The sequence below is a fragment of the Pseudomonas sp. NPDC086112 genome, assembly GCF_044746425.1.
Lineage (GTDB): Bacteria > Pseudomonadota > Gammaproteobacteria > Pseudomonadales > Pseudomonadaceae > Aquipseudomonas.
Genome location: NZ_JBIVCD010000038.1, coordinates 1 through 57,671 on the forward strand (window position 1 = coordinate 1; position 57,671 = coordinate 57,671).

The following is a 57,671-nucleotide window of genomic DNA, read 5'->3' on the forward strand; positions in this document are numbered from 1 at the left end:
AGCGGTTATTTTCAGAAGTTTTCAAAGTTTCGCTTGGGAATCTTCAACAACTTCAACCACTTGCGCTTCCGATCTCTCGTTAGCGGGAGGCGAATAGTACAGTATTTAATTTCGTGGTCAACCACCTGCTGCGATTATTTTTTCCCTTAGCAAAGCCCTTCAAGGCGAGCACTGATTTCTGCTTCTATTAAGCGACACCCCAGTGATGGACAAGGCTCAATCCTCACCCCTGGCTGCGTTATCATCGCCCGCCTCTCTGCACCAAGAGTCTTGAACCCGGATGTCCGTATCTTTGCCATTGCCTGCCGATCACTCCCCATTGCCACCGGTCCTCGTCGGTCCGCTATTACGGCGCCTGGAACCCACGCGACTGGTACTGTGGTTGGTGGGGTCGCGGGCGCTGTCGCTGACGCTGCGCCTGCAAGGGGTCGACATCCGTCTCGATGCAGGGCAATGCACGATCATCCCGGTCGGTACTCATGCCTTTATTCATTTGATAGATGTGCCACTGGATGCCGCCCTGCCCTGCGATACGTTGATCGAGTACGATCTGCTGATCACCGACGCGGATGGCACTCAGTCGGGCATTCTCGAATGGGCGCCTCATCTACTATATGGCGAGGCGCAATGTCCGAATTTCGTGTTGCGCTCGCGGATCGATCAATTACTCCATGGCTCCTGCCGCAAACCTCACTACCCTGCTGCCGATGGTTTGCTGTGCGTCGATCGATTGCTGGAGTCTGAGCCGGAGGCTTGCAAGCGCCCCGCGCTATTAATGATGAGCGGCGATCAGGTGTATGCGGATGATGTCGCGGGGCCGATGTTGCGGGCAATTCATGCCTTGATCGAGCGTCTGGGGCTGTTCGGCGAACACCTCGACGGTGCAGTGGTCAGCGACAGCGCCAAACTCTACGAGCACCCGGCCAGTTACTACCATCGTGCGGATTTGTTACCGGCGCTTGAGAGCAACGAAACCCTGCGCGAACGATTTTTCGGTGGAGCGCGTAAGCCGATCTTTACCAGTAGCAGCGCCGACAACCATTTGGTGACCTTCGCCGAGGTCATGGCCATGTACCTATTAGTATGGTCGCCCACGTCCTGGACACTGATCGCGCCGCAACCACCGGCACTGACGCCCGAACGACGCAAGCGCTATACCCTGGAGCAGACGCGCATCGATGCGTTCAAGATGGGGCTGGGTGGTGTTGGGCGAGCGATGGCGCACCTGCCGTGCCTGATGATTTTCGACGACCACGACATTACCGATGACTGGAATCTTTCCGCGCAATGGGAGGAAACGGCCTACGGCCATCCGTTCTCCAAGCGCATCATCGGCAACGCGCTGCTCGCTTACATGCTGTGCCAAGGCTGGGGCAACAACCCGGGAGCGTTTGGCGGCATGCTGGAAAAAACCCGCCTATTGAGTGCCTCGGGGCAAGATCCTTACCTGGACAGCGATGTCCAGGATAGCTTGATCGACGAGCTGCTGAGCTTTCAGAAGTGGCATTACGTGCTGCCCACTCGCCCTGCGGTGGTGGTGCTCGACACTCGCACTCGGCGCTGGCGCAGCGAAATGACGCTCAAGCAACCGTCCGGTCTGCTGGATTGGGAAGCGCTCAGCGAGCTGCAGCAGGAATTGCTCGATCATCCCTCGGCGATCATCGTTTCGCCGGCACCGATTTTCGGCGTCAAGTTGATCGAAACCGTGCAACGGGTGTTTAGTTGGTGCGGCTATCCGTTGCTGGTAGACGCCGAAAACTGGATGGCCCATCGCGGCGCCGCCCAGGTAATCCTGAACATTTTCCGACACTCCCGCACTCCCGGTAACTACGTGGTGCTGTCCGGTGATGTGCATTATTCCTTCGTCTACGAAGTATTGATCCGACACCGCAAGGCTGGCCCACGAATCTGGCAGATCACCAGCAGCGGTATCAAAAACGAGTTTCCGCCTGCGCTGCTCGAATGGTTCGACCGCCTCAACCGCTGGCTCTACTCTCCCCGTTCGCCGCTGAACTGGCTGACCAAGCGTCGGCGGATGCGCATTGTTCCGCATGTTCCAGAGCATGCCGAGGCGGGCGAGCGGTTATGGAATTCGGCGGGGATCGGCCAGGTGTTCTTTAATGAAAAAGGCCAGCCGCAGGATATTTATCAGCACAACGCGGATGGTTCGCCGAAGACGCGGATGGTGGCGCCTGAAATTTCCGAAGCGGTTGAATGACTTTGGCCGAGTTGCCATGAGCAATTATTACCTGCACACCATGAACCTCACCCGAACCCTAATCATCGGCAACTCCGGCTCGGGCAAGAGTTGGCTGGCCAAACGACTGGCAGAGCACTTGCAAGTACCCTGGATCGATCTCGACCTGATCCACTGGATATCCGATGAACACAGCATCGCTCGTCCCCGCGCCGAAGCATTGGGAATGGCGCGGGTGGCAGCGAATGAAGAGCGGTGGGTTATCGAGGGTGTGTATGGATGGATGGTCAGTGAACTGGTGGAACTGGCGACGACGTTGATCTGGCTGTGCCTGGAGGACGAAGACTGCGTCAGTCATATTCGCCAGCGTGAAGCAGAGCGCGATGATAGTGACGAGTTGCTGATAGCGTTACAGGACTGGGCGGGTAGCTACCGTATGCGCGGCGATTCCAGTGGATTTGCCGCGCATCAGCGCTTGTTCGCAGGGTTTAGCGGTTCGAAACTTCAACTGATGAATCGGAATGAAGTCACGACTTTCGTCAGTACGATGCAACAAATCGACTAATCGTTCCCGATTCCACTCACGCGAACACCGTTCCTACAGGGGAATGCATACATTCAATAGAAGTCAGGCTGCGCTCACCGCCCGACCAACGCCTCTGACAATCATCTCCACTTCCCGCTCATCAATCGTCAGCGGTGGCAGCAGGCGAATGGTCTTGCCCCGTGTCACGTTGATCAACAAGCCATGATCGCGGGCTGCAATCAGGGTCAGGTCACGAATCGGTTGTTTGAGTTCAATGCCGATCATCAAACCCTGGCCGCGAATCGCCAGAACGTTGGGATCATCGGCCAATTCGATGCGCAATCTGGCGAGCAAGCGTTCACCCTGCAGTTTGGCGTTTTCCAGCAGCCCTTGCTCCTCAATGATCTCCAGCACGGTGCACCCCACTCGACACGCCAATGGATTGCCGCCGAATGTGCTGCCGTGGCTGCCGGGGGTGAACAGGTCGGCGGCTTTGCCCCGGGCCAGGCAGGCCCCGATAGGAATGCCGTTACCAAGGCCTTTGGCCAGCGTCATGACGTCCGGGACAATCCCCTCGTGCTGGAACGCAAACCACTGGCCGGTGCGGCCGATGCCGGTCTGGATTTCGTCGAGCATCAGTAGCCAGGCGCGCCGGTTGCACAGTTCGCGTACCGCTTTCAGATAACCGGGCGGTGCCACTTGCACACCGCTTTCGCCCTGAACCGGCTCCATCAGAATCGCCACGATGCGTGGACCGTGGGCTTGTTGGACCGCCTCCAACGCAGCGAGGTCGCCGAATGGCACTTTAATGAAGTCCCCCGGCAATTGGTTAAACCCCAAGCGAACCGCCGGGCCGTCACTGGCGGACAGGGTGCCAAGAGTACGGCCGTGAAAGGCGTTTTCCATGACCACCACCAGCGGCTGCTCGATGCGTTTGTGCCAGCCGTAAAGCCGCGCGAGTTTCAGCGCGGTTTCGTTGGCTTCGGCGCCAGAGTTGTTGAAGAACGCCCGATCCATGCCGGAAAGCCGAACCAGTTTCTGCGCCAGCCGCTGTTGCCAGTCGATGCTGTACAGGTTGGAGGTGTGCAACAACAGCCCGGCCTGTTCGCTGATGGCTGCCACGATTCGCGGATGGGAATGGCCGACGTTGGTCACCGCCACACCCGCCACCGCGTCCAGATATTCGCGACCGGCCTGATCCCACAAGCGTGTGCCCAGGCCTTTGCTGAAACTCAGGGCCAAGGGTTGATAAGTGCTCATCAGGCAGGCGGCGGTCATGACATCAAACTCCATTAATAGTCGGTGTTTTTGCAGTATGGTTAGCCACCTGAGCTGGATAAACACTGCAACACTTCAATCATTTTAAAGCTGGGATTGATAATGGATTTGTTCCAGGCAATGACCGTTTACGTAAGAGTGGTGGAAGCCGGCAGCATGACCGCCGCCGCTTTGCAGTGCGAAATGTCCACGACCATGGTCGGCAATCATCTTCGGGCCCTGGAGCAACGTTTGGGTGTGCGCCTGCTTAACCGTACGACACGACGCCAGCGGCTGACGGAATTCGGCACGGCGTACTATCAACGTTGTCTTGAGGTATTGGGGCTGGTGGCCGATTCCGAACGCCTGGCCGAACAGACACTCGACGAGCCGAGCGGCACCCTGCGCATCACCGCACCGCTGACCTTCGGCACCGAACGGCTGGCGCCGGCCCTGAGCGAATTCACCTTGCGCTGTCCGCAGGTCAAACTCGACGTCGTGTTGACCAACCAGCGCCTGGATCTGCTCGACAACGGTTTCGATGTGGCGATTCGCTTGGGCACTACCGAGATGTCCAACATGATCGCCCGCCCGCTCATCGACTACACGATGACCCTGTGCGCATCGAAGGACTATCTGGCGCGCCGGGGCACTCCTGAAAAACCCACCGACCTGCAACACCATGACTGCCTGGCCTTCGCCTACCCGGCCGGAGACGACTGGCACTCGGTAGCCAAACAATGGCGCCTGAGGGGACCCGAAGGCGAAGTCATGGTGGAGGTCAGCGGGCCGATGCTGATCAACAGTTCGGCGGGGCTGCATCAAGCGGCGCGCACCGGGATGGGCATCGTGATGGTGCCCGATGCCTTGGTGGAGCAGGACCTTCAGGACGGAAAACTGGTGGCCTTGATGCAGGACTACCAACTGCCCAGCCGTCCGATGAACCTGGTGTACGCCCAAGACCGCTACCGCTTGCCGAAATTGCGCAGCTTCGTCGACTTTGCGCTGCAGAGGTGGGGCAAGCAGTAGGGGGCGCTCTCAATTAGTTTCCCCGCCGCGCTGGGGAAACTAATTGAGAACGCCCTCTAGCAGGGGCAATACCCCATGAACTAATCTCCTCGACTGGCGAGTCACGTTGATATCAGTTCGGCAGGGAGACCGATGATGGGTGAGGCATCGAATATCGAGCCGTTGAAGTTCAATCTGTCAGATTTTAACGAAGACATGCTGCACACCATTCTGGAACTGGTCAGCGATGGCATCTGGGACTGGAACGCCAACACCGGGTTCGTCTACCGCAACCCCGGGTGGTACGAGATGCTCGGCTATCCGCCTCATTCCCTGGATAACAACGTGCTGACCTGGGAAAACGTGATCCACCCCGACGATTACTCGCGGGTCATGGCGCTGTTTGATGACTACCTGAATCAGCGCGCACCCGGCTATCAAGCCGAGTATCGCTGCCGCATGCGCGATGGCACTTACATCTGGATCGAAGATCGCGGCTATGTGCTGGCACGTAATGCCGACGGCTCGGTGGCACGAATGGTCGGCGCGCACCGCAGTATCGAAGACAAGAAACGCCTGTTCGAAGAAATGGAACGGCGCAATCAATCCCTCGAAGCCATCATCGAAGAACGCACTCGCGAGTTGTCTCGGGTCAATGAGCAGTTGCAAATCCAACTCGAAGAAAACCGCAAACTGGCGGAAACCGATGTACTGACCTCCATCGCCAATCGCTATCGCCTGGAAAAAGCCCTGCCCCTGGAATGCGATCGCGCCCAACGCTTCCGCCAGCCGCTGTCACTGATCGCCATGGACATCGATGACTTCAAAAACATCAACGATCACTACGGCCACGCGTTGGGTGATGCGGCTTTAGTGCAGGTGATCGAGAGCGTGAAGCACTGCGTGCGCGAAGGCGATCTGTTGGCGCGCTGGGGCGGCGACGAGTTCATCATGATCCTGCCCAACACCTCGTTGGCCGACGCCAGGGCACTCGCTGAAAAAATCCGTCACAGCCTGTCGAGCTTGCTGCCGGTCGGGGACTATCAAGTCACCATGAGTTTTGGCGTGGTGCAACGCTTTGAAGAAGAGCAACAGACAGGGTTGCTGGCCAGGGCCGATCAGGCGCTGTATCGGTCGAAGATTGCGGGCAAGAATGTGATTTCGGGGTGAGCTTGCCTACATGCCTGCCTTCACCAACACCGGCTTCTCCTGATACCGATCCGGATACAACTTCTTCAACTGCGCCACTTTCGGCAGGTCATTGATCACGATGTAGGGGTACGTCGGATGTTCGGTCAGGAAGTCCTGATGTTCTTCCTCGGCCGGGTAGAAGCCGTTGTAGGTTTCCAGTTTGGTGACGATGGGTTTGTTGAACGAATGGGCAGCGTCTAGCTGGGCGATGTAAGCCTGGGCGACGCGTTGCTGTTCGGTGCTTTTCGGGAATAGCGCCGACCGATACTGAGTGCCGCGGTCCGGCCCCTGGCGGTTGAGTTCGGTGGGGTTATGGGCCACCGAGAAATAGATCTGCAACAGGTTGCCATAACTGACTTGAGCCGGATCGTAGGTGACTTCGACGGCCTCCGCATGACCGGTATCGCCATTGCTGACCCGCTCGTATTGAGCGGTGTCGGCTGTACCACCCGCGTAACCGGAGACAGCGTTCTTCACCCCTTTGACGTGTTGAAATACCCCTTGGACGCCCCAGAAGCAACCGCCGGCAAAAATTGCCGTTTCACTGCGGGCTTCAGTGTTCTCGTCGAGGGTTGGTGGCGCAATGATGACCGCCTCTTCGACGCCTGCGAAAGAAAACGCGGCGCACTGACCGATAACACTGGCCGCGGCCAATCCCAGCAGGGTGCGACGCCAGTTAAATAAGGTTCTCATGGCTTGTCTCCTGAATGAATGGGGTTATCGACCAAACGGCTATCAACCAAACGTAAATGCATACGCCGACACACCCGGATCGAGAAACTCAATGCTGAATGTCCGGTCCTTTACACCTGCGGTCTGGCGTACCAATTGATACAACCGCTGCTCGGTAACGCTGCCGCTGCCATCCGGCGCCACGTCAACACCGTGGGCACTACCTGGGGGCTTGCCGTCAATCAACACGTTGAAACGCACCGGTTTGCCGTCAGCGCCGGGGCCCAATACCAGATGCAGATCGCGAGCGTGGAAGCGGTAGACGATTCGACTGGCCGGTGCGTTCGAAACGGCCCGCTCCGGACCGACCGTCCATTGGCCCTCCAGGCTCCAGTGATTGAGGGCCAGTCGGGACGGCGGGCTATAGGCCGTCATCTTGTCTGGCGCCAGATCGGTTTGAGCAACGAAATGCTCCGCCCGTCGGTAGCCGATATAGGTTTCCGGCGATTGCACTTCACTCATGTCCGGGGCGAGCTGGACGCCCTCGGCACGAGCATTGATCAGCCCGTCTGCGACCTTCTCGGCGCCCGCCTCACGCAGCAGTTGTTGAATCACTCGCTCCGATTCGGCGTATTTGCCCTCGCCAAAGTGGTGGTAACGAATGCGCCCCTGAGCATCGGCAAAATAGTGGGCCGGCCAGTATTGGTTGTTGAAAGCACGCCAGACCTTGTAGTCGTTATCGATTGCCACCGGATAAGTGACACCCAGGTCTTTCATGGCTTTGGTGACGTTGCCTAAATCACGTTCGAAGGCAAACTCGGGCGTATGGACGCCGATCACCACCAAGCCCTGATCACGATACTTCGCGGCCCAGGCCCTCACATACGGCAGGGTGCGCAGGCAGTTGATGCAGGAGTAAGTCCAGAAATCCACCAGCACGACCTTGCCCTTCAAGGCCTGGGCGGTGAGTGGGGGTGAATTGAGCCATTGCACAGCGCCGTCCAGCGATGGAAGGTTGCCTTCAATCGGCAGTTCGCCCGGTATCTTGGCGGTCATTTTCATGCTGCCGGCAGGTTGATCGCCGCCCCGTGGAATCTGCGACATCATCGCCCCACTGCCGGTCGGCAACTGACCGGCCAGCCGATTTACCAGCGCCTGCTCGATATCGCCGGTGGAGGCTGTCGAGACCCGCGCCAGAATCCCGGTATCCAGCCCCAAGGCGATCGCCACTACACCCGCCAGCATCGCGCCTCCCAAGCCTCGACGCAGCCACTCGCCTGCGCCTATCGAGCGCTTCATCGCGGCGAAGACTTTACCGCCCAGCAGCAGTGCCGCGGCGAGAGAGGTGGCGGCGCCGGCCGCGTAAGCCAGTAGCAACAAGGTGGTGGCGATGTTTGCCCCTTGCAGCGCCGCGCCAGTCAGCAGCAGGCCCAGAATCGGCCCGGCGCAGGGCGCCCAGAGCAGGCCCGTGGCGACACCGATCAGCAACGAAGCGCCGGGGCGCGGCCGGGTATCGAGAGCCGCGGCTTCCGACAGCCGACCACCGGCCGCCACCAATGGACGCGTCAGGCGCTCGGCCAACCGAGGCAGCAACAGCGTCAGCCCGAACAGTGCAACGAACAGCAACGCGAGCCAGCGACCGTACTGATTGACTTGCACCACCCAACCGCCGCCCACCGCCGCCAATGAGGCGACGAGCGCGAAGGTCAGCGCCATCCCCGCCAGCAGCGGCAAGCCACTCTTGATAAACGGCTGCCCGGTGCGAGCGAAGACAAAGGGCAATACCGGCAGAATGCACGGGCTGACGATCGTCAGCACACCACCGAGATAAGCGAGGACCAGAAGCCACATAACGTCGACCTGCATGAAGTGAGTGAAAGGAAGTGCCCATGGATTACGCCTGCGGTTTGAAAGTCAGCGCCAGACCGTTCATGCAGTAACGCAGACCGGTGGGCTTTGGCCCGTCCTCGAAGACATGGCCCAAGTGACCGCCGCAACGACGGCAATGAACCTCTTCGCGCAGCACGCCGAAGGAGCGGTCCTGACGGGTGGCCACCGCGTTGTCCAGTGGCGCCCAGAAGCTCGGCCATCCAGTGCGGCTGTCGAACTTGGTGTCGGAAGAAAACAACGGCAGATCACAACCGGCGCAGGCAAAGACGCCCTTGCGGTGCTCGTTGTTCAGTGCGCTGCTGTAGGCCCGCTCGGTGCCCTCTTCGCGTAGGATCTCGTACTGCTCGGCGCTAAGCAGCGTGCGCCACTCGCTATCGCTGTGAGTCACCTCGAAAACCTCCTTCGCGTGGGCCTCATCGAACAGCACGACGCTTGCGGAAAATTTTGGCAATACACCAACCACCAGGGCCGCAGCCCCCAGCCCGCCGCTCGCTACAAGAAACTGTCGCCGTGAAAACATGGCCTTCTCCAAAATTCCAGGTGCCTTGCATGGAACACAGCCTAGGCTTGAGTTGATCGCCAAATCCTCACGAGGAGTTAAACAATTCGTGATAACTCAGCCTCAGGAAAAGCCGCACAATGTTGTTCATTGCGTCACGAGGGATTGAGCTCCATGGAACCGACCAAACGCGTCCTGGTGGTCGAGGACGACCTGCCTATCGCCGACCTTATCTGCCTGCATCTGCGCGATGAGCAGTTCGAGGTGGTGCACTGCGCCGATGGCGATGAGGGCATGCGACTGCTGCAGCAAGGAAGCTGGGACGCACTGATTCTCGACCTGATGCTGCCCGGCGTCGACGGCCTGGAAATCTGCCGCCGCGCCCGGGCCATGGCCCGCTACACACCGATCATCATCACCAGTGCGCGCTCCAGCGAAGTCCATCGGATTCTGGGGCTGGAACTCGGTGCCGACGACTACCTGGCCAAACCCTTTTCCATGCTCGAGCTGGTGGCACGGGTCAAGGCATTGCTGCGACGGGTCGACGCCATGGCCCGCAACCTGAAAATGGACGCTGGCAGCCTGATCAGCGATGGCCTGTCCATCGACCCGATCACACGTGAAGTCTCCCTCGATGGCCGTCGTCTTGACCTCACGCCGCGGGAGTTCGACTTGCTGTACTTCTTCGTCCGCCAGCCCGGCAAGGTCTTCTCGCGCATGGACCTGCTCAACGCGGTGTGGGGCTACAGCCACGAAGGCTACGAGCACACGGTCAACACCCACATCAACCGCCTGCGGGCCAAGATCGAGGCCGACCCAGCGCAACCGGCGCGCATCCTCACCGTGTGGGGTCGCGGTTACAAATTCGCGACGAGCGCAGATCAGCCATGAAATTGACCCTGACCCAACGCCTGTCCCTGGTGTTCGCCGTGCTGTTGCTGGTGTGCTGCGGCACCTCGGCATGGATGCAGGTGCGCTCCAACCAGATGCATGAACTGGAAGTGGTGCAGGGGTTGTCGCGGGATCTGGCGCAACACATCGCCCACGACACCGTGCTGATGGACCGCAATGGCCCGATGCCCAATGCCGTGCGCGAACTGTTCAGCCAGCTGATGCTGGTCAACCCCAGTGTCGAGGTCTATCTGCTCGACACCGGGGGTCGAATTGTCGGCAGCGCCGCGCCCGAGGGCCGAATACGCCGAGAGCAAGTCGACCTGGCGCCAATCCAGCGTTTGCTCAAAGGCGAGGCCCTGCCGATTCTCGGCGACGATCCGCGCAGCATTGATGGCAGCAAGGTTTTCAGTGCTGCGCCGTTGCGGGTCAATGGTCAGCCGGCCGGTTATCTCTATGTGGTGTTGCTCAGTGAAGAGCACGATCGCTTCGCCGAACGCGGCGCAACCAGCGCAGCGCTCAATACAGCGTTGTTGTCCATTGGGCTGGTGGCGTTGCTATGCCTGATTGCCGGCCTCACCGCATTTGGCCTGATCACCCGGCCATTGCGCCGCCTGACCGAAAAAGTCAGTCAGTTCGACATCAACGGCGTGCCGTCCGCCTCGCCCGAACCAGAGCCTGAACCGGTAGAAAAAGCCGCCAGCCACGATGAAATTGCCATCCTCGACGCAGCCTTCCGGCAGATGCAAGCGCGCCTCGGCGAACAATGGCGCTCGCTGACCCGTCAGGATCAGGAACGTCGCGAACTGGTGGCAAACATCTCCCACGACCTGCGCACACCGCTGGCCTCGCTGCACGGTTACCTGGAGACCCTGTCGCTCAAGGACGCCACATTGTCCCCCGCCGACCGCCGCCGTTATCTGGGGATCGCCCTGGATCAGAGCCGCAAGGTCGGCGGCCTGGCGCAATCGCTGCTGGAACTGGTGCGCCTGGAACACGGTTTCGTGCAACCGGTGCTGGAGCGCTTCTCCCTGACCGATCTGGTGCAGGACATCTTTCAGAAATTCGAACTCAGCGCCGAAGCGCGCCAGATCGAACTCAAGGCCACCTTCGCCCCCAACGTCTCGGCGGCCTGCGCAGATCTTGGGTTGATCGAGCGGGTACTGACCAACCTGTTCGACAATGCGCTGCGCCATACGCCCCAAGGTGGAGAAATCGAACTCAGCCTGCGCCCTCAAGGGTCTTTCATCGAAGTCACCGTCAGCGATACCGGCCCGGGAATCGCTCCAGAACTGCGCGAAGGTCTGTTCCTGCGCCCGTTCAACATTGGCGGCGCACGGCGCGATGGCGGATTGGGGCTGCGGATCGTGCATCGGATCCTGCAATTGCACGGTCGAGAGATCCATCTGATAGATATTCCCGGACGCGGCGCGACCTTTCGCTTCTCGTTACCGGTGGATGAGCAGACCGCTGAGCACCGGGCCGTTCGGTCGACGAATCCGAACGCAATGAGGAAATAGTCGACAGCTTTGGCCACAGCAACGGCTATTATCCCGGTCCTCATTTTTCGGCAAGGAACGCTGCGCAATGCTCATCACCCTGCAAAACATCCCGCTGTGGGTTTACGTGATTTTTTTGGTGTTGTGTTACTTCGGGGTCAAAGCGCTATATCCGACCCATGAAAGCAAAGCCGCATTACTTGTCACTCCGCCGGCCTTGCTGGCATGGTCCCTGTTTTCATTGAACCTCACGCTGAACCCTCAGCTCTCGGTGGGTTGCTGGTTGGTCACGTTTCTGCTGGGCAGCCTCGCGGCGCTGGTGTTTTTTTCACGCAAGGGCGTGGAGCTGGATGATCCGGAAACCGGGTTGATCGTGCCTGGCAGTTGGAAGACGCTGGTGCTCTACCAGCTGTTTTTTGCCGTAAACTTTTACTTCGGTTATCAGGACGACGTGCATCCAGAACAGGCCGCTACGCTTGAGGTGTTGCTGTTCAAGGCTTCAGCGTCGGGGTTTGTCTATGGATTGATCTGCGGACGGTCGCTGAAACTTTATCGGCTGTTGCTGGAGCTTCAGGCGCAACGCTCCAAAATGGCTGCCAGTTAAAAATCCCTCGCCAAAAATGCTGACCAGCCGCCTGTTCATCCGTGACAACGCAGCCTCGGTCCAATAGATTAGGCGGCCTGAAAAGGCTTCGTGCTTTCTCGCCTCAATCCAAGTTAAAAGAAGTAGTGAAATTTCAATGTCCGATTCCAATACCGCTGAATCCGTAGTCACCTTGTCGTCCAAAGCGGAATACGAAAACTCCATCAATCTTTCACAACACGTGCCTCAGGCCAAGACCATCAGCGAGATGGTTCTGGATGCTTTTCAATCCACCCGGGAAAGCGACCAGATCCGCGAACTGCGCGCCGCGATTCGCCAGGCTCACGACAGCTTCGACGACGATAAAGCCTACGAATTGATGGGCGAACTCAAGCAACTGAAAGATGCCGAAGCGGCCGACATTGCCGCCCTGGAAGACCTGAGCAGCAAATTCCCGATCAGCCGTATTCTGTCCAGCTTCAAGGACGACCCGGCGTTCCAGGAAATCGTCTACGGCCTGGCGCTGAAGGTACTGAACCAGACTCACCAGGCCATCAGCAACCCGAGCAGCGGCAAGAGCAAAGCGGCTCGCGCCAAGAAAGACGTCGAAGTGTTCACCATCAGCAAGGACGGCATCAGCGTCACCCTGCCCCTGCGCACCCCGCGCTCGCGCCTGAACGTTGACCGAGAAGCGCTGGAGTTCCTGGGCTTCACTTTCGTCGGCGACGGCGATGAGGCGGAGCTGGAAAGCGAGACGTTCCTGGACAATGCCGGGGCCGAACAAGCGGTCAACCGCAAGAACATCATCACCGCGCTTCAACAGCAAACCGCGTTCGACGGCTACAGCATCGCCGCGCAGTAACGCTATACGCTGCACACAAAAATCCCCGCCATCAGAGCGGGGATTTTTATTGCCTGTTCGCCTATTAACTTTTTTCTGATACATCGCGGCGCAGCCTTCGCGAGCAAGCCCGCTCCCACATTGGCTCGGCATCGATCACAAAAAATGTGGCAACGCCGATCCAGTGTGGGAGCGGGCTTGCTCGCGAAGGTGGCGACGCGGTCTATCAGGACAACCCAACAAAAAGCCCCGCCCTTCTCTCGAAGGGCGGGGCTTTTCTTTACAGCATCCGACGCTTAAGGCGCGTAAGTCAGCAACAGCTCACTCGGCACTTTAAAATCCAGCGACATCATCACGCTCAACGCGGTAATGGTGAAGATCGAGAACACGAACAGCTTGCGTGCCCAGACCGTGTCATCCACTGCCTTGTAACCGGTCCAGGCCATGTACAACCAATACATGCCCATGGCCGCGGCGACGGCGAGGTAGCTCATGCCGGCGTAGCCGCTGAAGGTCAGCATCAAGGTCGCCACGAGGAACGCCAGGATGTAGAGCAGGATGTGCTTCTTGGCCACTTGAATCCCGCGCTTCACCGGCAACACCGGAATCGATGCGGCCAGGTAATCGTTGAAGCGGAAGATTGCGATGGCGTAGGAATGCGGCATCTGCCACAGGCTGAACATCACCAGCAGCGTCAGTGCGGCCATGTCGAAGCTGTTAGTCACAGCCACGTAGCCAATCACCGGCGGCATCGCCCCCGACAGACTGCCCACCAGCGTGCCGTGAACCGACTTGCGCTTGAGGTACAGACTGTAGAAACCGACGTAGATGACGAAACCGATCACCGCGAACAGTGCAGCCAACGGGTTGGCCACCTTGTACAACAGTGCAACGCCGAAAACACCAAGGATGGTCGCAAAAGCCAGGGCCAGTTTCAGGGAGATCAGGCCCTGGACCAGCGCACGGTTCTTGGTACGTTCCATCTTCAGGTCGATGTCGCGGTCGATGCAGTTGTTGAACACGCAACCGGAAGCGACCACCAGGGACGTGCCGATCATCGCGGCCAGGAAAATGGCCAGATCGACATGCCCTTTGGAGGCCAGGAAAAATCCGCCTGCCACTGAAAGCACGTTACCGAAAATGATCCCCGGTTTGGTGATTTGGATAAAGTGCTTCAAGGACATCCGGACTTACCTCAGTGCGCCATCATGTTGGTGTGGATGCTGAACATGATCCACAGCGACAGGCCTACCAACAGGACGATTACGATCGCGGCGAAAACAAACGCAATGACGTTGTTACGCTGTGCCGCCGAACGGTCCAGGTGGAGGAAGTACACCAGGTGCACCAGCACCTGGATGACTGCGAAGGCCAGTACGATCCACAGGGTCAGGGCTTTCGGCAGCGACGGGTACATCACCAGGCCGAAAGGAATGACGGTCAGGATCACCGACAGGATGAAACCGATAGCATAAGACTTGACGCTGCCGTGGCCGGCGTCGTGGCTATCGTGGGAATGAGCGTTAGCCATTTACATAGTCCCCATCAGATAAACAACGGTGAATACGCAGATCCACACCACGTCCAGGAAGTGCCAGAACAGGCTCAGGCAGCTCAGACGGGTCTTGTTGGTCGCCGTCAGGCCGTTTTTCTGCACCTGGTACATCATGATCGCCATCCAGATCAGACCGCTGGTCACGTGCAGACCGTGGGTGCCGACCAGGGTGAAGAACCCGGACAGGAAACCGCTGCGGCTAGGACCGAAGCCCTCGGAGATCAGCATATGGAACTCGTTGATCTCCATGCCGATGAAGCCGGCGCCGAACAGGAAGGTCATGGCCAACCAGCCCAGGACCTGGTTCTTCTTGCCCTTGAACAACGCCAGCATGGCGAAGCCGTAGGTGATCGAACTGAACAGCAGCAGAGCGGTTTCGCCCAGTACGTATGGCAGTTCGAAAATGTCGTGGCCCGACGGGCCACCCGCTACGTTGTTAACCAGTACCGCGTACGCCGCGAAGATCGACGCAAACAGGATGCAGTCGGTCATCAGGTAGAGCCAGAAACCGAATACGGTCATCTCGCCCGAGTCGTGGTGATGGTCATCATGCCCATGTCCATCGACATGGGTGTGTCCAGCATTGGTCACTAAGTTCGACATGGTTTAAGCCTGTTCCAACGAGGTTTCAACACGGGTGGCGGTGGCTGGAACTTTCCCGGCCGCTACCAGACGCTTGTGCTGCTCGGCTTCGATGCGCTCGATCACGTCGACCGGCACCATATAGCCTTGATCATCGCGTGCAGCGTGGATCACGAAGTAGCCCACAGTGCCGACCAGGCTAACGATGGCCAGCCACCAGATGTGCCAGATCATCGCGAAACCGAACACGGTCAACAGAGCACCCATGACCACACCGGTGGCGGTGTTGTTTGGCATGTGGATCGGTTCGTACTTGGCCGGAGCCTTGTACGCAGTGCCGTTTTCCTTGGCCTCGGTGAACGGGTCGATGGTTTCTGCTTTTGGCAGCACGGCAAAGTTGTAGAACGGTGGTGGCGAGGAGGTCGACCATTCCAGGGTGTGGGCATTCCACGGGTCGCCGTGTTCGCACATGTTCTCTGGCTTGTTGCGATCACGCACGCTGACGTACAGCTGGATCAGCTGGCAGGCGATACCGAAGGCGATCATCACCGCACCGAACATGGCAACGTACAGGTACGGTACCCACTCAGGGTTGGTGGTGGCGTTCAGACGACGGGTCATGCCCATGAAGCCCAGTACGTAGAGCGGCATGAACGCGACGAAGAAGCCGGTGATCCAGAACCAGAACGCTGCCTTGCCCCAGCCTTCGTGCAGCTTGAAGCCGAACGCTTTCGGGAAGTAGAAGGCGAAACCTGCGATGTAGCCGATTACCGCGCCGCCGATGATCTCGTTATGGAAGTGCGCGATCACGAACAGGCTGTTGTGCAGAACGAAGTCAGCACCCGGGATGGCCAGCAGTACGCCGGTCATGCCGCCGATGGCGAAGGTCACCATGAAGCCCAGGGTCCACAGCACTTGGCTGGTGAAACGCAGACGGCCCTGGTAGATGGTGAACAGCCAGTTGAATAGCTTCACCCCCGTCGGGATCGAAATCAGCATCGTCGCCAGACCGAAGAAGGCGTTGACGCTGGCCCCCGAACCCATGGTGAAGAAGTGGTGCAGCCAGACCATGAAGCCCAGGATCGAGATCGCGCCCGATGCGTAGACCATCGAGTGGTGGCCGAACAGACGCTTGCCAGTGAAGGTCGAGATGACTTCGGAGAAGATCCCGAACGCCGGCAGAATCAGGATGTAAACCTCGGGGTGGCCCCAGGCCCAGAACAGGTTGACGTACATCATTGGATTGCCACCAAGTTCATTGGTGAAAATGTGGAAATCCATGTAACGGTCGAGGGTCAGCAGTGCCAGGGTCGCGGTCAGGATCGGGAACGAAGCCACGATCAGGACGTTGGCCCAGGTGCAGGTCCAGGTGAAGATCGGCATGTCCATCAGCTTCATGCCCGGGGTACGCATTTTCAGCACGGTGGCCAGGAAGTTGACCCCCGTCAGCGTCGTACCTAGCCCGGATAGCTGCAACGCCCAGATGTAGTAATCCATCCCCACGCCCGGGCTGTATTGCAGGCCCGACAGCGGCGGATAAGCAACCCAGCCGGTCTTGGCGAATTCGCCAACGCCCAGGGACAGGTTGATCAGCACTACGCCGGAAACCAGCAGCCAGAAGCTCAGGGAGTTCAGGAACGGGTAGGCAACGTCACGCGCGCCGATCTGCGCGGCACTGCAAGGTTCATCAGGCCGGTGAAGAATGGCATCGCCATGAAGATGATCATGATCACACCGTGAGCGGTGAAGATCTGTTCATAGTGTTCAGGCGGCAGGTAGCCAGGCGAACCCTCGGTGGCCATCGCCAACTGGGTACGCATCATGATGGCGTCGGCAAAGCCACGCAGCAACATGACCATGGCGACGATGATGTACATCACGCCGATTTTCTTGTGGTCGACCGAGGTCAACCACTCGGTCCACAAATAGGTCCACTTCTTGAAGTAGGTGATTGCAGCGAACAGCGCCAGACCACCGAGCGCGATCATGGCGATGGTTATCATCACGATCGGTTCGTGGAACGGGACCGCTTCCCAACTTAATTTACCAAACATCGTTTACTCCTCTGCCCCGGCAGCTGAATGCGAGTTCATGTCCATTCCTTGCGTAGCGGCCACTTCTTTCTCTTTCTTCTCGTGCTTGACCTTCGGACCCGGTTTCATGCCTTCGTACTTGTCGACGATGATCTGGAACAGGTTCGGCGTGACCGAGGAGTAGAGCTCGACTGGGTTGTTCTGGCTTTGCTTGGCAAGGGCTGCGTATTCAGCTTGTTCAAGCTTTTTAGGTGCCTTTTTGACTTCGCTTACCCAGGCGTCGAAATCTTCCTGAGAAGTGGCGATAGCTTTGAATTTCATGCCGGTGAAACCCGCGCCGCTGTAGTTGGCGGAGATACCGTCCATTTCAGCGTTCTGGTTGGCGATCAGATGCAGCTTGGTCTGCATGCCGGCCATCGCGTAGATCTGGCCGCCCAGGGCCGGGATGAAGAACGAGTTCATCACGGCATCCGAAGTGATCTTGAAGTTGATCGGGGTGTGCGCCGGGAACACGATCTTGTTGACCGTGGCAATGCCTTGTTCCGGGTAGATGAACAGCCACTTCCAGTCCAGCGCGACCACTTCAATGGTGATCGGCTTGACGTCGGATTCCAGTGGCTTGTATGGGTCCAGGGCGTGGGTCGACTTGTAGGTGACGTAACCCAGGGCAATGATGATCAGTACCGGAATAGTCCACACCGCGATTTCGATCTTGGTGGAGTGGGACCATTTTGGCGTGTAAACGGCGTCCTTGTTGGAGGCGCGGTATTTCCAGGCGAACAGGAAGGTCATGACGATGACCGGCACGACGACCAACAGCATCAGCAGCGTTGCGGTGATGATCAGGTTTCGCTCATCCAGGCCGACCTGGCCCTTGGGATCGAGCAAGGTCATGTTGCAGCCTCCCAGCAACAACGTGCCGAGCAGCGGCAATAAGCCTAGTAGTCTGGGGTACCTGTTTTTACTCATCTCACGACCTCTAAAGCAGCTTGCGCAATGCAGTTGGGTTTTGATCGCCAACACTTCACCCTGCCAAGGGTTGGCATTTTTCTTGGATTGAATAAGGGCCTGCCCGTCGCGCGTCAGACGCTGTTCGACAATTGCTGGGCCTGCGGTGAGTTCTTATTCGAATTCGTGGTCAAGGGCCTTGTTACAGACCAATTCCATTTGGTGCGGATAGTCGGAAGGCACCGACACCTGGGAGTCGCATGAAGCCATCAGACCTCTCGACACCCTGGTTCTGCTCATGCACCTGAGTAAGGGTGAGCAGTGCCGGGAATTCAGTGCGGGCGATTGTAGATATGTAACGATTCATAAACCATGTCTCATCCCGAAATAATTTATATCCGATCCGACAACAATCATTCACGGCTTTTGCAAAAGTGCGCCATGGTATCGAAATACATTCTCAACAAAAACACCAAAAATAGTAGGTCTACCACGCGAAGTTCAGACAGCTTCCAAGGCTCTGCGCTCGCCTTCGACCCTGCTCTACCCCCTATGTGACAAGGGCTTTGCCAATTTGCCAGGCCCTGTTAAAACTGCCTGTTTCGACTGACGAGCGCTGAAACCGACAGTGCCTGGAAGAGCAGGTTTTTGCTGCAAAGCGATGCCCTGAATCAGCGATTTGAAATGCCTTGCGACACTCAAGCTGTGACAACATGTCGCATACGTGTCGCACCCTTCCTTGTCGAGCATCAAGGTCTTTTTACCTGACCTGCGAATATGCAAACGCCCCGGCCTCTCAACGAGAACCGGGGCGTTTTTTTGCTTCCTGCAACAGTACGACGTACAGCCTCAGCGCAGCGCTTTGCGGTTACGCGATATGAGCAGCGGCACCAGCACCACGATCAGCACGAAGGCCAGCAGCGCCCACTGTGCCAGGGACAAGCCGAGGATCGGCGGGTACGGCGTAGAGCAGAAGCCATCGACCTGGAAGCCCAGCGGGAAGATCTTCGCCAGCGGCAGGCCGTCGACGATTGGCTGCAGCACATCGATGCCGCAACTGACCGCCGGGTAAAACTGGGTATAGACGTGATGCCCGGCCACCCCGGCGCCCACAATGGCGCAGATCACCACCAACGTTTCGAACAGCGTGACGCTGCGGCGGGTGCGTGTCGCTGCGCCGATAAAGGCGAACAGCGCAATCAGCAACAACGCGTAGCGTTGCAGGATGCACAGCGGGCACGGTGCCTCGCCCAGAGCCACTTGCATGTACAGCGCGCCACCGATCAGCGCCAGACAGATAATGCCCAGCAACACCAGATAGCGCCGCTCACGTCCCAACCGCATGGTTTCCTCGCTCATCGCGTTTCCCTTTTGTGTCCGTGGATATCGGTTGTCCGAAAGTCTACACGCAGCCCCTGCCCTTTGAGAGCCTTGAACGGGCCGCTGAAGTCGGGGGAATAAACGATAAACCGGTTAAGCACGGATTAACCTTTAAGCGATTGTTAATAATCGAAACCGCGACGCGGTCTTCGCGAAGGGTTGCTTACTGCTTCCACCGATCTGCCGCCGCATGATCGCTGTCACGCCCTTCCACCCAACGCGGCCCGTCACCGGTGTTTTCTTTCTTCCAGAACGGCGCGCGGGTTTTCAGATAGTCCATGACAAAGGCACAGGCATCGAACGCCGCCTGACGGTGGGCGCTGGCGGCGCCGACGAAAACGATCGGTTCGCCCGGCTCAAGCGCGCCGATGCGGTGCAACACTTCCAGCTTCAACAGTGGCCAGCGCTGCTCGGCCTCCGCGGCAATCTTGCCCAGGGCTTTTTCGGTCATGCCCGGGTAGTGCTCCAGAAACATCCCGGCGACATCGAGGCCGTCATTGAAGTCGCGCACGTAGCCGACAAAACTCACGACCGCACCAACGCCCACGTTGGCTGCGTGCATGGCGTTGACTTCAGTACCCGGATCGAACGGCGTAGGCTGCACGCGAATAGCCATGGCTCAGCCCCCGGTCACGGTCGGAAAAAACGCCACTTCATCGCCATCGCTCACCGGCTCGTCGAGCTGGCAGAGGTCTTCGTTGCGGGCGCACATCAGGTTTTGCTCGCTCAGTACCTCGGCGCCGTCACGCTGGGCCAGCAGCGTGCGCACATCGTCGACCGTGGCGAAATCACCTTCGACCTTCACCGAGTCCACACCGAGCGCTTCACGGTAACGGGCGAAAAACTTCACGGTAATGTTCATGGCTGATCCGCCCGAAAATGGCCGCTCTTGCCGCCGAGTTTCTCCAGCAGCCGCACGCTCTCGATGGTCATGCCGCGATCCACGGCCTTGCACATGTCATAAATGGTCAGCGCCGCGACGCTGGCGGCGGTCAGCGCTTCCATTTCGACGCCGGTCTGCCCGGACAACTTGCAGCGCGCCACGATGCGCACGGTGTCGTCGCCTTCGGCACTGAGTTCAACCTTGACGCCGGTGAGCATCAACGGGTGGCACAGAGGAATCAGATCGCTGGTTTTCTTCGCCGCCTGGATGCCGGCGATCCGCGCCACGGCGAACACGTCACCCTTGGGATGGCCGCCCGTGACAATCAACTGCAGGGTTTCGGGCAGCATGCGCACCAGCGCTTGGGCCGTCGCTTCACGGAACGTCACGTTTTTTTCAGTGACGTCGACCATATGGGCGCGACCTTGGGAATCGAGATGAGTCAGCACAGGGATACTCCTGATCAGGAGCATCGATTGTAAACCTGTGGGTCAAATTTCCGCACGTTTGATTATCCGATCGCCACAATCCCCCTGTGGGAGCGGGCTTGCTCGCGAATGCGGTGTATCAGTCACTATTTATTTCAACTGACACACCGCATTCGCGAGCAAGCCCGCTCCCACATTTAATTTGTGTCGGACATAAAAAACCGGGCGGCTTGTAGAGGCCGCCCGGTTCTGTTGAAGCGATTACAGGTGCGATTCGGCGTATTCGGCCAGAATCGAACGTGGCACCCCTTGCAGGGTGATGTGTACCCCGTTGGGGAAGTCCTTGAAGCGCTCGGTCAAGTACGTCAGCCCGGAACTGGTCGCGGACAGATAAGGGGTGTCGATCTGCGCCAGGTTGCCCAGGCACACCACTTTGGAACCGGCGCCGGCACGGGTGATGATGGTTTTCATCTGGTGCGGCGTAAGGTTCTGGCATTCATCGATCAGGATCAGACTCTGCTGGAAGCTGCGGCCTCGGATGTAGTTGAGGGATTTAAACTGCAACGGCACTTTGCTGAGGATGTAGTCGACGCTGCCATGGGTGTTTTCGTCGTCCATGTGCAGCGCTTCGAGGTTGTCGGTGATGGCGCCCAGCCAAGGCTCCATTTTTTCCGCTTCGGTGCCAGGCAGGAAGCCGATTTCCTGGTCCAGCCCCTGCACGCTGCGGGTGGCGATGATGCGCCGGTAGCGTTTGCTGACCATGGTCTGCTCGATGGCCGCCGCCAGGGCCAGGATGGTTTTACCGGAACCGGCCGCGCCGGACAGGTTGACCAGGTGAATGTCCGGATCAAGCAAGGCGTACAGCGCCAGGCTCTGATAGATGTCACGCGGTTTCAGGCCCCAGGCTTCCTGGTGCAACAGAGGCTCCTGATGCAAGTCGAGGATCAGCAACTTGTCGACCTGGATTTCCTTGATCCAGCCAACAAAGCCCTGTTCGTCGATGATGAACTCGTTGACGTGTACCGCGGGCAGGTTGTCGATCAGCTGCACCTGGTGCCAGGTGCGACCATGATCCTGCCGGGTTTCGACTTTGCTCACCCGATCCCAGAACGAACCGGTCATGTTGTGATAACCGTTGGGCAGCAACGAAACGTCGTCGACCAACTGGTCGGTGCTGTAGTCCTCGGCCGCAATCCCGCAAGCCCGGGCCTTGAGGCGCATGTTGATGTCTTTTGTGACCAGCACCACAGGCAGTTTTGCATCGCGCGCGCGCAGGTCGATCAACTGGTTGATGATGATGTTATCGTTCAGATGCTCGGGCAGAATGATGTTCGGCTCAGTGCGCTTGCTCATCAGAATTGACAGCAAACCCTTGGGCCCACTCTTGCCGCGCTGGATCGGTACGCCGAGTTCGACGTCTTCGGGGCTGGCATCGCCCAACGTCTTGTCGATCAGGCGAATCGCCTGGCGGCATTCCGCGGCAACGCTGTGATGCCCGCTCTTGAGCTTATCCAGCTCTTCAAGCACGGTCATCGGGATGGCGACGTGGTGTTCTTCGAAATTAAGCAGGGCGTTTGGATCGTGAATCAATACGTTGGTATCGAGTACATAAAGGATTGGCTGGTTGGAAGAAGGGCTACGTCCGTGATCATCCATACTCGGTCACCTTTGTGGGAGCCAGTCGACGCAATACCATGACGGTGCTGCGCCTCGAAGTGGCCGCCGAATTCACCTGCGAGGAGTCAAGTGAACTGCACACAAACTGGGGTCTTGGGAGACGCCACCTGTGTTGCAGGTTTCGGCGGTCTGTCTTCGTAATACCCCAAAACCTGTGACAGAAAAAAGCACTTTGACGCTTTTTTGAAGTTTATTTTTCAGAGTGACGAATAGCCCTTGGCGTGCAGGCAATGTGCCGTTAAAGTCGGAAGTCCGCCTGCACCTATTTCCCTCAAAAAATCGCTCTTCGCTCAATGTTTACGGCCTTTTGCCGTTTTCAGCGAAACGCGTCCTGACAGTCTGCCCAACCGATCCCGCTTGTCGCCGTTTGCGTAACAAGCCAAGGCATCGCCGTTTTCAGCGCATCCTGCTTCACATTGAAATTGATCACCCCGTGCCGCCACAGCAGCATCAGGGTTAACACTCGTTGTGCGCTCTGGCTGCCCTTGAGCTTGCCGGCGCCGTCCTGGGCATCGATGTCCCACAATGCCACCCGCAAGCCCTGAGACGTGAAGAAGCCCTCGGCATCGGATCGACGCTGCCCCTCGGGCGGGCGAAACAGCGGCACGTAATTCTCCGGCAGCTTGCCTTTGACCAGCTCGACGCTGCGTCGCACCGAGTCCTGCCAGTCTTGCCAGTGGCTGTGGGAGCGAAACTCCCAGCCTTGCACACCAACACATTGCTGCGAATAAGTCCCTTGCAGGCTGGCCACCGAACGATCGGCCAGGCGGGCCTGGATGTCCTTGCCGAGGACGAAGAACGTAGCGCTCATGCTGGATTTGCGCAGGTACTCGGTGACCCAGGCCGTGTTATCGGGCGTGGCATTGGCGGCGCTGTCGAAAGTCAGCAGGAACAGACGATCATTCATGGCCTCGCCATTGCGCTCATAGTCGCCAAAACGATCGACTTCGCTGCTGGTCTGCGGAAACAGCGCGGCCTTGCGTAACTGCTCGTCCAGGTACTGGGCATGGAACAACCGGCTCGGCTCGGCCCACTTGATGTAATAGCTGTCGTCGCTCACCTGAAACTTCGTCGCTTGCTCACGCAAGGTGGCCATGTCCTCGACCAGGAAACAGAAGGAGGCATCCTGATCGCAACTCTGCTGGGCGAAGTTGTAATTGGTCAGCAAACGCTGCCACAGGCGTTGGCGCAGTTGGTTGACCGACTCCAGATTGAGGGTGCGCAGACCCAGGCGTTGAGCCAGGCTCGCTTCATCCAGCGATTCACTGGCCAGCAGAACCCGGGCAAACATGAGGATTTCGGCCCGCGAGGCGACGTCAAACAGCGTTGGGCTGCTGAGCTGCTCAGGCCAGGTGCTGCGATCCAGCGTCGCCACATCGCCCGGCGCAGCGATGGCACCAAAACTCAAGAGCCAGGCCGAGAATAGAAAAACGATACGCAATGGGATGTCTCCATAACAAAACCCGCGCGGCACTATAGCTGATCCCGCTCACATTCCCGCAGCAGCACTGATCTCCCGTAGGAGCGAGGCTTGCCCGCGAAGGCGGTGTGCCAGTTACCGATGATGCCGACTGATACATCGCCTTCGCGGGCAAGCCTCGCTCCTACAGGTTTTGTACATAGCTACCGATCACCTATGGACTTGATAGCTGGAGTCAACAAGGACAACCCCCTAGAATCGCCCCCACGATTAAAGGAGACGACTTCATGCTGATGGTGATTTCCCCCGCCAAGACCCTCGATTACGAAACACCGCCGGCGACCCAGCGCTTCACTCAGCCGCAATACCTCGACCATTCCCAGGAACTGATCCTGCAACTGCGCGACCTGACACCGGCGCAGATCAGCGAATTGATGCACGTCTCCGACAAGATCGGCGGTCTCAATGCCGCGCGTTTCGGCAGTTGGACCCCGGCCTTCACCCCAGCCAACGCCAAGCAGGCGTTGCTGGCATTCAAGGGCGATGTGTACACCGGCCTGAATGCACAAACTTTCAGCGAAGCCGATTTCGATTACGCCCAGCAGCACTTGCGCATGCTCTCCGGCCTGTATGGTCTGCTGCGCCCCTTGGACCTGATGCAGCCCTATCGGCTGGAGATGGGCACCACACTGGCCAATGCCCGGGGCAAGGACTTGTACGCCTTCTGGGGTACACGGATCAGCGAATGGCTGAACGAAGCCTTGGCCGATCAAGGCGATGACGTGCTGCTGAACCTGGCCTCCAACGAGTACTTCTCGGCGGTCAAACGCAGTGCTTTGAACGCGCGCATCATCAATACCGAGTTCAAGGATCTGAAGAACGGCCAGTACAAAATCATCAGCTTCTACGCGAAAAAGGCCCGCGGGATGATGAGTCGCTTCGTCATTGAAGAACGCATCAATGACCCGGTCGCCCTCAAGCAGTTCGACGTTCAGGGTTATCGCTACAGCGCCGAACAGTCTAAACCGGACAATCTGGTGTTCCTGCGCGATCACGCACCGGAGTAATGGAGCCTGCACTAAGTCAGCGCACGACACCCATTACTTCGTCGTGCGCCCCCCCCTTCGATCGTCGAACGATCCTTTCCTTTTCGCCGCTTTATTGGCGCCAATATTCAAGCACTCCATTTTCTAACTTTAGTTTCACTCGACATTGATCATTTTTTTCAGTAGTGGCACTGAAAATTTTTACTCGTAGTGGCAAAAACATATCCAGCGCGACAATCGCCCCATATATAAAGGGCCAAAGGGCAAGTGCTATCAATATGAAAGCAGTGCCATCTTTTTCAATATTTCAAGAAATTTCAGAATTCGCGATGGGCGGACAGGAACTATGTCCAAATGCGCCGCTCATACCACCGGTAACGATTCTCTCGGTGATTGTGCGAGATAACTTACACAGACAAGAGATCGATGTAGCGAAGTTGTCACACTTACTTTGGCTTACTGATCACTTATTTGGGCAACACATGAAGGACAGGAGATAACGCACCATTACTATCCCCTACAAGGCCACGGCTGCGCCCCTATAAACGTGCTCACCTGAGCACCCAACCGCTTGATTTACGGGCTTTCGGGCCTGGCATTGAGCGCGCAAGACCTTTGCACGGAAGTCTTCTCAAAAGAGGATCGGCTGCATAACAGGGCAAGTCATAACAATAAGGCCTGATTGCGCACATCTTGAGTGCACTTATTTAGACACTCGGAACTTAGTATGCCTGCACACGGCATTGTGGCGCCTTTAAGACGCACTTGCGAGTGCACTATGACCGCTGAACACCATTAAATCCGGCCATGTAATGGCTTGATGAACACAGGTTTGATTAACTGAGAGGTAATTGCGATGCGCATCAGCATATTTGGTTTGGGTTACGTCGGCGCAGTATGTGCCGGTTGCCTGTCTGCACGGGGCCATGACGTCGTTGGCGTCGATGTTGCCAAAGACAAAATCGATATGATCAACGCCGGCAAATCGCCGATCGTTGAACCGGGTTTGGGCGAACTTCTGCAGAAGGGCATCGAGACGGGCAAATTGCGCGGCACGACCAACTTCGCCGAGGCGATTCGCGACACCGACCTGTCGATGATCTGCGTCGGCACGCCGAGCAAGAAGAACGGCGACCTGGAACTGAACTACATCGAAGCCGTGTGCCGCGAGATCGGTTTTGTCCTGCGTGACAAGACCACCCGCCACACCATCGTGGTTCGCAGCACCGTCCTGCCGGGCACCGTGGCAAACGTGGTGATCCCGATCCTCGAAGACTGCTCCGGCAAAAAAGCCGGCGTCGATTTCGGCGTGGCGGTCAACCCTGAGTTCCTGCGTGAAAGCACCGCGATCGCCGATTACGATCTGCCGCCAATGACCGTTATTGGCGAGTTCGACAAGGCTTCGGGTGACGTTCTGCAATCGCTGTACGAAGAACTCGACGCACCGATCATCCGCAAGGACATCGCCGTTGCCGAGATGATCAAGTACACCTGCAACGTGTGGCACGCCACCAAGGTGACCTTCGCCAACGAAATCGGCAATATCGCCAAGGCCGTCGGTGTTGACGGTCGTGAAGTGATGGAAGTGGTCTGCCAGGACAAGACACTGAACCTGTCCCAGTACTACATGCGCCCAGGCTTTGCGTTCGGCGGCTCTTGCCTGCCAAAAGACGTGCGCGCCCTGACCTACCGCGCCGGTTCCCTGGACGTGGAAGCACCGCTGCTCAACTCGCTGATGCGCAGTAACGAGTCCCAGGTGCAGAACGCGTTCGACATCGTCTCCAGCCACGACAAGCGCAAAGTCGCCCTGCTGGGTCTGAGCTTCAAGGCCGGCACCGACGACCTTCGCGAAAGCCCGCTGGTTGATCTGGCGGAAATGCTGATCGGCAAGGGTTACGACCTGAGCATCTACGACAGCAACGTCGAATACGCCCGTGTCCACGGTGCGAACAAGGATTACATCGAGTCGAAGATCCCTCACGTCTCGTCCTTGCTCAACGCCGACTTCGACGATGTGATCGCAAACTCCGACGTGATCATCCTCGGCAACCGTGACGAGAAATTCCGCGCCCTGGCGCTGGAAGCTCCACACGGCAAGCAAGTGGTCGACCTGGTTGGCTTCATGTCCAAAGCCACCAGCGTGAGCGGCCGGACTGAAGGCATCTGCTGGTAACACACCTTCCTCGTAGGAGCCAGGCTTGCCGGCGAACCAGGCGACGTGATGTGTCAGGTACGCCGCCTTCGCGGGCAAGCCTCGCTCCTACAGGTCTGATGAGATCGACTTGGCTTTCTACGCCTGCCTTAACCCCATCGGGCCACCCCACAGGCTCGCCCGAGATCGAGACGGATGCAGATTATGCACAGGCTAAAGCACGGCCTACTTCAGGCCGCCGGTTGGCTGTTTTACCTAAGTTTACTGATGGGCATCGCCATGGCGCTGCCTACGTCCACGTTCGACTCCGAGTCGAAGGACTTCATCTTCCTGATCGGTATCGTCGGTATCTGGCGCTACTCGATGGGTGCCACGCACTTTCTGCGCGGCATGCTGTTTCTGTACGTGGTCTACCCGCACCTGCGGCGCAAAGTGCGCAAGCTGGGCAAAGCGGCAGACCCGTCCCATGTATTTCTGATGGTCACCAGCTTCCGTATCGACGCGCTGACCACCGCTCAGGTCTACAGCTCGGTAATCCGCGAGGCCATCGACTGCGAACTGCCGACCACCGTGGTCTGCTCCATCGTCGAAATGTCCGATGAGCTGCTGGTCAAGAGCCTCTGGAAACGCATGAACCCACCGCCACGGGTCAAGCTCGACTTCGTGCGCATTCCCGGCACCGGCAAACGCGATGGCCTGGCCTACGGTTTCCGCGCCATCTCGCGCCACCTGCCGGACGACCGCGCCGTGGTTGCCGTGATCGATGGCGACACCGTATTGGCCGAAGGCGTTGTGCTCAAGACCGTGCCGTGGTTCCAGCTGTTCGGCAATGTCGGCGGCCTGACCACCAACGAGTTCTGCGAAGTACGCGGCGGCTACATCATGAGCGAATGGCACAAACTGCGATTCGCCCAGCGCCACATCAACATGTGCTCCATGGCCCTGTCCAAGCGCGTGCTGACCATGACCGGCCGGATGTCGGTATTCCGCGCCACCGTGGTCACCAACCCGGACTTCATCGCCGATGTGGAAAGCGACTCGCTGCAACACTGGCGCCTGGGCCGCTTCAAGTTCCTGACCGGTGACGACAAGTCGAGCTGGTTCAGCTTGATGCGTCTGGGCTACGACACGTTTTACGTGCCGGATGCCGCGATCCATACCGTGGAACACCCGCCGGAAAAGAGCTTCATCAAGGCCAGTCGCAAACTGATGTTCCGCTGGTACGGCAACAACCTGCGGCAGAACTCCCGCGCCCTGGGCCTGGGGATGAAACGTCTCGGCCTGTTCACGTCGGTGGTGCTGTTCGATCAGCGTGTATCGATGTGGACGTCCTTGCTGGGCCTGACCGTGGCACTCCTCGCCACCTTCAAGTACGGCAGCGCGTTCATCCTGGTTTACCTGCTGTGGATCGGCATCACCCGCCTGATCCTGACCGTGCTGCTGTCCTGCTCCGGTCACCGGATCGGCCCGGCTTACCCGGCGATTCTCTATTACAACCAGATCGTCGGCGCGCTGGTGAAGATCTACGTGTTCTTCCGCCTCGATCAACAGTCCTGGACTCGCCAGCCCACTTCTCTGACCCGTGATCTCGCCAGCTTTCAACGTTGGTTCAACACTTGGTCGTCTCGGACCATGACCTTCTCCGCCGGCAGCATTTTTGTCGCCGTGCTGCTGCTGATGGTCTGACCGAACTCGCCTGAATTAACTAGGAAATCGCCCATATGAATACCGCCGTCAATTCCAACGTAGTGCACGAATCCGAAGCCCAGCGCCAACACGCTCGCGTGAAAATCCCGGCCAAGCTGCGTTTCTTCGGTCCAGACCGGACTCCGGTTGAAGCCCGGCTCATCGACCTTTCCGCTGGCGGCCTGGCGTTCAACGCCGGTCAGCTGCCGTTGAAGGTCGGCGATGTGCATAAGGCCCGCCTGCAATTCGTGATCGATAACCTCGGCCTGGCCATGGACGTGGAATTGCAAATCCGCTCCGTGGATCGCCAGACCGGTCGCATCGGTTGCCAGTTCCAGAACCTGGAACCCCGTGACATTTCCACCCTACGCCACCTGATCACCTCGCACCTGGCCGGCGACATCGTCAGTGTGGGTGAAATGCTGGCGACCCTGCAGCGCGACAACTTCACCAAGGCGCGCAAGGTCAAGGATGGCGGCCACGGCATGACCCCGCTGGGCCGTCTGAAAGCGGTGACTTTCAGCGCCGGTATCTTCGTGGTCGGCCTGGTGGCGTTCGGTTTCATCTTCAAATCGGTGTACGGCATGTACTTCGTCAGCCACGCCCAGGCCGGACTGGTCAGCGTGCAGGGGATGAACATCACCATGCCGCGCGACGGCACCGTGCAGAGCCTGATCAAGGCTGACGGCGTTGCCGCCAAAGGCGCCCCACTGGCGACCTTCAGCACCAGCATGCTCGATGTACTCAAGGGCCATCTGGACGAAGGTCAACTGCAACCATCCAAGGTTGAAGAACTGTTCGGCAAGCAAATGACCGGCACCCTGACGTCGCCGTGCGATTGCACCGTGTCTCAGCAACTGGTGGCTAACGGTCAGTACGCCAGCAAAGGCGACGTGATCTTCCAACTGGTGCCGCGTAACACCGAAGCCAACGTTGAAGCGCGTTTCTCCTATCGCCAGTTCGGCGACGTGCGTCCTGGCACCACCGTCAGCTTCCAGATCGCCGGCGAAGACCAAACCCGTACCGGCAAGATCGTCAGCAGCACCAGCCTGAAAAGCGCCGACCTGTCATCCGACATCCGCGTGCAGATCAAACCTGACGAGCCGCTGGACAGCGCCTTCGCCGGTCGCCCGGTGGAAGTGAACAGCACCCGTGGCCCGAACCTGAGCTGGCTGATCAACAAAGCCATGGCCGCCGGTCTTTAAACAGAGGACATGCCCGTGACCATCACAAAAATCCTGAACACACCGCACACCTTGTGGGAGCGGGCTTGCTCGCGAAGGGATCAGCACGGTCTGCCTGATGCACCGCAGCGCCTGCTTCGCGAGCAAGCCCGCTCCCACAAGGGTGCACTCTGTGCATTGGCGTTAGCGGTGAGCCTTAGCGGCTGCGCCGGCCTGCCCGACCAGCGTCTGGCCAATGAAGCCCTCAAGCGCGGCGACACCGCGCTGGCGGCGCAGAACTACCAGCAGCTGGCAGACCTGGGTTACAGCGAAGCTCAGGTTGGCCTGGCCGATCTGCAAGTCGACAGCCGTGACCCGGCGCAAATCAAAAAGGCCGAGGCGACTTACCGTGCCGCGGCCAGCGTCTCGCCGCGGGCTCAGGCTCGCCTGGGTCGTCTGCTGGTGGCCAAACCCGGTGCCACCGAAGCCGAACATCACGAAGCCGAAGCGCTGTTGAAGAAAGCCTCGGCCAATGGCGAAGGCAACACCCTGATCCCGCTGGCGATGCTGTACCTGCAATACCCGCACAGTTTCCCGAACGTCAACGCGCAGCAGCAGATCAGCCAATGGCGCACCGAAGGCAAACCGGAAGCCGGTCTGGCGCAAGTGCTGCTCTATCGCACTCAGGGCACTTACGACCAACACCTGGATGACGTGGAAAAGATCTGCAAAGCCGCGTTGAACACCACCGACATCTGCTACGTCGAACTGGCCACGGTCTATCAGAAACGCGGCCAGCCAGAGCAACAGGCAGAACTGATCAAGCAGATGCAGGCGGGTCAAAGCCGTGGCGTCGTCACTGCGCAACGTGTGGACAGCGTGGCTCGCGTACTGGGCGATGCAAGCCTGGGCAAGACCGACGAGAAAACCGCTCAGTCGCTGCTCGAAGGCATCGCACCTGGCTACCCGGCATCCTGGGTCAGCCTGGCGCAATTGCTCTACGACTTCCCGGAACTGGGCGACGTCGACACCATGATGAAGTACCTGGACAACGGCCGCGCCGCTGATCAGCCCCGCGCCGAACTGTTGCTGGGCAAGCTCTACTTCGAAGGCAAAATGGTGCCGGCCGACGCCAAGGTCGCCGAAGAGCACTTCAAGAAAGCCGTCGGCCGGGAAGTCGCCGCCGATTACTACCTCGGCCAGATTTACCGTCGTGGTTATCTGGGCAAGGTCTATCCGCAAAAAGCCCTGGATCACTTGCTGACCGCTGCGCGTAACGGCCAGAACAGCGCCGATTTCGCCATTGCCCAACTGTTCTCCCAAGGCAAGGGCACCCGACCCGACCCGGTCAACGCTTATGTCTTCAGCCAATTGGCGAAGGCTCAAAACACCCCACAAGCCAATGAGCTTGCGCAAACCATCGAAGCGCAACTGCCGCCTGACCGGCTGGCCGAGGCCCAACGCCTGCTGAAACAAGAGCAGGCCATTCGTAGTGCCGTGAGTCCGGACACGCTGGAACTGCACGCCCTGCAAGAAGAAGACGGCGAGGAATCCCTATGAAGCTTAATCCATTCGTGAAGGCCGGTATTGGCCTTACATTCGCCCTGTTGTGGTCGTGCCCGACCCTGGCGGCCCTGACCGAAGACAAGAACTTCGGCCTCGAAGTCAAAGTTACCGGCCAGTCCGAAGACGACCGTGACCTGGGCACTGCCAGTGGCGGCGACGTTAACGGCGTTGGCCTCGACCTGCGTCCATGGGTATACGGCGAAAGCGGCGCGTGGAGCGCCTACGCCATGGGCCAGGCCGTGACGTCCACCGACATCATCGAAACGGACACCCTGCAACAGTCCGACAGCGACGGTACCCAGACCACCGACAACGGTGATCGCAAAACCAAGAAGAACTACCTGGCGATGCGCGAGTTCTGGGTCGGCTACAGCGGCCTCACGCCCTACCCTGGCGAGATCCTCAAGCTCGGTCGCCAACGCCTGCGCAACGACGACGGCCAATGGCGCGACACCAACATCGAAGCCCTGAACTGGACCTTCGACACCACCCTGTTGCGCGCCAACGTCGGTATCGCCGAACGCTTCAGCGAATACCGCACCGACTTGAAAGAGCTGGCACCCAAGGACGAAGATCGCCTGCACGTTTTCGGCGACGTTGCCACTCAATGGTCGCCGGGTAACTGGGTCGGCATTCGCGGTCATCACACTCACGATGACGGCAAGCTCGACTACCCGGAGCCGGGCGTTGCCGGCGATTCGCTGGATAAAAAACAGAATGGCGACATCAGCTGGCTCGGCCTTACCGCCGATAGCGATGCCTACAACTGGCGCAACACCAACACCGTTAATTACTGGGGCAGCATCACCGGCATGAGCGGCGACACCGACACGGTCAACCCGCTGAACGCCGATGGCACGCGCCCGACCGAAGCCAAACGTGGTGAAGACCTCAATGGCTGGGCCACCGATATCGGCCTGCGTCTGCGCCTCGATCCGCAGTGGCAAGTCGGTGCGGCCTATGCCCGTGCCAGCGCCGAGTACGAACAGACCGGTCTGGAAAGCAATCGCTCGAACTACACCGGTACACGCTCGCGGGTTCACCGTTTCGGCGAAGCCTTCCGTGGCGAAATGAACAATATGCAGACCGCTACCCTGTTCGGCTCGTGGATGCTCAACGACGAATACGACGCCAGTCTGATCTACCACAAGTTCTGGCGCGTGGACGGCAACAAGCCGGTGGGCAGCAATGGCATCAACGCCGTCGAAAACAACACCGACGACGTGACCGGCGCAATCCTCTCCAGCACCTCTCTGCCGCTGGAAGATGGCAACAAAGACCTCGGTCAGGAAATGGACCTGGTGGTCACCAAGTACTTCAAGCAAGGCCTGCTGCCAGCAGCGTTGAGCCAGTCGATCGATGAGCCTTCGGCACTGGTACGGTTCCGTGGTGGTGTGTTCAAGCCCGGCGATGCGTATGGCAAAGAAGTCGACTCGTACATGCACCGCGCGTTTGTCGACGTGGTCTGGCGCTTCTGATGCAAACCGCGAAGGGAGTGCCCGACATGAACAGTGCCAAGAAAGGCTCGATCAGCCTGCTGGCCGGCGCGCTGCTGCTCGCCAGCGCAGCCGCCTTCGCCACCGTCGAACCGGCCAAGCCTGTGCAACAGGGCAAATCGGCGACCATAGCTAAAGGGCTGCAACAGGCCAAGACCTACACCGTCAGCAGCGCGCCAACCGCGCCGCTGGACTTGGCCAAGCCGAAACTGCCGGACACCTCTGGCTACACCGCCGAAGCCATCGCCGCGAAAATCGTGCGCACCAAACCCGGCAAAATCAGCGTGCGTCGGATGATGCAGGAAGACGCCCTGAAGGACTTCATCGGCGGTGACAACAAGATGGCCGAATGGGTGGTGCGTCAGCATGGCATCCCCCAGGCGATCTTCGTTGACGACGGCTACATGAACCTCAAGGACCTGGCGAAGAAGCTGCCCAAGCAGTACTTCAGCGAAACCTCGCCGGGGGTGTTCCTGGCGAAGTTGCCGATCGTGGTGGGTAACAAGGGCATTCTGGAAATCGACAAGCAGACCCAGGAATTGCGCCTGTCCCAAGAGGCCGGTTCGTTCCTGGTCAACGACGGCCAGCTGTTCGTGCGTGACAGCAAAATCACTGGCTGGAGCGAGAAGGCAAACGGCCCGGCGACCTTCAAGTCGCCCAAGGAGTTCCGTCCGTTCCTGCTGTCCTGGGGTGGCACCGAGACCTACATTGCCAACAGCAAGATCGCCAGTTTCGGTTACGCCAACAGTAAGTCCTACGGCGTGAGTATTTCCCAATACACGCCGAACATGGCCAAGGTGCTCAAGCGCCCTGAACCGACCGGCTGGATCGTCGGCTCCGAGTTCTCGGACATGTGGTACGGCTTCTACTGCTACGAAACCCGCGACTTCGTGGTCAAGGGCAACACCTACAAAGACAACATCGTCTACGGCATCGACCCCCATGACCGTTCCCACGGTCTGATCATCGCCGACAACACGGTGTTCGGGACCAAGAAGAAGCACGGGATCATTATTTCCCGTGAGGTCAACGACAGCTTCATCTTCAACAACCGCAGCTACGACAACAAGTTGTCGGGTCTGGTGATCGACCGTAACAGTGTGAACAACCTGATCGCCTACAACGAGATCTACAAGAACCACACCGACGGCATCACCCTCTACGAGAGTGCCGACAACCTGTTGTGGGGCAACAAGGTGATCAGCAACAAGCGCCACGGCATCCGTATTCGTAACAGCGTGAACATTCGCCTGTATGAAAACGTCTCGATGGCCAACGGCCTGACCGGTGTCTACGGGCACATCAAAGACCTGAGCGACACCGACCGGGACATCAAGCTCGACCCGTTCGACGCCCAGGTGTCCCTGATTGTGGTCGGTGGTGAGCTGGCCGCCAATGGCAGCGGACCACTGTCGATCGACTCGCCGCTGAGCGTGGAGCTGTATCGCGTGTCGATGCTCGCGCCGACCAAATCCAGCGGCATCAGCTTCTCGGGGATCCTCGGCGAACGCCAGGATGAAATTCTCGACCTGCTGGTGCGCCAGCAGAAAGCCGTGCTGATCGACCCAGTCGAACGCCAGACCAAAATGCAGGACTGAGGATAATTTTATGCACCCACACTTGATCAAATTACTCAGCCTGTCGGCCCTGACCGCTGGCATTCTTGCGGCGAGCACTGGCGTACGTGCCGAAGACGCCAAAGCCCCCAGCTTCAAGGCCGATGATTGCTGCAACCTCTGCCCTGAAGCCCACGACCCGAAGAACTACACCACCCGCTATCAGCAGAACTTCACCACACTGGTGCAGGCGCAGGGCGATTGGCTGTTCCGTACGCAAGAAGACTTGCGCACCGAATTCGACACCACACCCGCTGGCTACAAACGCATGAAACAACTGCACGATGCGTTCAAGAGCAAAGGCGTGGAACTGGTCATCGTTTACCAGCCGACCCGTGGCCTGGTGAACCGCAACAAGCTGAACCCGGCAGAGAAAGCGAGCTACGATTTCGACAAGGCGCTGAGGAATTACAAAACCATGCTCGGGCGTTTCGCGCAGATGGGTTACGTAGTTCCGGACCTGTCGCCGCTGACCAACGAATCGCTGCCCGACACCCTGCCAGCTCACGATTTCTACTTCCGCGGCGACCAACACTGGACGCCGTATGGCGCCCAGCGCACAGCGAAAATCGTTGCCGAGAAGGTCAAGCAATTGCCGGCCTTCGCCGACGTTCCCAAGCGTGAATTCGAGACCCATAAGTCGGGTCGCATGGGCAAGACCGGAACGTTACACAACATGGCTGGTCAACTCTGTGGCACTAGCTACGCGATCCAGTACATGGATCAGTTCACCACCGAGCCAAAAGGCGAAGCGGGCGATGGCGACCTGTTCAGCGATTCCGGCAATCCGGAAATCACCCTGGTCGGTACCAGCCACAGTGGCAAGAACTACAACTTCGCCGGTTTCCTCGAAGAGGCCATCGGCGCCGACATCCTCAACGTGGCGTTCCCCGGCGGTGGCCTGGAAGGTTCGATGCTGCAGTACCTGGGCAGTGAAGAGTTCCAGACCAAACCGCCGAAAATCCTCATCTGGGAATTCTCGCCGCTTTATCGCCTCGATCAGGAAACCATCTATCGCCAGATGATGGCGCTGCTGGACAACGGTTGCGAAGGCAAAGATGCGCAGATGAGTGCCAGTGCCACGCTGAAGCCGGGCAAAAACGAATTGATGGTCAACAGCAAGAACCTGGACCTGCGCAACAGCAGCCACCAGGTCGATATCCGCTTCGCCGACACCTCGGTGAAAACCTTGCAAGCCACCCTCTGGTACATGAACGGGCGCCACGAGGACATCAAGATCGACAAACCGGAAACATCCGAAACCGACGGGCGTTTCGCCTTCGAGTTGCGCACGGACGAAGACTGGGCCTCGCAGAATCTGCTGGCCGTCGAAGTCCAGGGACCTGAAAAACCAGGTACCACGCCTCAGAAAGTCGAAGCGAAAATCTGCAAACGCAACGTGTTCTCCGGCGCCGAGCAGCGTACCGCTCAAGCCGGGCAATGAGGCTACCTCTTATGAACTGCATGCAAACCCGAACGCTGAAAAAGTTACTCGCGCCCTCCCTGCTGACGCTGGCGATGTTCGCCGGCGCCACCCAGGCTGCCGCGCCACTTCGCCCGCCCCAGGGTTACTTTGCGCCCATTGAAAAAGTCAAAACCGGCGACAAGAGTGAAGGCTGCGACGCGATGCCGACGCCCTACACCGGTGCCTTGCAATTTCGCAGTAAATACGAAGGTTCCGACAAGGCCCGTTCGACCCTGAACGAGGCATCGGAAAAAGCCTTCCGCGACACCACCGCCGACATCACCAAGATCGAGCGCGCCACCAGCAAGCGGGTGATGCAGTTCATGCGTGACGGTCGTCCGGAACAACTGGAATGCACGCTCAACTGGTTGACTGCCTGGGCCAAGGCCGACGCGTTGATGTCCAAGGACTTCAACCATACCGGCAAGTCCATGCGCAAATGGGCCTTGGGCAGCATGGCTTCGTCCTATGTCCGCCTGAAGTTCTCTGACTCGCACCCACTGGCTACCCACCAGGAAGAAGCGCAAGTGATTGAAGCCTGGTTCAGCAAAATGGCTGATCAGGTGGTCAGCGACTGGGACAACCTGCCGCTCGAGCAAACCAACAACCACTCGTACTGGGCCGCCTGGTCGGTGATGGCCACGTCGGTCGCCACCAACCGCCGCGATCTGTTCGATTGGGCCGTCAAGGAATACAAGGTCGGCGTCAATCAGGTCGACGCCCAAGGCTTCCTGCCCAACGAGCTCAAGCGCCAGCAACGCGCCCTCGCCTATCACAACTATGCCCTGCCGCCACTGGCGATGATCGCCAGTTTCGCTCAGGTCAACGGTGTCGATTTGCGCCAGGAAAACAACGGCGCCTTGAAACGCCTGGGTGATCGCGTGCTTGCAGGCGTGGAAGACCCGGATGAATTCGAGGAGAAGAACGGTAAAGAGCAGGACATGACCGACCTCAAGGTCGATTCGAAATTCGCCTGGCTCGAACCGTTCTGCTCGCTCTACACCTGCACGCCGGATGTGCTGGCACAGAAACACAAAATGCAGCCGTTCAAGACCTTCCGCCTCGGCGGGGATTTGACCAAGGTCTACGACCCAGCCAGCGAGAAAGGCAAAAAAGGTTCTTAGGACACACGCAAACCCTGTAGGAGCGAGGCTCGCCCGCGAAGAACGATGACACGGTTCATCAGTTCCACCGCATAACGGCCTTCGCGGGCAAGCCTCGCTCCTACAGGGATCGCGGCGGTTTGAAATGTAATGCAACCACCCAGGATTTTGATGGGGGGTTTGGGGGGGCCTTGGCCCTTGACTGTTGGTTAAACATGGAGAGATCGGGATGGTATTTTCATCCAACGTGTTCCTGTTTCTGTTCTTGCCGATCTTTCTCGGCATGTACTACTTGAGCGGAATACGCTATCGCAACTTGCTGCTGCTGATCGCCAGCTACGTGTTCTACGCCTGGTGGCGTGTGGACTTCCTTGCGCTGTTCGCAGCCGTCACGCTGTGGAACTACTGGATCGGCCTGAAAGTCGGTGCGGCAGGCGTTCGGACCAAACCGGCCCAGCGCTGGCTACTCCTGGGCGTGGGCGTCGACCTGTGCATCCTCGGCTACTTCAAGTACGCCAACTTCGGCGTGGACAGCATCAACGCGATGATGACCTCGGTCGGTCTGTCGCCGTTCATCCTGACTCACGTGTTGTTGCCGATCGGGATCTCGTTCTACATCTTCGAGTCCATCAGCTACATCATCGACGTCTACCGTGGTGATACCCCGGCGACCCGCAACCTGATCGACTTTGCCGCATTCGTGGCGATCTTCCCGCACTTGATCGCCGGTCCCGTGTTGCGTTTCCGTGATCTGGCCGACCAGTTCAACAACCGCACCCACACCCTCGACAAGTTCTCCGAAGGTGCCACGCGGTTCATGCAGGGCTTCATCAAGAAGGTCTTCATCGCCGACACCCTGGCGGTGGTGGCCGACCATTGCTTCGCCTTGCAGAACCCGACCACGGGCGACGCCTGGCTCGGCGCCCTGGCCTACACCGCGCAGCTGTACTTCGACTTCTCCGGCTACAGCGACATGGCCATCGGTCTGGGCTTGATGATGGGTTTCCGTTTCATGGAAAACTTCAAACAGCCGTACATCAGCCAGTCGATCACCGAGTTCTGGCGTCGCTGGCACATCAGCCTGTCGACCTGGTTGCGTGACTATCTGTACATCACCCTCGGCGGTAACCGTAAAGGTACGCTGATGACCTATCGCAACCTGTTCCTGACCATGCTGCTCGGTGGTCTGTGGCACGGCGCGAACATCACCTACATCGTCTGGGGTGCCTGGCACGGCATGTGGCTGGCGATCGAAAAGGCCCTCGGCCTGAACACTTCGCCGCGCAGCATCAACCCGATCCGTTGGGCGCTGACCTTCCTGCTTGTTGTCATGGGCTGGGTGATCTTCCGCTCGGAAAACCTGCACGTCGCCGGTCGCATGTACGGTGCGATGTTCAGCTTCGGCGAATGGTCGCTGTCGGAACTCAACCAGGCCAGCCTCACCGGTCTGCAAGTAGCAACCCTGGTGGTGGCCTACGTCACCCTGGCGTTCTTCGGCATCCGTGATTTCTACACCAACCGGCCGCCGGTCAAGACCAAGCCTGCCGTCAACGTCGAGGCCGATGGCCCTGCCGCGGCTACGCCTGGAATGATCAAAGCCGTACCGGGTGACAACCCGGCCAGCATCCACGAACCGGGTTACACCGTCGGCGTTGAAGCGACTGTGCAACCGGCCTACTGGACCGCTGACTGGTCCCGTTACGTGATGCGCGCCCTGGTACTGCTGCTGTTCATCGCCTCGATTCTCAAACTCTCGGCGCAAAGCTTCTCGCCGTTCCTTTACTTCCAGTTCTGAGGGATCTGACTATGACCCGCTCATTACGCATCTTCTACATCGCCCTGTTCCTGGTGACCTTGCTGGTCCTGGGCGTGTGGTCGGTACGCAGCTTCTTCGGCTTCAGTACCAACGCCGATGCGACCGTGCTCAACGGTCGCTGGACCAAAGCCGTCGAGACGCACTACGACGACGAGTTCCCGATCAAGCGCCTGGGCACAAATCTTTGGGCCGCGCTGGATTTCAAACTGTTCAACGAAGGTCGTCCGGGCGTGGTGCTCGGTCGCGATCAGTGGCTCTACAGCGATGAAGAGTTCCACCCGATCGTCAACGAAGAGTTGAACCTGCAGGGCAACTACGCGCTGGTCGAAGGCGTGCGCCAGACCTTGAAAAAACAAGGCGTGCAACTGGTGATGGCGATTGTCCCGGCCAAGACGCGTCTGTACCCGGAACATCTGGGTGAAGAGAAGCCGGCAAGTATCCACGCCAATCTGTACAAGGACTTCCACGCTCGTGTGGCGGCCGACAAGATCCTCGCCCCTGACCTGCTCGGCCCGCTGCAAAAGGCCAAGCAAGACGGTCAGCAAGTGTTCCTGCGCACCGACACCCACTGGACCCCGGAAGGCGCGCAAGTCGCTGCCCAGACTCTGGCCAAAACCATCGCCGACAAGGCTCCGCTCAGCGGCGAACCGCAAAACTTCGTCACCGAACCTGCGGAGAAGGTGACGCACAAGGGTGACCTGCGTTTGTTCCTGCCGCTGGACCCGCTGTTCGAAAACCTGATGCCGGCGCAGGAGCCTTTGCAGAAGCGCAACACCGTGGCGGCCCAGGATCAGCCTGCCGGTGATGACGCCCTGTTTGCCAACACTGAAGTGCCGGTGGCCCTGATTGGCACCAGCTACAGCGCCAACCCGAACTGGAACTTCGTCGGTGCGCTGAAAGAAGCGTTGCACAGCGACGTGGTCAATTACGCCGAAGACGGCCATGGCCCGATTCTGCCGATGCTCAGCTACCTGAAAAGCGATGCCTTCAAGAACAGCCCGCCACAAGTGCTGATCTGGGAGTTCCCTGAACGATATCTGCCTGTGAACAACGAAATCGGTGACGCCGACCCGCAGTGGGTCGCAGAGCTTAAACAAGCCGGCGTAAACCAACAAAACGTAGCTGCAAACACTAAATCCGAGACGCCCGACCGGGCGCAAAACTGAAAGAGAGGTACTTCCATGACTTTCACTACTACTCCTCGCCGTCTCGCCAAGACCTTTGCTCTCGTCGCCGGCATGAGCGTGCTGTCGATGCAGGCCTTCGCCGGTGACGCCGCACTCTACGGCCCGACCGCACCGAAAGGCTCCAGTTTCGTGCGTGTCTACAACGCCGGTAACGCTGAAGTCAGCGCCACTGTTGGCACCACCAACCTGAGCGAAGTCGCGCCGCTGTCCAGCACCGACTTCAGCTTCATGCCGGGCGGCGATTACAGCGCCAAGGTCGGCAGCCAGACCCTGCCGGTGAAATTGGCCGGCGACCACTATTACACCCTGGTCAACAACGCCAGCGGCGCACCACAACTGATCGAAGAGCCGCCGTTCAAGAACAAGCAGAAATCCCTGGTTCGCGTACAGAACCTCAGCGACAAGGCCCTGACCCTGAAAACTGCCGACGGCAAGACCGAAGTGGTCCCGTCTGTGGCAGCCAAGGGCCGTGGCGAGCGTGAAATCAACCCGGTGAAAGTCAGCCTGGCACTGTACGACGGCGCCACCAAAGTCGGCGACGTGAAACCGGTTGCCCTGGAACGAGGCGAAGCCGCGGTGCTGTACGTCACCGGTAGCGGCAGCAGCCTGTCGCCAGTGTGGGTCAAGCGCCCGGTTTCGACGCGCTAACACATTTGCCGGATTGACCCATATCCCTGTGGGAGCGGGTTTGCTCGCGAATACGGTTTCACACTCAACGATGATGTTGGCTGACCCACCGCTTTCGCGAGCAAGCCCGCTCCCACAAGGGACCGAGGTGTCAATTCGGACACGGAACAAGAACAAGAGTGAAACGACAGAACGCAGTAGCTCTAACCAATCGATTTTGAAGGAGTAACAACATGATTCCGGTGATCTTGTCAGGTGGTAGCGGCTCACGTCTTTGGCCGCTTTCGCGTAAGCAATTCCCCAAGCAATTCCTCGCCCTGACCGGCGAACAAACGCTGTTCCAGCAAACCCTGGAGCGCCTGGTGTTCGAAGGCATGGACACCCCGATCGTGGTCTGCAACAAGGAACACCGTTTCATCGTCAACGAGCAGTTGAGCGCCCGCAACCTGGACGTGCAGCGCGTGCTGATGGAACCCTTTGGCCGCAACACTTCGCCGGCCGTGGCCCTGACCGCGATGATGCTGGTCAATGAAGGTCGCGACGAGTTGATGCTGGTGCTGCCGGCCGACCACGTGCTGGAAGACCAGAAAGCCCTGCAACGCGCCCTGGCCCTGGCCACTGTGGCAGCCGAGCGTGGCGAGATGGTGCTGTTCGGCGTGCCGGCGACCAAACCGGAAACCGGTTACGGCTACATCAAGTCCACCAACGATGCGCTGCTGCCGGAAGGCGTCAGCCGTGTCTCGCACTTCGTCGAAAAACCTGACGTGAAACGCGCCACCGAATTCGTTCAGTCCGGTGGTTACTTCTGGAACAGCGGCATGTTCCTGTTCCGCGCCAGCCGTTTCCTCGAAGAACTGAAAAAGCATGATCCGGACATCTACGACACCTGCGTACTGACGCTGGAACGTAGCGCACAGGATGCCGACACCGTCGACATCGACGCTGCCACCTTCGCCTGCTGCCCGGACAATTCCATCGACTACTCGGTGATGGAAAAAACCCAGCGCGCCTGCGTCGTGCCGCTGACCGCAGGCTGGAGCGACGTCGGTTGCTGGTCGTCGCTGTGGGAAGTCAATGAAAAAGACGCCAACGGTAACGTCACCAAAGGCGATGTGGTCATCCAGGACAGCAAGAACTGCATGATCCACGGCAACGGAAAACTGGTGTCGGTGATCGGCCTGGAAAACATCGTGGTCGTCGAAACCAAGGACGCCATGATGATCGCCCACAAGGACAAGGTCCAAGGCGTGAAACAGATGGTCAACACCCTCAACGCGCAGGGCCGCAGCGAAACCCAGACCCACTGCGAAGTCTATCGTCCGTGGGGCTCCTACGACTCGGTCGACATGGGCGGTCGCTTCCAGGTCAAGCGCATCTCGGTCAAGCCGGGCGCATGCCTGTCGCTGCAGATGCACCACCACCGCGCCGAACACTGGATCGTGGTCAGTGGCACTGCTGAAGTGACCTGCGACGAAAACGTGTTCCTGCTGACTGAAAACCAATCGACCTACATCCCGATCGCCTCGGTTCACCGTCTGCGCAACCCAGGCAAGATTCCACTCGAGATCATCGAAGTGCAATCGGGCAGCTACCTGGGTGAAGACGATATCGAGCGGTTTGAAGATATCTACGGTCGCTCCAACCCCATCGAGCGTGGCGTGTCGGTGAAAACCATCGCGCAGTAACGCTCAGTAAGACAAGAAGCCCCCATCCAGCCCGCTGCGTTCCCTATCCGCAGTGGGTTGGGTGGGGGCTTTTTTCTTTATTTGACTAACTTGGCGCCGAACTTTAGGGCGATCTTGGCGGAACGCGGATTTATCGCTTCTGTTATAACTTTTTTAACATCAACATCCTTAGGCTTCGACACTGCTGCCAAAGACTGCACTGTCAAGTAAGTGCCGATACCTCGCATGAGAGGCAATCGTCCCACCGAACCCTCATTGCTCGGCGCCCTCCCTGGCAAATCTTCTGCAACTTGAGTATCAGGATGGACGACGGTCTGAATGATAGTGACTTCCGTCTTGCCCTTTTCAGTAAGCGTACTCAACTCAGTTAGCCCGTAAATCTTTCGCTGCTCAGGTAACTTATTTTTATCCGATCTTTTCAGAACAGCGAAGAATCGTCGTTCAACGGAAGTGTCTGGGTGCATATTCGGCGGATCCAGATAAGTATTAGCCTCTGCCACAAACGTGTCATTCGCGCTTCGTAACATATACCCCGAAACACTTTCGCCAAGGCTACTATTAGACTCTTCGCCCCCTGGCTTTCTTTTTGACGCCGCATTCATACGAGTTTTATAAATATCTCTATATTCCTTCAGATTTTTCTTCACCTCATCACCACTCACCAGGTACTTACTTCCCATTTCCACTTCCACAACCTTAAATTCATTTGACGCCTTGTACTTTCCCGACGCTGTATCGAAAACACTGATCTTGGCCTTCAACTTCGATACTTCCAGCGCCAGCTTCTCCTTTAGTCCAACCTTTACTTCATAGTTTCCTGTCTTGGTGAGCCCATCCTCGTCCCACAGAGTCAATGGATTATTTATGACCATCGCGTAAAAATTCAAACCATCCACGTCACCGGCAGGATCAGGGTTAATCCAGCGCTGTAACCAAGGTACGTAGTACCGAAATCCATAGTAATAAAGCCCCGTCGCATCCCGCTCCTTGCCCGAATAACGAATGGTTTTGTAACTCGCTTCAACGACGCCCGCCCCGGCAAACCAAGCCGTTTCGCCAAAGGGATAGTAGGTTTCCTGACTGATAATTCGCGCGTCATCGGCGAGTTCCAGCGTGCAGGACTTCAGGTGATCAGCCAGGCTGTAGCGGTATTGATCGTTGGCGATACCGGACGGTGGCGCTGTTTCCCAATGCAGCACCCGCACGCTATTGAGTCCCGCCTGGGCGGTGATGACCTGCAATACTTCTCCCGTGCCGTTATCGCTGCGCATCTCAAGCCCCGGCAGATAACGCACTTCAGCCACCACGGTCCGGGCATTGGTCTGCAATGAGCGGATTTTGCGTACCCGCTGCCCACCGCCATCGTAGACATAGGACTCCCGGTCATTGAGCCCGGAGACGCGCTCCACCGGGCTGACCGACTGCAACTGATTACGCAGATCCCAATTCAGGATCCGCCCCTGATCCAGCTCCAGCAAATTGCCCTTGGCGTCGAACGCCGCGGCGATGTCCTCTTCGGTCGGCGGCACGCCGTTGTGCCAGGGCAGACAACGATTGCTGTAGCGCGCCGCTTTCAGTTCGCGCCCCCGACTCTGCGTGCCGACGTGCGTCAGCGTCAGCAGGTTCCCGCCCTCGTCATAGCGGTAGGTCTGGTGATAGTTGCTGACCGCCGCCGGATCGACCCGTCCCACCGACGCCGGCCCTTGCTGGAGAGTGCCCTCCTCCCAGCCGTAGGCTTCGATCAATTGATACAGGCTGTCGTAGATAAAGCGACTGAGGGGATCGATGCGCTGATTGTTGAAGTAACGCACCGACAGTGCCCTGTCCTCGATGCTCAGAACATTGCCCATCCGGTCATAATCGTAGATCAGGTGTTGCAACAGTCCGACACTGGCATCCTGTGCCCGGCACTCCATCAGCAGACCGTCTTCGGGGCGGTAAACGAGGGTCGTCTGTACGTTGTTACCAGCGGTTTCGTGTTCGACCTGCCCCTGCACGCTATACCGAATATCGCGCACCAGCGTTTGCCAGGTGGTCAGCCCATGGAGTTGCAGTCGCGCCTCACGCAACTGCCCATCAAGCGTCAGGTGGAAGACCTGGCGATTCTCCTTGGCATCGGTCTGTTCCAGCACATGATCCTGTGGACCGAAACGCCACGTCGACGACGCACCTTCACCGGGCTCAAGCAGCCGCTCGCGATCGGCTTCCAGCTCCGGCCAGTCGGGGGCAACAGGGTCCAGGGTGAAGTGACGGACTTGCTTCACGCATTGGCCGGTGATCGAAAATGCCTCGAACAGCACCGTCCCGGCGGGATCGTCATGACGGATCAACTGCCCGCATTGATTCTGGTCGCCCTGATCGGGCCCGCCATAGGTCATGCGTTCAACGGACCTTCGTGGCTCAGTTGCGCCCTGCTCGAACACTGCCACAGGACGAAGCAGGTCGTCGTATTCAACCTCACGTCGTGTACCTCGGCTGTCCCATGCCAGCAAAATCTCGGCGCCCAGACCGGGCAGGTTCAGCTGCAATCCAGCATCGACGCTGACGGTACACAGCGCATGGCCGGACAGCGAATGCACGGTCGTTGAATTGGCGGGTGTCAGGGGATCCTCAACCTGCAATGCCCAAAGCCGCGGATCCCACTGTTTTATCGGGTGGCCCGCAGCATCATGGGCCGTGCGATTGATGCGTGCTTCGGCAGGCAGGTTTTCGACGGCACGCCAATAGTCCACCGTACGGATGGTCAAGCCGCGCGGGTCGACGGCGGACAACTTTGGTGTTTTGTGGTGTATTCCCATCGTCAAGACCTGCATGTCTGTATGTCCTCATCTAACTGTTCATGGACATTCCTGGCTACTATCAGAAATGACAGTACCGACCAACGGCCACCGATCTTGCTCCACGAATGTCCATTCCCGCGCCCCTTCGGTAGGATGGTGTTTATGAGTTCAAGGAGCGTTCACACATGTTCATCGGCGTCCTGCTGGTCATCACCTGGCTGATCCTGCTGCTGCGCTACCCGTCCAAGGCCGTGCCGGTGTCCATGGCCGCCGCTGTCGGGTTGGGCCTGGTGGCGGTGTGGGTGTTCTGGCTGGACACCCGCGAGGTCAAGCAACTGGCGCGCCTGGAGCTGCGCATCACCTACGCGCCCGAGCACTGCCCGGCGGATCGCCCCTTGAAGCTGACGATGAACAACGGCAACGACGTGCCGCTGACCGAACTGCGCTGGCGAATCGCCGCTTATGCACCGGGCGATACGGTCAATCTGGCTGACAATCAATACGCCGCACCGCGCTATCGCGGGCCCGGCGAATTGCAGGCCGGCGGCAATTGGGAAGACTGCTTGCCTATGCCGCCCCTGCGCCCCGGTTATCGCCCGCAAACCCTGGAGTTTCGCGCCGAGCGTTTGCAGGGTAGTTTCTCCGACTGATCCCTTTTCTTTTTGCACAAGGACCGCGCCATGCCTGTTGCGTTGATTACCGGTTGTTCCAGCGGCATTGGCCGCGCCCTCGCCGACGCGTTCAAAAGTGCCGGGTACGAAGTCTGGGCCAGCGCCCGCAAAGCCGAAGACGTAGCCGCTCTAACCGCCGCCGGGTTCACCGCCGTGCAACTGGACGTGAACGATGGCCCGGCCCTCGAACAACTGAGCGAGCGGATCAATCAGCAACGCGGCGGCCTTGATGTATTGATCAACAACGCCGGTTACGGCGCCATGGGGCCGCTGCTCGACGGCGGTGTGCCGGCCATGCAGCGGCAATTCGAAACCAATGTGTTTGCCATCGTCGGCGTCACTCGCGCGATGTTCCCGGTGCTGCGCCGGGCCAGGGGCCTGGTGGTGAACATCGGCAGCGTTTCCGGGGTTCTGGTCACGCCGTTTGCCGGCGCCTACTGCGCCTCGAAAGCCGCGGTGCATGCCTTGAGCGATGCGCTGCGCATGGAATTGGCACCGTTCGGCGTGCGAGTCATGGAAGTTCAGCCAGGGGCTATCGCCTCCAGCTTCGCCAAGAACGCCGGCCAAGAGGCTGAGCAACTGATCACCGAGCAATCGCCATGGTGGCCGCTGCGTGAAGGTATTCGCGCACGGGCCAAGGCGTCTCAGGACAAACCGACGCCGGCCAGTGAATTTGCCGCCGGTTTATTGAAGGCCGTGCAGCAGAATAAACCGCCGCGTCTGGTGCGTTTGGGTAATGGCAGCCGGGCGTTGCCGTTGATGGCGGGGTTGTTGCCCAAGGGGTTGCTGGAGTCGGGGTTGATGAAGCGGTTCGGGTTGCGCGGGCAGCTTTGAAACCGGGTTGACGCGTTCGCGGGCAAGCCTCGCTCCTACAGGATGAGCGCCCTCTCAAAATGGGTGCATAACCTGTAGGAGCGAGGCTTGCCCGCGAAGGCGTCGGAACAGACACCACAGAACTTCAGGAAACAGCATGACCGACTACACCGAATACTTTGACGAAGTGATCCAGGCCCACGTAGCCATCGAGCACTGGTTGGCCGAAGAACGGGACGAATCCGAGCTTGAACAATTGCTCATGCGTTTTTCACCACAGTTTTCCATGATCTCGCCGTTGGGCCGGGTGCTGGATTTCGAGGCGTTGAATGAACTGTTTCTGCTGGCGGGCGGGAAGAAGCTCGGGTTCAGGATTGAGCTCAGCGAGTTGCGCGGTGTTGCGCTATACGACGGTGGCGCGGTGGTGAGTTACCGCGAGCAGCAGACCGATGCGACGGGGTTGCATTCTGATCGACGGTCTTCGGTGGTGTTCGAGAAACTGGCCGATGGCAAGGTGGTTTGGCGGCATTTGCATGAGACGTTTTGCAAGGAGTGAACTGTCGAACATCTACCTGAGGGACCGAGTTACCTCATTCGCGAGCAAGCCCGCTCCCACATTTGATCTTCAGTGAACACAAAATATGTGCACAAAGTAGATCAAGTGTGGGAGCGGGCTTGCTCGCGAAGCAGACGACTCGGTCTGTCAGTTACCCCTCGACAGCCTGTTTCACCACAACGGTGCAAGTAATCCCCGCCGCCAACAGCACACCCTCCGGCACTTCATCAATATGAATCCGCACCGGCACCCGCTGCGCCAGGCGCACCCAGTTAAAGGTCGGGTTCACATCGGCGATCAGCTCGCGGCTTTCGGGATTATCCCGGTCATAGATGCCGCGAGAAATGCTTTCCACATGCCCCTTGAGCACTTCGCCGCTCATCAATTGCATGTCGGCTTTATCGCCCACGCGCACATGCGGCAGTTTGGTTTCTTCGAAGAAGCCATAAACCCAGAACGAGTTCATGTCGACCACAGCCATTTTCGCTTCGCCAATGCGCGCGTAGTCGCCGCGATGGACGTTGAGGTTGGTCACATAGCCGTCCACCGCCGCGCGCACTTCGGTGCGTTTGAGGTTCAGTTCGGCGGCTTCCAGCTGTGCCTGGGCGTGCTGGTAATCGGCCAGGGCCGAGTCGGCGATGTTGGTGGCGTCGTCGCGGTTTTCCCTGGAGATCACCAGGTTGTCGAGGTCGGCGCGGCGATGGGCGTTGACCTTGCGCATCTCCCACGTGGCTTTGCGCGAGGCCACCAGCGACTGTGCCTGTTTCACCGCGATGCGGTAATGCTCGGGGTCGATGCGCATCAGCAAATCGCCCTTTTTCACCAACTGGTTGTCGCGCACCGGCACATCCACCACTTCACCGGTAACGTCGGCGGCAACGTTGATGATGTCGGCGCGCACCCGGCCGTCGCGGGTCCAGGGCGTGTTCATGTAATGCACCCACAGGGTCCGGCCGATCCACAGGGCGAGGGCCAACACCAACAGGGTTGCGAGCAGGCTGAAAAGCTTTTTCATCAGGGCCTTCTTCAGTGATAGAAAGTCAACGGTAAACAGTCAGCGCAAGAGCGCCGAACAGACAGGTAAACAGACTCAGGCGCAGCAGCGCCGGGTGCCAGAAAAAGCGGTACAGATCGAACCCGGACAGGAACCGATCCAGCGCCCAGGCCAGCGCCGCCGCGATGAAAAACATCAGGGTCATGGTCGGCATGTACACGCCGTGGAAGGCGATTTCACGAGGCATGTTCAAGTCCTTGGGGCTTGGCGATGGCACTAGCTTTTATGTAGCCGGCCAGTGGCGATTGCGGGTCAAGCAGCGAGGTGCGGATGAAGTGCAGGTAACTCTTCACCCGACGCAACGCCGAGGTATCGAAGTGCGGCGCGAAGGGCTCATCGGTGGCCTGCACGCGGCTTATCGCGTGGTCGACCGCGACCAGCGCACGCTGCAGATTGCTCGGGCCGGGTTGCAGAAACAGTCGCACCAGCGAACGCCCCATCGCCCGGATTGACTGACGCCACGGTTGGGATTCGGCATAGGCCGGGTGTACCGGCAGAATCGCCTGTTCCTTGCGCAACTCGATGATCGCATGGCCGACTTCCAGCACCACGAACATCCAGCGCAATAAGTCCCGTTGCACCTGCGGCTGTCCCGCTGCGAGGCCATAGGCCTGATGTAAAAGATCGCGAGTGCGACTTTCGAAACTCGATGCCAAACCTTTGAGTTTGCCGCTGATGGCGTACACCACCTGCCCGCGCAAATCCTGCTCCAGGCGCCGCCATAACCAGCGACTGTTGGGCGGCAAAATGATCGCCCCGGCCGCCGCGCACACCAACATCCCCATGATCATGGCGATGTAATCGTTGATGAAGGCGTAAGGGTTGTAAACCGTGAGGTTGTCCGGCACCGAACCGGTGCTGAAGAAGATCAGCAACCCCAGGCCAACCCCGGCGTATTGCGGCCGTGAAGTCAGGAACGCCCCGATCACGATCACCGGCGCGAGCATCACGCAGAGCAACGGAAAACCGTCGATCAAGGGGAAGATGAAGAACATCTCGACGAAGCCGATCAGCGCCCCGAGCAACGTCCCGCAGGCCATCTGAAACGCCATCCGTTTGGGGTTCGGTGTCGCCGCTGAAAGGCCGACGGTGGCGGCGGCGATCAGGGTCATGGTCGCCCCGCTCGGCCACGCGGTGGCCACCCAATAACTGCCGAGCACCACGAGAATGAATGCTGCGCGAATGCCCGATGCCGCCGAGGCCAGCCAATTGGTTTGCGGGGTGAAGGGCTCGTCCCAACGTTCCCGTTCGTGGCTGTGATCGGCCAGGGACGCATGGGTCTGTGCATAACTGTGCAGGTCGTCGACATAGCGATAAAGCAGCTCGTAGGCGGTGTGAAAATCCAGCTGCTCGGCGTCGCTCGGATCACTCTCCTGAAAGCTCGCCCGCAGGCTGCGGACCCGCGCCGGCAAGTTTTCCTTATAGGTCGCCAAAGCGCTGGCCAGGCGTGCAGCGTCGGGACTGGTCAAGGCGCGACCGCTGAAGCCGTCGAGCACTTCAGCCAGATCCTGCAAACCCGGTTTGATCGCCGCGACAACATGATCGGTGCCACTGTTGCGCAGGCGTTCGAGCAACTGATGCAGCGCATTGAAGCGCGTGGTTATGCCCATGAACTCGCTGTTCAAGCGACTGAGCCGCCCGTTGCGCCGACGCATGTGCGGGTCTTCGAACACTGTGACGCTGCGCAGTCCTTCCAGACCTACCGCCTCGGCGATAAACCGCACGTTGTTCGCTTCAAATGCCTCGCGCCGGCTGCGACCGCGCAAGCCATCGGTGACGAACAAGGCAAACACGCCGAAGCGCTGATACAAGGCATTGCGCATCGCGGCGCTGGCGGTTTGCGGCAGGATCGCGGCGCTCACCAGCGTCGAGCAGAGAATCCCCAGAGAGATTTCCAGCACACGCCAGACGGCTGCCATGAACGCGCCGTCGGGGTGAGCCAGTGCAGGCAGTCCGATCATCGCCGCCGTATAACCGGCGAGCACAAATCCGTAGGCGCGGAAGTTGCGATAACGCGCCGCGCCGGCCGAGCAGAGGCCGACCCAGATCGCCAGCGAGCCGAGGAACAGCTCGGTGTTCTGCGCAAACAGGGCAATCAACGCGACCATCACCGCCGACCCGGCCAACGTGCCGAGGAAGCGATAGAAACTCTTGGCGAACACCTGACCGCTTTGCGGTTGCATGACGATGAACACAGTGATCATCGCGGTGCGCGGTTGCGGCAATTCAAGACGCATGGCCAGCCACAAGGTCAGGAACGCCGCGAACAGCACCTTGAAAATGTACACCCAGGTCACGCCGTCGCTGCGTGCCCAGTCGAAGAAACCCCGGCGCCATTCAAGGGAATACAGCCAGCGCAAAGGTGCGGGCAAGGGAGTCATGGAATTTTGCTCAATAGTCTTGTGCAGCGAGGACTCGGCCCCTGTGGGAGCGGGCTTGCTCGCGAAGACGGAGTGTCAGTCAATGCGGATTTCGCCTGACACACCGCTTTCGCGAGCAAGCCCGCTCCCACAGGGTTTGTGTTCAACGCAAAAGAACCGGGGTTTTCGGGGGTTGGGTTTTCTCGGCGTTCGGCACGTCGTTGCCAGCCCCGAGTCCTCCGCCCAAAGCAGTCACCAATTCCGCATGAGCACTCAAGCGTGCAGCCTGAACCTGCTGCTGCACTTGCTGCTGCTTGAACAACAAGGTCTGCGCATTGAGCACGTTGAGGTAATCGGTGAGCCCGCGCTGATAGGCGATCATCGCGATGTCGTAGGTTTTCTGCGCCGTGGCCACCGACTCGGCGGCGAAGGCTTGTTGCTTGTCCATCGACTCGCGGCGAATCAGCTGGTCGGAGATGTTCTTCAGCGCGTTGACCAGGGACTGGTTGTACTTCGCCACCGCGATGTCATAACCCGCCGAGGCCTCGCCCAACTCCGCACGCAAGCGGCCGCCGTCGAAGATCGGCAACGAAATCGCCGGGCCGACGCTGTAGTTGAGCTTCTTGCCAGTCAAAAACTCCAGCGCACCACCGCCGGTGGCCATGTAGCCGAGGCTGCCGACCAGATCGACGTTGGGGTAGAAGCCCGCGTGAGCGACATCGATGCCCCGCGCCTGCGCCGCCACTTGCCAGCGACTGGCAACCACGTCCGGGCGTTGACCGAGCAGTTGCGCCGGCAAAGACGACGGCAACTTCAGCGCCGCGCCCAACGACAGCGTCGGCCGTTGCAACTGTGCGCCCTCCCCCGGTCCCTTACCGGCCAGCGCGGCGAGTTGGTTGCGGCTTAGGGCAATTTCCTCGTCCAGGGCATCGATCTGCCGATGGGTTTCCGGCAAGGGTGTTTCGGCCTGGCTGACTTCAAAATGGGTGCCGATGCCGCCGTCCAGACGTTTCTGTGCCAGGTCGAGGATTTGCTGTTGCTGCTTCAACGTTGCCGCAACGATGTCCCGTTGCGCGTAATGCAACGAGAGCTCGATGTAGGCGCGCACGATGTTGTTCTGCAATTCAAGCTGGGCCTGCCGTGCTTCGGCGACGCTCATGTGAGCCATGTCCACCGCGCGTTCGGTGGCGTTGCTTTCGCGCCCCCAGAGGTCGAGGGCATAGCTGAAACCCAGCGCGGCGTTGTTGTCCCAAGTGGTGGTGTTGGCCAACTCGCCGGGGCCGTAGAACTGATCGGTGGGCCAGTTGTGGCGCTTGAGGGTGGATTGGCCATTGATCTGCAACGACTCGGCGGACTCGGCAAGGCCGGCCATCGACCGCGCCTGACGCACTCGCGCGGCGGCCATGGCCATGCTCGGGCTGCCTTGCAGGGCAAGGTCGATCCAGCGGTTCAGTTGCGGGTCGCCGTAGGCTTGCCACCATTGAGCGGTGGGCCAATGAGCGTCTTGCTCGGCGCTCTGAATGGCATCGTCGGTGGCCAATGAATTGGCCTCCAGTGCCTTGTCTTGCGGGGCAATACCTGCGGTGCCGATGCAGCCGCTGATTGCCAGGGTTAAAGCCAAAACACTGAGCGTCTTGAGCGCTCTGTTGATGCGACGCGGCACTGCTGCAAATTCCTAAAATAGGGGGAGATCCTGTAGGAGCGAGGCTTGCCCGCGAAGGCATCCTCACAGGCACCATGTTGTCGCTTGATAAGACGCCTTCGCGGGCAAGCCTCGCTCCTACATGGGACCGGCGCAATTCTAGGGGTGGGCCTTGTTGGCGATAAGCCGGGATTCTTGTGAATCTTTGTTACCGTTAACGCGATAATCCCTTGGTCTCGTCTTTAGTCGCCTGTAAAGAATCAGCAACTTCGTGTCACAATTTGCCATTCGCCAAGAGAGCACCCCATGGACACTTTGCAAAACATGCGCGCCTTCAGTTACGTGGCCGAGGCCGGCAGCTTCACCGCCGCTGCCGTGCAACTCGACACCACCACGGCCAACGTCTCGCGCGCGGTCTCCAACCTGGAAGCCCACCTGCAAACCCGCCTGCTCAACCGCACCACCCGCCGCATCGCCCTGACCGAGGCCGGCAAGCGCTATCTATTGCGTTGCGAGCAGATCCTGGCCTACGTCGAAGAAGCCGAAGCCGAGGCCAGCGACGCCCACGCGCGCCCGGCCGGGCAACTCAAGGTGCATACCATGACCGGCATCGGTCAGCACTTCGTAATCGACGCCATCGCCCGCTACCGCAAAACCCACCCGGACGTGACCTTCGACCTGACCATGGCCAACCGCGTGCCGGATCTGCTCAACGAGGGCTACGACGTGTCCATCGTGCTTGCCAGCGAACTGCCGGACTCGGGCTTCGTCTCCCAGCGTTTGGGCATCACCTACAGCATCGTTTGCGCGTCGCCCGCCTATGTAAAAGCCAACGGCTGCGCGCACAAACCCAGCGATTTGCTCAACCACGCCTGCCTGCGCCTGGTGAGCCCGGTCATCCCGCTGGAGAAATGGGCCTTCGATGGCCCTGACGGCCAGGAAATGGTCACCATCAACAGCTCACCGTTTTTGGTGAACTCCGCTGATGCGATGAAGACTGCAATCACCAGCGGCATGGGGGTTGGCGTTTTACCGGTGTACGCGGCGATAGAAGGGCTGCGCAACGGCACGTTGGTGCGGGTGATGCCGAACTATCGCTCACAGGAATTGAATCTGTATGCGATCTACCCGTCGCGGCAGTATCTGGATGCGAAGATCAAGACGTGGGTGGAATACTTGCGCGGGTCGTTGCCGGAGATATTGGCGGCGCATCAGGCGGAATTGGCGGCGTATGAGTTGAGTGGGAGTTTGGGTGGGGCGCGGTTGGCGAATTGAGGTGTGTGGACTGCGGGTTAGCCCAGCAGTCCAGCGTACGTTCCGCAGAGCCAATACGCACAAAGGCCAACAATTGAATAGGCAAACATCAGATTGGGAATGACGACCCAGCGTCGTAGGTGTAAAGGGAAGTGCTTTATTTCATCGATACAATGCGGGTCGCTTCTCAGCAGGAATGCATCATCCTCACGAAGCATGGTCGAGAGATGAGTCAAGCGGTAATGACGCCCGTACAGACCATCCCCCATGACCCGACGGTTGCGACCAACGAAGTAAGAGTCGTTGAGGTGAAATTCGAGTTCTTCGAGTTTAAAAAAACAGATGTAAACACGCAGCAGCGAAACGATAGAAACCAGGGCGAAAAAGCCGATCAGGATGGCTGTGTAGAGTAGTTTCAGGTCACTCATCGGGTTTGAAATTGTCGTACGCAAAGACACAAAACCACTCCAAAGCAACAGTAGTCCAGCGCTGACGACCGCAATCCGCATAAGTCTTTTTGGAGTTTCAGCCCATTTTCTCAGACGCTCCGGCAAGATTTCAGCCTCCATAAACGCATACGGGTCCAACATCTGATGTTGATAGAAACTGCCCGTTAAAGCGCCAATCAACCTAAGTCTGTTCATCCGTCCAAACGGGCCGTCACCCGCCGTGTTTCGATTGATACTCACCAAATGAGACGCGTTGAAGTGACCTTCAATTTGGTCGAGTTTGAAGTAGGCGCCCAATAATAAGAGGGTCTGACTGAGCAAAATCATCAGAAAAACAAGTACCCAACCAATCAAATGCACATTCTCAGCGCCACTCATGGTTGTGTGAGCTCATATATTTTTTCACCTATTTCTCCGCCAATTTCTGAGCCTTTGGTTCCCGTCGCACTGGCGACAGCACCCGACACCAGCAGCGCACAAACGATTCCACCAACACCCAATGTCTCCACACCTATTGCCGCGCACACTCCATATTTCAGTGCGCTACTCGCTACATATCCGGCGGCAACACCTCCGCTAATACTTCCTGCCAACTTGCCTCCCTCTACGAATCTAGCTTGGGAGCATTTGATTTTCGACCATGAACGACGCCTCTTCATCACTCAGATCCTTCAATGCTTCGTTGACCTTCTGCGCCGCGATCATCATTTTCGCCTCTTCGCGGCGGCACATGTAATGCCGTGAATCGCTGAAAATCACCATTTGCCCCGGTTTCACCCGCTCACCGAGATGGCGATTGAGCGAGCGAAATTCCCGACGCAGTGCATCGCTTGGCGGGTTTTCGTACAGTGAGCGCTCAAGGGCTTCGAGGGTCATGGGCTGCTGAATGATGTAGAAGCCCGACTCCACGGGTTTGGGCAGAGCGAAGGCATGTTCTTCGACCAGATGTTGCGCCGGTGGCGGCTCAGGTTTGGGTTTGAAGGCATTCCATGAAGCACCGCCGTTATCGGGATCGATGCGGGGCGTCACCATGACCCAATCACCGTTGCTGACGGCGTTGATGAGTTTCTGCTGGTTGGCGGCCTGCATGTAGTTGGATCGGTTGGCGCCGATCGCGCTAAGCAGATCGTCGAAGCCTTGCAGGTCGTAAGGATAGTTCAGGGCCTGGCGCAGGTTGGCGACGGCTTGATGGCTGTCTAGCACCTGGCCGTGTTGGCCGGCGAGTTGGTTTTGGGGGATGAGTCTGGTCACGCTCGTGTCCCGTTCCTTGGAAATGGGAGACTTTGGCGAGTGGGCTCAAGGGGGGATGCCGGGCGAATCGTTTTTGCGTGTAGGGGAAGTCCGAGTTTTCATGATGGCGACACTGTGGGGTGCTGCCGAAGGGCTGCAATCTTTCGATCTTTACGTCATTGATAGCGCCGGAAGATCAAAAGATCGCAGCCTTCGGCAGCTCCTACAGACGGGGTGATTTTTGAGGATGTTTCCCACAGGTTTTGACGGTTGTTGCTTCGGAAACGAAGTGGGTAGGCTTTGTGGGTCGCTACCAAATCAGCGATCAGGTCTGGAAAACCTGGCGAACACTTACCAACCCCCATGGCATACTGCGGCGCTTTTTTCTGCACGCAATTCCTTGTTATGGCGGCTGTGCGCGGGAGACCTTCGGGTCTGCCGGGTTTGGTGGATGTTCCGGTTTTTCCAGTCCGCGCGCAGCTGCCACCCTTTCGTCTGGAAAACGAAAGATGGCAGTTCCACTTCATCTGCCAATGAGTAACTTCCGCATGATCAAAGAAACACCGAACCCTCCTGAAACCGACGACGTTTCCCCCTACGAATCCCTCGATTCAAAAAAGCTCCACGAAGCCGCTAACCGCGCGCTCGATCACTACCTCAATCCAGCCGCTCTCAAATCCCCCGTGGCTCGCAAGCCAAGCACGATGTATATGGTTGCGCCGGATATCAAAGACGAAGACCTGTTGGCCCACACCTGTGAATCGTTGGCCCAGGCCAGTGTGATGGCAACTGATTTTGCGGGGTATCTGGAAGGCCCGCATCGGAATACGGCCATGGCGATTCAGCAGATCGTCATGCTGGCCGAGCTGGCGGTGAACCGGATGCTGGATAACCTCAACGTACCCAAACCCGCGCCACACAGCTGACCCCTTGTAGGAGCGAGGCTTGCCCGCGAAGGCTTTCTCACATTTCAACATTGAGGTCGCCTGACACACCGCCATCGCGAGCAGGCTCGCTCCCACAATTAAATGTGTACATCTGCGAGAGATTGGTCGGCTGTCAGGGCGCCTTCGCGGGCAAGCCTCGCTCCTACAGGTTTGGATGGCGTACACCCGGCAATCCGAGCGCTCGCATAATGTCCGAGAAGAATGTTAGCGTGCTTGGCATTCTCCAAGCCCGACGAGCCGCCTCCAATGAAAAAAACCGTCCTCGCCTTCAGCCGTATCACCCCACCGATGATCGAACGTCTGCAACAAGACTTCGACGTGATCGTGCCGAACCCGAAAAACGGCGACATCAATGCCCAATTCAATGAGGCCCTGCCCCACGCCCACGGCCTGATCGGCGTCGGCCGCAAACTCGGTCGCGCGCAGCTGGAAAACGCCAGCAAACTGGAAGTGGTCTCCAGCGTCTCCGTTGGCTACGACAACTACGACCTCGCCTACTTCAACGAACGCGGGATCATGCTCACCAACACCCCCGACGTCCTCACCGAAAGCACCGCCGACCTGGCCTTCGCGTTGCTCATGAGCAGCGCCCGCCGCGTCGCCGAACTGGATGCCTGGACCAAGGCCGGCCAATGGCAAGCCACCGTCGGCGCGCCGTTGTTCGGTAGCGATGTGCATGGCAAAACCTTAGGGATTGTCGGCATGGGCAACATCGGCGCGGCCATCGCCCGTCGCGGTCGGTTGGGCTTCAACATGCCGATTATCTACAGCGGCAACAGCCGCAAGACCGAACTGGAACAGGAGCTCGGTGCGCAGTTTCGCAGCCTCGACCAGTTGCTGGCCGAAGCCGATTTCGTCTGCCTGGTGGTGCCGCTCAGCGAAAAAACCAGGCACCTGATCAGCCACCGTGAACTGGCGCTGATGAAACCGAGCGCCATTCTGGTGAACATCGCCCGCGGCCCCGTAGTGGACGAACCGGCGCTGATCGAAGCGCTGCAAAACAACCGGATTCGCGGCGCCGGGCTGGACGTCTACGAGAAAGAACCGCTGGCCGAGTCGCCATTGTTCCAACTGAAAAACGCCGTGACCTTGCCGCACATTGGCTCGGCGACCCACGAAACCCGTGAAGCCATGGCCAACCGTGCCTTGGCCAACTTGCGCAGTGCCTTGTTGGGTGAGCGGCCGCAAGATCTGGTGAACCCACAAGTTTGGAAAGGCTGACGAAATAAGGGCAGGCGGTTCAAACGCCTGCCCACTCGTTACACAACGTGCAGACGAAAAAACCTAGCGCTATGGACCAATGCCAGTCAGTTAAGGCGCAGAACCTGTGGGAGCGGGCTTGCTCGC

General features: G+C 58.7%; 49 protein-coding genes and 1 pseudogene. 27 read left to right on the plus strand and 23 right to left on the minus strand.

The features are described from left to right. Positions 1–280 precede the first annotated feature (280 nt). Together ACIPLA_RS22310 and ACIPLA_RS22315 are read left to right on the plus strand one after the other, a co-directional pair. Positions 281–2,218: an alkaline phosphatase D family protein gene (locus ACIPLA_RS22310; RefSeq protein WP_401175990.1), complete on the plus strand. Its 1,938-nt coding sequence runs from the start codon at positions 281–283 to the stop codon at positions 2,216–2,218. Positions 2,219–2,234: 16 nt separating this feature from the next. Next, positions 2,235–2,762, plus strand: a complete 528-nt coding sequence (locus tag ACIPLA_RS22315) for an adenylate kinase (RefSeq protein ID WP_192346074.1) — start codon at positions 2,235–2,237, stop codon at positions 2,760–2,762. A 63-nt stretch (positions 2,763–2,825) separates the two neighbouring features. On the opposite strand, the gene ACIPLA_RS22320 is transcribed toward ACIPLA_RS22315, so the two are convergent. Then, positions 2,826–4,001, minus strand: a complete 1,176-nt coding sequence (locus ACIPLA_RS22320; RefSeq protein WP_401175993.1) for an aspartate aminotransferase family protein — start codon at positions 3,999–4,001, stop codon at positions 2,826–2,828. Positions 4,002–4,103: 102 nt separating this feature from the next. On the opposite strand from ACIPLA_RS22320, the gene ACIPLA_RS22325 reads away from it, so the two are divergent. Beyond that, positions 4,104–5,009: a LysR family transcriptional regulator gene (locus ACIPLA_RS22325; protein ID WP_123501069.1), complete on the plus strand. Its 906-nt coding sequence runs from the start codon at positions 4,104–4,106 to the stop codon at positions 5,007–5,009. 135 nt (positions 5,010–5,144) lie between these two features. Beyond that, positions 5,145–6,158, plus strand: coding sequence for a sensor domain-containing diguanylate cyclase (locus ACIPLA_RS22330; protein ID WP_123501067.1), 1,014 nt, complete (start codon positions 5,145–5,147; stop codon positions 6,156–6,158). A gap of 6 nt (positions 6,159–6,164) precedes the next feature. On the opposite strand, the gene msrA is transcribed toward ACIPLA_RS22330, so the two are convergent. The 3 genes from msrA to msrB are packed head-to-tail and all read right to left on the minus strand — an operon-like array spanning position 6,165 to position 9,261. Beyond that, on the minus strand, positions 6,165–6,872 hold the full coding sequence (msrA, locus tag ACIPLA_RS22335) for a peptide-methionine (S)-S-oxide reductase MsrA (protein WP_401175998.1): 708 nt from the start codon (positions 6,870–6,872) through the stop codon (positions 6,165–6,167). 42 nt (positions 6,873–6,914) lie between these two features. After that, on the minus strand, positions 6,915–8,702 hold the full coding sequence (locus ACIPLA_RS22340; protein ID WP_401176001.1) for a cytochrome c biogenesis protein DipZ: 1,788 nt from the start codon (positions 8,700–8,702) through the stop codon (positions 6,915–6,917). Between the two features lie 43 nt (positions 8,703–8,745). After that, positions 8,746–9,261 (minus strand): peptide-methionine (R)-S-oxide reductase MsrB, encoded by a 516-nt coding sequence (gene msrB / locus ACIPLA_RS22345; protein ID WP_401176004.1) that lies wholly within the window; start codon positions 9,259–9,261, stop codon positions 8,746–8,748. Positions 9,262–9,414: 153 nt separating this feature from the next. Between msrB and ACIPLA_RS22350 the strand changes: the two genes are divergently transcribed. From ACIPLA_RS22350 to ACIPLA_RS22365, 4 genes are all read left to right on the plus strand, one after another. Further along, positions 9,415–10,131 carry a response regulator transcription factor gene (locus ACIPLA_RS22350; RefSeq protein ID WP_401176007.1) on the plus strand — a complete coding sequence of 239 codons (717 nt, stop codon included), beginning with the start codon at positions 9,415–9,417 and terminating at the stop codon, positions 10,129–10,131. Continuing rightward, positions 10,128–11,651 carry a sensor histidine kinase gene (locus ACIPLA_RS22355; protein WP_401176009.1) on the plus strand — a complete coding sequence of 508 codons (1,524 nt, stop codon included), beginning with the start codon at positions 10,128–10,130 and terminating at the stop codon, positions 11,649–11,651. Before ACIPLA_RS22350 ends, ACIPLA_RS22355 begins: the two co-directional genes overlap by 4 nt. Positions 11,652–11,718: 67 nt before the next feature. Next, entirely contained in the window at positions 11,719–12,234 is a 516-nt protein-coding gene (locus ACIPLA_RS22360; protein ID WP_401176012.1) for a hypothetical protein, read from the plus strand. Between the two features lie 136 nt (positions 12,235–12,370). Next, a complete protein-coding gene (locus ACIPLA_RS22365) occupies positions 12,371–13,075 on the plus strand; it encodes a hypothetical protein (protein WP_192346090.1) in 705 nt (234 codons plus the stop codon). 275 nt (positions 13,076–13,350) lie between these two features. Here ACIPLA_RS22365 and cyoE read toward each other — a convergent pair whose 3' ends face one another. The 11 genes and pseudogenes from cyoE to ACIPLA_RS22420 all read right to left on the minus strand — a co-directional run bounded on the left by cyoE (position 13,351) and on the right by ACIPLA_RS22420 (position 23,981). Next, complete coding sequence (cyoE, locus tag ACIPLA_RS22370; RefSeq protein ID WP_123501053.1) at positions 13,351–14,238, minus strand: heme o synthase; 888 nt, start codon at positions 14,236–14,238, stop codon at positions 13,351–13,353. A gap of 11 nt (positions 14,239–14,249) precedes the next feature. Beyond that, on the minus strand, positions 14,250–14,585 hold the full coding sequence (cyoD, locus tag ACIPLA_RS22375) for a cytochrome o ubiquinol oxidase subunit IV (RefSeq protein ID WP_008025399.1): 336 nt from the start codon (positions 14,583–14,585) through the stop codon (positions 14,250–14,252). Continuing rightward, positions 14,586–15,212: a cytochrome o ubiquinol oxidase subunit III gene (locus tag ACIPLA_RS22380; RefSeq protein WP_008010573.1), complete on the minus strand. Its 627-nt coding sequence runs from the start codon at positions 15,210–15,212 to the stop codon at positions 14,586–14,588. Between the two features lie 3 nt (positions 15,213–15,215). After that, positions 15,216–17,245 (minus strand): annotated as a pseudogene (gene cyoB, locus ACIPLA_RS22385) (cytochrome o ubiquinol oxidase subunit I). Between the two features lie 3 nt (positions 17,246–17,248). Then, positions 17,249–18,193, minus strand: coding sequence for a ubiquinol oxidase subunit II (cyoA, locus tag ACIPLA_RS22390; protein WP_218398745.1), 945 nt, complete (start codon positions 18,191–18,193; stop codon positions 17,249–17,251). 828 nt (positions 18,194–19,021) lie between these two features. Next, positions 19,022–19,531: a disulfide bond formation protein B gene (locus ACIPLA_RS22395; RefSeq protein ID WP_192346098.1), complete on the minus strand. Its 510-nt coding sequence runs from the start codon at positions 19,529–19,531 to the stop codon at positions 19,022–19,024. 184 nt (positions 19,532–19,715) lie between these two features. Next, entirely contained in the window at positions 19,716–20,168 is a 453-nt protein-coding gene (gene moaE, locus ACIPLA_RS22400; protein ID WP_401176019.1) for a molybdopterin synthase catalytic subunit MoaE, read from the minus strand. A gap of 3 nt (positions 20,169–20,171) precedes the next feature. Continuing rightward, positions 20,172–20,414 (minus strand): molybdopterin converting factor subunit 1, encoded by a 243-nt coding sequence (gene moaD / locus ACIPLA_RS22405; RefSeq protein WP_218398743.1) that lies wholly within the window; start codon positions 20,412–20,414, stop codon positions 20,172–20,174. Continuing rightward, complete coding sequence (gene moaC, locus ACIPLA_RS22410; RefSeq protein WP_095633366.1) at positions 20,411–20,884, minus strand: cyclic pyranopterin monophosphate synthase MoaC; 474 nt, start codon at positions 20,882–20,884, stop codon at positions 20,411–20,413. Before moaC ends, moaD begins: the two co-directional genes overlap by 4 nt. A 240-nt stretch (positions 20,885–21,124) precedes the next feature. Further along, entirely contained in the window at positions 21,125–22,519 is a 1,395-nt protein-coding gene (locus tag ACIPLA_RS22415; protein WP_007896403.1) for a PhoH family protein, read from the minus strand. A 337-nt stretch (positions 22,520–22,856) separates the two neighbouring features. Continuing rightward, the gene (locus tag ACIPLA_RS22420) at positions 22,857–23,981 is read right to left on the minus strand and encodes a polysaccharide deacetylase family protein (RefSeq protein WP_401176024.1); all 1,125 of its coding nucleotides are present in this window, start codon (positions 23,979–23,981) and stop codon (positions 22,857–22,859) included. Positions 23,982–24,247: 266 nt separating this feature from the next. Between ACIPLA_RS22420 and yaaA the strand changes: the two genes are divergently transcribed. From yaaA to ACIPLA_RS22485, 13 genes are all read left to right on the plus strand, one after another. Further along, positions 24,248–25,027 (plus strand): peroxide stress protein YaaA, encoded by a 780-nt coding sequence (gene yaaA, locus ACIPLA_RS22425; protein ID WP_401176027.1) that lies wholly within the window; start codon positions 24,248–24,250, stop codon positions 25,025–25,027. 835 nt (positions 25,028–25,862) lie between these two features. Then, positions 25,863–27,179: a nucleotide sugar dehydrogenase gene (locus tag ACIPLA_RS22430; RefSeq protein WP_123501037.1), complete on the plus strand. Its 1,317-nt coding sequence runs from the start codon at positions 25,863–25,865 to the stop codon at positions 27,177–27,179. A 183-nt stretch (positions 27,180–27,362) separates the two neighbouring features. Further along, complete coding sequence (alg8, locus tag ACIPLA_RS22435; protein WP_401176030.1) at positions 27,363–28,844, plus strand: mannuronan synthase; 1,482 nt, start codon at positions 27,363–27,365, stop codon at positions 28,842–28,844. A gap of 35 nt (positions 28,845–28,879) precedes the next feature. Next, a complete protein-coding gene (locus ACIPLA_RS22440; protein ID WP_401176032.1) occupies positions 28,880–30,049 on the plus strand; it encodes a PilZ domain-containing protein in 1,170 nt (389 codons plus the stop codon). A 9-nt stretch (positions 30,050–30,058) separates the two neighbouring features. Beyond that, positions 30,059–31,567 (plus strand): alginate biosynthesis TPR repeat lipoprotein AlgK, encoded by a 1,509-nt coding sequence (gene algK / locus ACIPLA_RS22445; RefSeq protein ID WP_401176035.1) that lies wholly within the window; start codon positions 30,059–30,061, stop codon positions 31,565–31,567. Beyond that, the gene (locus tag ACIPLA_RS22450; RefSeq protein WP_218398738.1) at positions 31,564–33,051 is read left to right on the plus strand and encodes an alginate export family protein; all 1,488 of its coding nucleotides are present in this window, start codon (positions 31,564–31,566) and stop codon (positions 33,049–33,051) included. The genes algK and ACIPLA_RS22450 overlap by 4 nt, the downstream gene beginning before the upstream one ends. A gap of 26 nt (positions 33,052–33,077) precedes the next feature. Then, positions 33,078–34,667, plus strand: coding sequence for a mannuronan 5-epimerase AlgG (gene algG / locus ACIPLA_RS22455; protein WP_401176039.1), 1,590 nt, complete (start codon positions 33,078–33,080; stop codon positions 34,665–34,667). A 10-nt stretch (positions 34,668–34,677) separates the two neighbouring features. Next, positions 34,678–36,129 (plus strand): alginate O-acetyltransferase, encoded by a 1,452-nt coding sequence (locus ACIPLA_RS22460; RefSeq protein WP_008010605.1) that lies wholly within the window; start codon positions 34,678–34,680, stop codon positions 36,127–36,129. A gap of 11 nt (positions 36,130–36,140) precedes the next feature. Further along, positions 36,141–37,274 (plus strand): mannuronate-specific alginate lyase, encoded by a 1,134-nt coding sequence (locus ACIPLA_RS22465; RefSeq protein ID WP_192346114.1) that lies wholly within the window; start codon positions 36,141–36,143, stop codon positions 37,272–37,274. A 208-nt stretch (positions 37,275–37,482) separates the two neighbouring features. Then, positions 37,483–39,048 carry an MBOAT family protein gene (locus ACIPLA_RS22470; protein ID WP_192346116.1) on the plus strand — a complete coding sequence of 522 codons (1,566 nt, stop codon included), beginning with the start codon at positions 37,483–37,485 and terminating at the stop codon, positions 39,046–39,048. Positions 39,049–39,059: 11 nt separating this feature from the next. After that, a complete protein-coding gene (locus ACIPLA_RS22475; RefSeq protein ID WP_218398735.1) occupies positions 39,060–40,235 on the plus strand; it encodes an alginate O-acetyltransferase in 1,176 nt (391 codons plus the stop codon). A 15-nt stretch (positions 40,236–40,250) separates the two neighbouring features. Beyond that, positions 40,251–40,904: an alginate O-acetyltransferase AlgF gene (locus tag ACIPLA_RS22480; protein WP_401176044.1), complete on the plus strand. Its 654-nt coding sequence runs from the start codon at positions 40,251–40,253 to the stop codon at positions 40,902–40,904. A 212-nt stretch (positions 40,905–41,116) separates the two neighbouring features. Further along, positions 41,117–42,568, plus strand: a complete 1,452-nt coding sequence (locus ACIPLA_RS22485) for a mannose-1-phosphate guanylyltransferase/mannose-6-phosphate isomerase (protein ID WP_192346122.1) — start codon at positions 41,117–41,119, stop codon at positions 42,566–42,568. A 77-nt stretch (positions 42,569–42,645) separates the two neighbouring features. Here the strand turns inward: ACIPLA_RS22485 and ACIPLA_RS22490 are convergent, their stop codons facing one another. Beyond that, the gene (locus ACIPLA_RS22490) at positions 42,646–45,381 is read right to left on the minus strand and encodes an RHS repeat domain-containing protein (RefSeq protein WP_401176048.1); all 2,736 of its coding nucleotides are present in this window, start codon (positions 45,379–45,381) and stop codon (positions 42,646–42,648) included. Positions 45,382–45,533: 152 nt separating this feature from the next. On the opposite strand from ACIPLA_RS22490, the gene ACIPLA_RS22495 reads away from it, so the two are divergent. The 3 genes from ACIPLA_RS22495 (at position 45,534) to ACIPLA_RS22505 (ending at position 47,388) form a co-directional block, all read left to right on the plus strand. After that, complete coding sequence (locus ACIPLA_RS22495) at positions 45,534–45,998, plus strand: hypothetical protein (protein WP_008070465.1); 465 nt, start codon at positions 45,534–45,536, stop codon at positions 45,996–45,998. Positions 45,999–46,028: 30 nt separating this feature from the next. After that, positions 46,029–46,853 (plus strand): SDR family oxidoreductase, encoded by an 825-nt coding sequence (locus ACIPLA_RS22500; RefSeq protein WP_123358528.1) that lies wholly within the window; start codon positions 46,029–46,031, stop codon positions 46,851–46,853. 136 nt (positions 46,854–46,989) lie between these two features. Continuing rightward, on the plus strand, positions 46,990–47,388 hold the full coding sequence (locus ACIPLA_RS22505) for a DUF4440 domain-containing protein (RefSeq protein WP_218398734.1): 399 nt from the start codon (positions 46,990–46,992) through the stop codon (positions 47,386–47,388). Between the two features lie 151 nt (positions 47,389–47,539). On the opposite strand, the gene ACIPLA_RS22510 is transcribed toward ACIPLA_RS22505, so the two are convergent. The 4 genes from ACIPLA_RS22510 to ACIPLA_RS22525 form a co-directional block, all read right to left on the minus strand. Beyond that, positions 47,540–48,403 (minus strand): HlyD family secretion protein, encoded by an 864-nt coding sequence (locus tag ACIPLA_RS22510; protein WP_063341503.1) that lies wholly within the window; start codon positions 48,401–48,403, stop codon positions 47,540–47,542. A gap of 25 nt (positions 48,404–48,428) precedes the next feature. After that, complete coding sequence (locus ACIPLA_RS22515) at positions 48,429–48,629, minus strand: DUF1656 domain-containing protein (RefSeq protein ID WP_007896379.1); 201 nt, start codon at positions 48,627–48,629, stop codon at positions 48,429–48,431. After that, positions 48,619–50,823, minus strand: a complete 2,205-nt coding sequence (locus ACIPLA_RS22520) for an FUSC family protein (RefSeq protein WP_218398733.1) — start codon at positions 50,821–50,823, stop codon at positions 48,619–48,621. Before ACIPLA_RS22520 ends, ACIPLA_RS22515 begins: the two co-directional genes overlap by 11 nt. Before the next feature lie 142 nt (positions 50,824–50,965). Continuing rightward, positions 50,966–52,465: an efflux transporter outer membrane subunit gene (locus ACIPLA_RS22525; protein ID WP_401176054.1), complete on the minus strand. Its 1,500-nt coding sequence runs from the start codon at positions 52,463–52,465 to the stop codon at positions 50,966–50,968. Positions 52,466–52,750: 285 nt separating this feature from the next. Between ACIPLA_RS22525 and ACIPLA_RS22530 the strand changes: the two genes are divergently transcribed. Beyond that, positions 52,751–53,719, plus strand: a complete 969-nt coding sequence (locus ACIPLA_RS22530) for a LysR family transcriptional regulator (protein WP_123501008.1) — start codon at positions 52,751–52,753, stop codon at positions 53,717–53,719. A gap of 17 nt (positions 53,720–53,736) precedes the next feature. Here ACIPLA_RS22530 and ACIPLA_RS22535 read toward each other — a convergent pair whose 3' ends face one another. The 3 genes from ACIPLA_RS22535 to ACIPLA_RS22545 all read right to left on the minus strand — a co-directional run bounded on the left by ACIPLA_RS22535 (position 53,737) and on the right by ACIPLA_RS22545 (position 55,769). After that, positions 53,737–54,525 (minus strand): hypothetical protein, encoded by a 789-nt coding sequence (locus ACIPLA_RS22535; RefSeq protein ID WP_401176058.1) that lies wholly within the window; start codon positions 54,523–54,525, stop codon positions 53,737–53,739. A 234-nt stretch (positions 54,526–54,759) separates the two neighbouring features. Next, positions 54,760–55,398: a hypothetical protein gene (locus tag ACIPLA_RS22540; RefSeq protein WP_401176061.1), complete on the minus strand. Its 639-nt coding sequence runs from the start codon at positions 55,396–55,398 to the stop codon at positions 54,760–54,762. A 155-nt stretch (positions 55,399–55,553) separates the two neighbouring features. Beyond that, the gene (locus ACIPLA_RS22545) at positions 55,554–55,769 is read right to left on the minus strand and encodes a hypothetical protein (protein WP_401176068.1); all 216 of its coding nucleotides are present in this window, start codon (positions 55,767–55,769) and stop codon (positions 55,554–55,556) included. Positions 55,770–55,925: 156 nt separating this feature from the next. On the opposite strand from ACIPLA_RS22545, the gene ACIPLA_RS22550 reads away from it, so the two are divergent. Together ACIPLA_RS22550 and ACIPLA_RS22555 are read left to right on the plus strand one after the other, a co-directional pair. Beyond that, on the plus strand, positions 55,926–56,303 hold the full coding sequence (locus ACIPLA_RS22550; RefSeq protein WP_123501000.1) for a DUF6124 family protein: 378 nt from the start codon (positions 55,926–55,928) through the stop codon (positions 56,301–56,303). A gap of 267 nt (positions 56,304–56,570) precedes the next feature. Next, positions 56,571–57,545: a D-glycerate dehydrogenase gene (locus ACIPLA_RS22555; protein WP_063341505.1), complete on the plus strand. Its 975-nt coding sequence runs from the start codon at positions 56,571–56,573 to the stop codon at positions 57,543–57,545. The last annotated feature ends 126 nt before the right edge of the window (positions 57,546–57,671 follow it).

Coding starts and splice junctions, on each gene's coding strand:
- ACIPLA_RS22310 (WP_401175990.1), top strand. CDS start 281: ATGTCCGTATCTTTGCCATTGCCTGCCGATCACTCCCCATTGCCACCG.
- ACIPLA_RS22315 (WP_192346074.1), top strand. CDS start 2,235: ATGAGCAATTATTACCTGCACACCATGAACCTCACCCGAACCCTAATC.
- ACIPLA_RS22320 (WP_401175993.1), bottom strand. CDS start 4,001: ATGACCGCCGCCTGCCTGATGAGCACTTATCAACCCTTGGCCCTGAGT.
- ACIPLA_RS22325 (WP_123501069.1), top strand. CDS start 4,104: ATGGATTTGTTCCAGGCAATGACCGTTTACGTAAGAGTGGTGGAAGCC.
- ACIPLA_RS22330 (WP_123501067.1), top strand. CDS start 5,145: ATGGGTGAGGCATCGAATATCGAGCCGTTGAAGTTCAATCTGTCAGAT.
- msrA (WP_401175998.1), bottom strand. CDS start 6,872: ATGAGAACCTTATTTAACTGGCGTCGCACCCTGCTGGGATTGGCCGCG.
- ACIPLA_RS22340 (WP_401176001.1), bottom strand. CDS start 8,702: ATGTGGCTTCTGGTCCTCGCTTATCTCGGTGGTGTGCTGACGATCGTC.
- msrB (WP_401176004.1), bottom strand. CDS start 9,261: ATGTTTTCACGGCGACAGTTTCTTGTAGCGAGCGGCGGGCTGGGGGCT.
- ACIPLA_RS22350 (WP_401176007.1), top strand. CDS start 9,415: ATGGAACCGACCAAACGCGTCCTGGTGGTCGAGGACGACCTGCCTATC.
- ACIPLA_RS22355 (WP_401176009.1), top strand. CDS start 10,128: ATGAAATTGACCCTGACCCAACGCCTGTCCCTGGTGTTCGCCGTGCTG.
- ACIPLA_RS22360 (WP_401176012.1), top strand. CDS start 11,719: ATGCTCATCACCCTGCAAAACATCCCGCTGTGGGTTTACGTGATTTTT.
- ACIPLA_RS22365 (WP_192346090.1), top strand. CDS start 12,371: ATGTCCGATTCCAATACCGCTGAATCCGTAGTCACCTTGTCGTCCAAA.
- cyoE (WP_123501053.1), bottom strand. CDS start 14,238: ATGTCCTTGAAGCACTTTATCCAAATCACCAAACCGGGGATCATTTTC.
- cyoD (WP_008025399.1), bottom strand. CDS start 14,585: ATGGCTAACGCTCATTCCCACGATAGCCACGACGCCGGCCACGGCAGC.
- ACIPLA_RS22380 (WP_008010573.1), bottom strand. CDS start 15,212: ATGTCGAACTTAGTGACCAATGCTGGACACACCCATGTCGATGGACAT.
- cyoA (WP_218398745.1), bottom strand. CDS start 18,193: ATGAGTAAAAACAGGTACCCCAGACTACTAGGCTTATTGCCGCTGCTC.
- ACIPLA_RS22395 (WP_192346098.1), bottom strand. CDS start 19,531: ATGAGCGAGGAAACCATGCGGTTGGGACGTGAGCGGCGCTATCTGGTG.
- moaE (WP_401176019.1), bottom strand. CDS start 20,168: ATGGCTATTCGCGTGCAGCCTACGCCGTTCGATCCGGGTACTGAAGTC.
- moaD (WP_218398743.1), bottom strand. CDS start 20,414: ATGAACATTACCGTGAAGTTTTTCGCCCGTTACCGTGAAGCGCTCGGT.
- ACIPLA_RS22415 (WP_007896403.1), bottom strand. CDS start 22,519: ATGGATGATCACGGACGTAGCCCTTCTTCCAACCAGCCAATCCTTTAT.
- yaaA (WP_401176027.1), top strand. CDS start 24,248: ATGCTGATGGTGATTTCCCCCGCCAAGACCCTCGATTACGAAACACCG.
- ACIPLA_RS22430 (WP_123501037.1), top strand. CDS start 25,863: ATGCGCATCAGCATATTTGGTTTGGGTTACGTCGGCGCAGTATGTGCC.
- alg8 (WP_401176030.1), top strand. CDS start 27,363: ATGCACAGGCTAAAGCACGGCCTACTTCAGGCCGCCGGTTGGCTGTTT.
- ACIPLA_RS22440 (WP_401176032.1), top strand. CDS start 28,880: ATGAATACCGCCGTCAATTCCAACGTAGTGCACGAATCCGAAGCCCAG.
- algK (WP_401176035.1), top strand. CDS start 30,059: ATGCCCGTGACCATCACAAAAATCCTGAACACACCGCACACCTTGTGG.
- ACIPLA_RS22450 (WP_218398738.1), top strand. CDS start 31,564: ATGAAGCTTAATCCATTCGTGAAGGCCGGTATTGGCCTTACATTCGCC.
- algG (WP_401176039.1), top strand. CDS start 33,078: ATGAACAGTGCCAAGAAAGGCTCGATCAGCCTGCTGGCCGGCGCGCTG.
- ACIPLA_RS22460 (WP_008010605.1), top strand. CDS start 34,678: ATGCACCCACACTTGATCAAATTACTCAGCCTGTCGGCCCTGACCGCT.
- ACIPLA_RS22465 (WP_192346114.1), top strand. CDS start 36,141: ATGAACTGCATGCAAACCCGAACGCTGAAAAAGTTACTCGCGCCCTCC.
- ACIPLA_RS22470 (WP_192346116.1), top strand. CDS start 37,483: ATGGTATTTTCATCCAACGTGTTCCTGTTTCTGTTCTTGCCGATCTTT.
- ACIPLA_RS22475 (WP_218398735.1), top strand. CDS start 39,060: ATGACCCGCTCATTACGCATCTTCTACATCGCCCTGTTCCTGGTGACC.
- ACIPLA_RS22480 (WP_401176044.1), top strand. CDS start 40,251: ATGACTTTCACTACTACTCCTCGCCGTCTCGCCAAGACCTTTGCTCTC.
- ACIPLA_RS22485 (WP_192346122.1), top strand. CDS start 41,117: ATGATTCCGGTGATCTTGTCAGGTGGTAGCGGCTCACGTCTTTGGCCG.
- ACIPLA_RS22490 (WP_401176048.1), bottom strand. CDS start 45,381: ATGCAGGTCTTGACGATGGGAATACACCACAAAACACCAAAGTTGTCC.
- ACIPLA_RS22495 (WP_008070465.1), top strand. CDS start 45,534: ATGTTCATCGGCGTCCTGCTGGTCATCACCTGGCTGATCCTGCTGCTG.
- ACIPLA_RS22500 (WP_123358528.1), top strand. CDS start 46,029: ATGCCTGTTGCGTTGATTACCGGTTGTTCCAGCGGCATTGGCCGCGCC.
- ACIPLA_RS22505 (WP_218398734.1), top strand. CDS start 46,990: ATGACCGACTACACCGAATACTTTGACGAAGTGATCCAGGCCCACGTA.
- ACIPLA_RS22510 (WP_063341503.1), bottom strand. CDS start 48,403: ATGAAAAAGCTTTTCAGCCTGCTCGCAACCCTGTTGGTGTTGGCCCTC.
- ACIPLA_RS22515 (WP_007896379.1), bottom strand. CDS start 48,629: ATGCCTCGTGAAATCGCCTTCCACGGCGTGTACATGCCGACCATGACC.
- ACIPLA_RS22520 (WP_218398733.1), bottom strand. CDS start 50,823: ATGACTCCCTTGCCCGCACCTTTGCGCTGGCTGTATTCCCTTGAATGG.
- ACIPLA_RS22530 (WP_123501008.1), top strand. CDS start 52,751: ATGGACACTTTGCAAAACATGCGCGCCTTCAGTTACGTGGCCGAGGCC.
- ACIPLA_RS22535 (WP_401176058.1), bottom strand. CDS start 54,525: ATGAGTGGCGCTGAGAATGTGCATTTGATTGGTTGGGTACTTGTTTTT.
- ACIPLA_RS22550 (WP_123501000.1), top strand. CDS start 55,926: ATGATCAAAGAAACACCGAACCCTCCTGAAACCGACGACGTTTCCCCC.
- ACIPLA_RS22555 (WP_063341505.1), top strand. CDS start 56,571: ATGAAAAAAACCGTCCTCGCCTTCAGCCGTATCACCCCACCGATGATC.